General features: G+C 67.7%; 52 protein-coding genes (2 of these 52 running past the window's edge). 18 read left to right on the forward strand and 34 right to left on the reverse strand.

The annotated features are described in order from the left end of the window. The 12 genes from fliG to fliR all read left to right on the forward strand — a co-directional run. Window positions 1-1000: the 3' portion of a flagellar motor switch protein FliG gene (fliG, locus tag A6B37_RS06820; RefSeq protein WP_102770922.1), read on the forward strand. The gene continues 11 nt to the left of window position 1, outside the view; the window shows 1000 of its 1011 coding nt (coding positions 12-1011); the start codon falls outside the window, past its left edge; the stop codon is at window positions 998-1000. Further along, window positions 993-1736, forward strand: a complete 744-nt coding sequence (gene fliH / locus A6B37_RS06825) for a flagellar assembly protein FliH (protein ID WP_102770921.1) — start codon at window positions 993-995, stop codon at window positions 1734-1736. The genes fliG and fliH overlap by 8 nt, the downstream gene beginning before the upstream one ends. After that, complete coding sequence (gene fliI, locus A6B37_RS06830; protein WP_111825281.1) at window positions 1733-3196, forward strand: flagellar protein export ATPase FliI; 1464 nt, start codon at window positions 1733-1735, stop codon at window positions 3194-3196. Before fliH ends, fliI begins: the two co-directional genes overlap by 4 nt. Further along, complete coding sequence (gene fliJ / locus A6B37_RS06835; RefSeq protein WP_111825282.1) at window positions 3189-3638, forward strand: flagellar export protein FliJ; 450 nt, start codon at window positions 3189-3191, stop codon at window positions 3636-3638. Before fliI ends, fliJ begins: the two co-directional genes overlap by 8 nt. Before the next feature lie 24 nt (window positions 3639-3662). After that, on the forward strand, window positions 3663-5024 hold the full coding sequence (locus tag A6B37_RS06840) for a flagellar hook-length control protein FliK (RefSeq protein ID WP_111825283.1): 1362 nt from the start codon (window positions 3663-3665) through the stop codon (window positions 5022-5024). 170 nt (window positions 5025-5194) lie between these two features. Next, window positions 5195-5821 carry a flagellar basal body-associated protein FliL gene (fliL, locus tag A6B37_RS06845; RefSeq protein WP_168202123.1) on the forward strand — a complete coding sequence of 209 codons (627 nt, stop codon included), beginning with the start codon at window positions 5195-5197 and terminating at the stop codon, window positions 5819-5821. Window positions 5822-5823: 2 nt separating this feature from the next. Continuing rightward, window positions 5824-6831, forward strand: coding sequence for a flagellar motor switch protein FliM (gene fliM / locus A6B37_RS06850; protein WP_102770916.1), 1008 nt, complete (start codon window positions 5824-5826; stop codon window positions 6829-6831). Next, on the forward strand, window positions 6824-7369 hold the full coding sequence (gene fliN / locus A6B37_RS06855; protein ID WP_102770915.1) for a flagellar motor switch protein FliN: 546 nt from the start codon (window positions 6824-6826) through the stop codon (window positions 7367-7369). The genes fliM and fliN overlap by 8 nt, the downstream gene beginning before the upstream one ends. 10 nt (window positions 7370-7379) lie before the next feature. Further along, complete coding sequence (gene fliO / locus A6B37_RS06860; RefSeq protein ID WP_102770914.1) at window positions 7380-7703, forward strand: flagellar biosynthetic protein FliO; 324 nt, start codon at window positions 7380-7382, stop codon at window positions 7701-7703. 66 nt (window positions 7704-7769) lie between these two features. After that, entirely contained in the window at window positions 7770-8522 is a 753-nt protein-coding gene (gene fliP, locus A6B37_RS06865) for a flagellar type III secretion system pore protein FliP (RefSeq protein ID WP_111825284.1), read from the forward strand. A 17-nt stretch (window positions 8523-8539) separates the two neighbouring features. Beyond that, on the forward strand, window positions 8540-8809 hold the full coding sequence (gene fliQ / locus A6B37_RS06870; RefSeq protein WP_008163193.1) for a flagellar biosynthesis protein FliQ: 270 nt from the start codon (window positions 8540-8542) through the stop codon (window positions 8807-8809). A gap of 40 nt (window positions 8810-8849) precedes the next feature. Continuing rightward, complete coding sequence (gene fliR / locus A6B37_RS06875) at window positions 8850-9638, forward strand: flagellar biosynthetic protein FliR (protein ID WP_102770912.1); 789 nt, start codon at window positions 8850-8852, stop codon at window positions 9636-9638. Window positions 9639-9699: 61 nt separating this feature from the next. Here the strand turns inward: fliR and A6B37_RS06880 are convergent, their stop codons facing one another. The 16 genes from A6B37_RS06880 to flgB all read right to left on the reverse strand — a co-directional run bounded on the left by A6B37_RS06880 (window position 9700) and on the right by flgB (window position 28648). Further along, window positions 9700-11295 (reverse strand): PAS domain-containing methyl-accepting chemotaxis protein, encoded by a 1596-nt coding sequence (locus A6B37_RS06880; RefSeq protein WP_111825285.1) that lies wholly within the window; start codon window positions 11293-11295, stop codon window positions 9700-9702. Window positions 11296-11569: 274 nt separating this feature from the next. Further along, window positions 11570-13297 carry a methyl-accepting chemotaxis protein gene (locus tag A6B37_RS06885; RefSeq protein ID WP_146196857.1) on the reverse strand — a complete coding sequence of 576 codons (1728 nt, stop codon included), beginning with the start codon at window positions 13295-13297 and terminating at the stop codon, window positions 11570-11572. 136 nt (window positions 13298-13433) lie between these two features. After that, window positions 13434-13901, reverse strand: a complete 468-nt coding sequence (locus A6B37_RS06890; RefSeq protein ID WP_111825286.1) for a hypothetical protein — start codon at window positions 13899-13901, stop codon at window positions 13434-13436. 9 nt (window positions 13902-13910) lie between these two features. Next, a complete protein-coding gene (locus tag A6B37_RS06895; protein WP_111825287.1) occupies window positions 13911-15794 on the reverse strand; it encodes a methyl-accepting chemotaxis protein in 1884 nt (627 codons plus the stop codon). A gap of 87 nt (window positions 15795-15881) precedes the next feature. Continuing rightward, entirely contained in the window at window positions 15882-17768 is a 1887-nt protein-coding gene (locus A6B37_RS06900; RefSeq protein WP_111825288.1) for a methyl-accepting chemotaxis protein, read from the reverse strand. 138 nt (window positions 17769-17906) lie between these two features. Beyond that, the gene (gene flgL / locus A6B37_RS06905; RefSeq protein ID WP_111825289.1) at window positions 17907-19151 is read right to left on the reverse strand and encodes a flagellar hook-associated protein FlgL; all 1245 of its coding nucleotides are present in this window, start codon (window positions 19149-19151) and stop codon (window positions 17907-17909) included. 42 nt (window positions 19152-19193) lie between these two features. After that, entirely contained in the window at window positions 19194-20861 is a 1668-nt protein-coding gene (gene flgK / locus A6B37_RS06910) for a flagellar hook-associated protein FlgK (protein ID WP_102770908.1), read from the reverse strand. A 73-nt stretch (window positions 20862-20934) separates the two neighbouring features. After that, window positions 20935-21912, reverse strand: coding sequence for a flagellar assembly peptidoglycan hydrolase FlgJ (gene flgJ, locus A6B37_RS06915; RefSeq protein WP_111825290.1), 978 nt, complete (start codon window positions 21910-21912; stop codon window positions 20935-20937). Between the two features lie 5 nt (window positions 21913-21917). Continuing rightward, window positions 21918-23042 carry a flagellar basal body P-ring protein FlgI gene (locus A6B37_RS06920; RefSeq protein ID WP_102770906.1) on the reverse strand — a complete coding sequence of 375 codons (1125 nt, stop codon included), beginning with the start codon at window positions 23040-23042 and terminating at the stop codon, window positions 21918-21920. Between the two features lie 32 nt (window positions 23043-23074). Then, a complete protein-coding gene (locus A6B37_RS06925) occupies window positions 23075-23764 on the reverse strand; it encodes a flagellar basal body L-ring protein FlgH (RefSeq protein ID WP_102770905.1) in 690 nt (229 codons plus the stop codon). Continuing rightward, window positions 23764-24549: a flagellar basal-body rod protein FlgG gene (gene flgG, locus A6B37_RS06930; protein ID WP_102770904.1), complete on the reverse strand. Its 786-nt coding sequence runs from the start codon at window positions 24547-24549 to the stop codon at window positions 23764-23766. Before flgG ends, A6B37_RS06925 begins: the two co-directional genes overlap by 1 nt. Window positions 24550-24619: 70 nt before the next feature. Then, a complete protein-coding gene (locus A6B37_RS06935) occupies window positions 24620-25384 on the reverse strand; it encodes a flagellar basal body rod protein FlgF (RefSeq protein ID WP_111825291.1) in 765 nt (254 codons plus the stop codon). A 131-nt stretch (window positions 25385-25515) separates the two neighbouring features. Beyond that, entirely contained in the window at window positions 25516-27009 is a 1494-nt protein-coding gene (locus tag A6B37_RS06940; RefSeq protein ID WP_111825292.1) for a flagellar hook-basal body complex protein, read from the reverse strand. Between the two features lie 72 nt (window positions 27010-27081). Continuing rightward, entirely contained in the window at window positions 27082-27780 is a 699-nt protein-coding gene (locus A6B37_RS06945; protein WP_102770901.1) for a flagellar hook capping FlgD N-terminal domain-containing protein, read from the reverse strand. Window positions 27781-27798: 18 nt separating this feature from the next. Further along, the gene (gene flgC / locus A6B37_RS06950) at window positions 27799-28218 is read right to left on the reverse strand and encodes a flagellar basal body rod protein FlgC (RefSeq protein ID WP_102770900.1); all 420 of its coding nucleotides are present in this window, start codon (window positions 28216-28218) and stop codon (window positions 27799-27801) included. Window positions 28219-28240: 22 nt separating this feature from the next. Beyond that, window positions 28241-28648 (reverse strand): flagellar basal body rod protein FlgB, encoded by a 408-nt coding sequence (flgB, locus tag A6B37_RS06955; RefSeq protein ID WP_102771803.1) that lies wholly within the window; start codon window positions 28646-28648, stop codon window positions 28241-28243. A 176-nt stretch (window positions 28649-28824) separates the two neighbouring features. Between flgB and flgA the strand changes: the two genes are divergently transcribed. The 3 genes from flgA to A6B37_RS06970 all read left to right on the forward strand — a co-directional run bounded on the left by flgA (window position 28825) and on the right by A6B37_RS06970 (window position 30467). Further along, window positions 28825-29544 (forward strand): flagellar basal body P-ring formation chaperone FlgA, encoded by a 720-nt coding sequence (flgA, locus tag A6B37_RS06960; RefSeq protein ID WP_111825564.1) that lies wholly within the window; start codon window positions 28825-28827, stop codon window positions 29542-29544. 111 nt (window positions 29545-29655) lie between these two features. Then, window positions 29656-29949, forward strand: a complete 294-nt coding sequence (gene flgM, locus A6B37_RS06965) for a flagellar biosynthesis anti-sigma factor FlgM (protein ID WP_102770899.1) — start codon at window positions 29656-29658, stop codon at window positions 29947-29949. Window positions 29950-29984: 35 nt separating this feature from the next. Then, entirely contained in the window at window positions 29985-30467 is a 483-nt protein-coding gene (locus tag A6B37_RS06970) for a flagellar protein FlgN (protein ID WP_102770898.1), read from the forward strand. 270 nt (window positions 30468-30737) lie between these two features. Here A6B37_RS06970 and flhF read toward each other — a convergent pair whose 3' ends face one another. The 15 genes from flhF to flhD all read right to left on the reverse strand — a co-directional run bounded on the left by flhF (window position 30738) and on the right by flhD (window position 47509). Next, window positions 30738-33260, reverse strand: a complete 2523-nt coding sequence (gene flhF, locus A6B37_RS06975) for a flagellar biosynthesis protein FlhF (RefSeq protein ID WP_111825293.1) — start codon at window positions 33258-33260, stop codon at window positions 30738-30740. Next, entirely contained in the window at window positions 33257-35377 is a 2121-nt protein-coding gene (gene flhA, locus A6B37_RS06980; RefSeq protein ID WP_102770896.1) for a flagellar biosynthesis protein FlhA, read from the reverse strand. The genes flhF and flhA overlap by 4 nt, the downstream gene beginning before the upstream one ends. 3 nt (window positions 35378-35380) lie before the next feature. After that, window positions 35381-36535 (reverse strand): flagellar biosynthesis protein FlhB, encoded by a 1155-nt coding sequence (flhB, locus tag A6B37_RS06985; protein WP_102770895.1) that lies wholly within the window; start codon window positions 36533-36535, stop codon window positions 35381-35383. Between the two features lie 159 nt (window positions 36536-36694). Continuing rightward, entirely contained in the window at window positions 36695-37324 is a 630-nt protein-coding gene (cheZ, locus tag A6B37_RS06990) for a protein phosphatase CheZ (protein WP_102770894.1), read from the reverse strand. A gap of 8 nt (window positions 37325-37332) precedes the next feature. Beyond that, entirely contained in the window at window positions 37333-37722 is a 390-nt protein-coding gene (cheY, locus tag A6B37_RS06995; protein ID WP_054425971.1) for a chemotaxis response regulator CheY, read from the reverse strand. Window positions 37723-37767: 45 nt separating this feature from the next. Continuing rightward, a complete protein-coding gene (locus tag A6B37_RS07000; RefSeq protein ID WP_102770893.1) occupies window positions 37768-38826 on the reverse strand; it encodes a chemotaxis response regulator protein-glutamate methylesterase in 1059 nt (352 codons plus the stop codon). A 14-nt stretch (window positions 38827-38840) separates the two neighbouring features. Next, the gene (locus tag A6B37_RS07005) at window positions 38841-39701 is read right to left on the reverse strand and encodes a CheR family methyltransferase (RefSeq protein ID WP_111825294.1); all 861 of its coding nucleotides are present in this window, start codon (window positions 39699-39701) and stop codon (window positions 38841-38843) included. A gap of 2 nt (window positions 39702-39703) precedes the next feature. Beyond that, window positions 39704-41407 carry a methyl-accepting chemotaxis protein gene (locus tag A6B37_RS07010; RefSeq protein ID WP_111825295.1) on the reverse strand — a complete coding sequence of 568 codons (1704 nt, stop codon included), beginning with the start codon at window positions 41405-41407 and terminating at the stop codon, window positions 39704-39706. A 103-nt stretch (window positions 41408-41510) separates the two neighbouring features. Then, window positions 41511-42011 carry a chemotaxis protein CheW gene (gene cheW, locus A6B37_RS07015; RefSeq protein WP_102770890.1) on the reverse strand — a complete coding sequence of 167 codons (501 nt, stop codon included), beginning with the start codon at window positions 42009-42011 and terminating at the stop codon, window positions 41511-41513. 15 nt (window positions 42012-42026) lie between these two features. Then, window positions 42027-44120, reverse strand: a complete 2094-nt coding sequence (cheA, locus tag A6B37_RS07020; RefSeq protein WP_111825296.1) for a chemotaxis protein CheA — start codon at window positions 44118-44120, stop codon at window positions 42027-42029. 66 nt (window positions 44121-44186) lie between these two features. Continuing rightward, window positions 44187-44567: a response regulator gene (locus A6B37_RS07025; protein WP_102770888.1), complete on the reverse strand. Its 381-nt coding sequence runs from the start codon at window positions 44565-44567 to the stop codon at window positions 44187-44189. Between the two features lie 2 nt (window positions 44568-44569). Further along, on the reverse strand, window positions 44570-45559 hold the full coding sequence (motB, locus tag A6B37_RS07030; RefSeq protein WP_102770887.1) for a flagellar motor protein MotB: 990 nt from the start codon (window positions 45557-45559) through the stop codon (window positions 44570-44572). Between the two features lie 11 nt (window positions 45560-45570). After that, window positions 45571-46446 (reverse strand): flagellar motor stator protein MotA, encoded by an 876-nt coding sequence (gene motA, locus A6B37_RS07035; protein ID WP_102770886.1) that lies wholly within the window; start codon window positions 46444-46446, stop codon window positions 45571-45573. 129 nt (window positions 46447-46575) lie between these two features. Next, complete coding sequence (flhC, locus tag A6B37_RS07040; protein WP_111825297.1) at window positions 46576-47157, reverse strand: flagellar transcriptional regulator FlhC; 582 nt, start codon at window positions 47155-47157, stop codon at window positions 46576-46578. A gap of 28 nt (window positions 47158-47185) precedes the next feature. Beyond that, the gene (flhD, locus tag A6B37_RS07045) at window positions 47186-47509 is read right to left on the reverse strand and encodes a flagellar transcriptional regulator FlhD (protein WP_006219025.1); all 324 of its coding nucleotides are present in this window, start codon (window positions 47507-47509) and stop codon (window positions 47186-47188) included. 430 nt (window positions 47510-47939) lie between these two features. Here flhD and A6B37_RS07050 point away from each other — a divergent pair, with 430 nt between their 5' ends. The 3 genes from A6B37_RS07050 to A6B37_RS07060 all read left to right on the forward strand — a co-directional run bounded on the left by A6B37_RS07050 (window position 47940) and on the right by A6B37_RS07060 (window position 51249). Then, complete coding sequence (locus A6B37_RS07050) at window positions 47940-48695, forward strand: RNA polymerase sigma factor FliA (protein ID WP_111825298.1); 756 nt, start codon at window positions 47940-47942, stop codon at window positions 48693-48695. Between the two features lie 260 nt (window positions 48696-48955). Further along, complete coding sequence (locus tag A6B37_RS07055; protein ID WP_111825299.1) at window positions 48956-50059, forward strand: FliC/FljB family flagellin; 1104 nt, start codon at window positions 48956-48958, stop codon at window positions 50057-50059. A gap of 407 nt (window positions 50060-50466) precedes the next feature. Next, window positions 50467-51249 carry a hypothetical protein gene (locus A6B37_RS07060; protein WP_111825300.1) on the forward strand — a complete coding sequence of 261 codons (783 nt, stop codon included), beginning with the start codon at window positions 50467-50469 and terminating at the stop codon, window positions 51247-51249. A gap of 176 nt (window positions 51250-51425) precedes the next feature. On the opposite strand, the gene lpdA is transcribed toward A6B37_RS07060, so the two are convergent. The 3 genes in view from lpdA to aceE are tightly spaced (at most 12 nt apart) and all read right to left on the reverse strand, a layout consistent with a single transcriptional unit that may run on beyond the window. Beyond that, window positions 51426-53207 (reverse strand): dihydrolipoyl dehydrogenase, encoded by a 1782-nt coding sequence (gene lpdA / locus A6B37_RS07065; RefSeq protein WP_111825301.1) that lies wholly within the window; start codon window positions 53205-53207, stop codon window positions 51426-51428. 12 nt (window positions 53208-53219) lie between these two features. Then, window positions 53220-54884 (reverse strand): dihydrolipoyllysine-residue acetyltransferase, encoded by a 1665-nt coding sequence (gene aceF / locus A6B37_RS07070; protein WP_102770876.1) that lies wholly within the window; start codon window positions 54882-54884, stop codon window positions 53220-53222. Between the two features lie 12 nt (window positions 54885-54896). Further along, window positions 54897-56975: the 3' portion of a pyruvate dehydrogenase (acetyl-transferring), homodimeric type gene (gene aceE, locus A6B37_RS07075; RefSeq protein ID WP_102770875.1), read on the reverse strand. Its footprint extends 630 nt past the window's final position; the window shows 2079 of its 2709 coding nt (coding positions 631-2709); the start codon falls outside the window, past its right edge; it ends in the stop codon at window positions 54897-54899.

Raw genomic sequence — 56975 nt, forward strand, 5'->3', positions numbered from 1 at the left:
TTCCACGCCGCTCGACGGCATGACGCGCAGCGCCGTCCTGATGATGTCGCTGGGCGAGGACGCAGCCGCCGAAGTGTTCAAGTACCTCACCGCCCGTGAGGTCCAGCAGGTCGGCGCGGCCATGGCCACCCTCAAGCAGGTCACCCGCAACGACGTGGCCGTGGTGCTGGAAGAATTCCGCCAGGAGGCCGACCAATTCATGGCCGTCACGCTGGGCTCGGACGACTACATCCGCACCGTGCTGACCAAGGCGCTGGGCAGCGACCGCGCCGCCGGCCTGATCGAGGACATCCTGGAAGCCGGCGAAGGCGGCAGCGGCATCGACGCGCTGAACTGGCTGGACCCGACCACCGTGGCCGAACTCATCGGCGACGAGCATCCGCAGATCATCGCCACCATCCTGGTGCACCTGGAGCGCGACCGCGCCGCCGGCGTGCTGGCGCTGCTGACCGACCGCCTGCGCAACGACGTGATGCTGCGCATCGCCACCTTCGGCGGCGTGCAGCCCGCGGCCCTGTCGGAACTGACCGAGGTGCTGAATTCCGTGCTCGCCGGCCAGGGCGCCAAGCGCAGCAAGATGGGCGGCGTGCGCACCGCGGCCGAAATCCTGAACATGATGAACTCGGCCGAAGAGGAAACCGTGGTCGCCAGCCTGCGCGAGCGCGACAACGACCTGGCGCAGAAGATCATCGACGAGATGTTCGTGTTCGACAACCTGCTCGACGTCGAAGACCGCGCCATCCAGCTCATCCTCAAGGAAATCGACAACGACACCCTCATGGTCGCGCTCAAGGGCGCGCCCGAAGAGCTGCGCGCCAAGTTCCTGCGCAACATGTCCAGCCGCGCCGCCGAAATGCTGCGCGAGGACCTCGAGGCGCAGGGCCCGATCCGCATGTCCAAGGTCGAGGCCGAACAGAAGAAGATCCTGCAGATCGCGCGCCGCCTGGCCGAAAGCGGCCAGATCGTCCTGGGCAACCAGGGGGACGACACCTATGTCTGACGCGGACAGCCTCGCCGCTGCGCCGATCTCGCGCAGCGCCGCCTGGCGGCGCTGGCAGATGCTGTCGTTCGACGAGCCCGCGGCCGTCGAGGCCGAGCCCGAGCCGCAGCCCGATCCTGGCCCCGACCCCGAAGTCGTCATGGCGCAGCTGCGCGCCCAGGCGATGGCCGAGGGCCGCGAGGCCGGCCACGCCGAAGGCCATGCCGCCGGCCTGGAAGCCGGCCGCCAGGCGGGCTTCGAAGCCGGGCTGGCCGCCGGCCGCGAACAGGGCTACGCCGAAGGCCTGGCCCAGGCGCGCGAACAGGCCGCCGCCGAGGCGCAGCAGCTGCACGCGCTGATGCAGTCCTGCGCGGCCTCGCTCGGCGCGCTCGAGGAAAAAATGGGCCAGGGCCTGCTGACCCTGGCGCTGGACATCGCGCAGCAGGTCGTGCGCACCACGCTGGCCGAACAGCCCGAGGCCGTCGCCGCCGCCGTGCGCGAAGTGCTGCACATCAACCCCTCGGCCGGCGGCCAGATGCGGTTGTGGGCCAACCCGCAAGACATCGAACTCATCCGCCTGCACCTGGCCGACGAGCTGAAAGAAGGCCACTGGCGAGTGCTGGCCGACGAGTCCATCACGCGCGGCGGCTGCCGCGCCGAGACGCCGTTCGGCGACATCGACGCCACGCTGCAGACGCGCTGGCGCCGGGTCGCGGCCTCGCTCGGACGCAACGTGGCCTGGGAGGACCCGGCGTGAACGGCAAGCCGCAGCCTACGCCGGCCGCGCCGGTGATCGACCGCTGGCAGACCCAGCTGCAGATCGGCTCGATCCGCGCCGCCTCGACCGACCCCTGGCTGGTCAGCGGCAAGATCACGCGCGCCACCGGACTGGTGCTGCACGCCACCGGGCTGCGCCTGCCGGTGGGCGCGGCCGCGCGCATCGAAATCGCGCGCGGCCACGACCACTGGGCCGACGCCGAAGTCGTGGGCTTCGACGGCCACACGCTGTACCTGATGCCCCAGGCCGACATCTCCGGCCTGCCGCCCGGCGCCCGCGTGGTGCCCGGCGAGCCGCCGGTGCAGCGCCAGATTCCCCTGCCGCGCAAGGCCGAACTCAACGGCAACGCCAAGCCCCAGCTGGGCCGCCACCTGCCCGTGGGCAACGCGCTGCTGGGCCGGGTGCTCGACGGCGCCGGCCGGCCGCTGGACGGCCTGGGCCCGCTGACCGGCGCCGAACTCGCGCCGCTGTCGGCCCAGCCCATCAATCCCTTGTCGCGCGCGCCCATCGACACCGTGCTCGACACCGGCGTGCGCGCCATCAACGGCCTGCTCACGGTGGGCCGCGGCCAGCGCATGGGCCTGTTCGCCGGCTCCGGCGTGGGCAAGAGCGTGCTGCTGGGCATGATGGCCCGCTACACCAAGGCCGACGTGATCGTGGTGGGCCTGATCGGCGAGCGCGGCCGCGAAGTCAAGGAATTCATCGAACACAACCTGGGTCCGGAAGGCCTGGCCCGCTCGGTCGTGGTGGCCGCGCCGGCCGACGTGTCGGCGCTGCTGCGGCTGCAGGGCGCGGCCTACGCCACCCGGCTGGCCGAACACTTCCGCGACCAGGGCCTGGACGTGCTGCTCATCATGGACTCGCTGACCCGCTACGCCATGGCGCAGCGCGAGATCGCGCTGGCCATCGGCGAACCGCCGGCCACCAAGGGCTATCCGCCCTCGGTCTTCGCCAAGCTGCCCACGCTGGTCGAACGCGCCGGCATGGGCGCGCCCGGCCCGTCCGGCAAGGCCGGCTCCATCACGGCCTTCTATACCGTGCTGGCCGAAGGCGACGACCAGCAGGACCCCATCGCCGACTCGGCGCGCGCCATCCTGGACGGCCACGTGGTGCTGTCGCGCCACCTGGCCGAGGCCGGCCACTACCCCGCCATCGACATCGAGGCGTCGATCTCGCGCGCCATGACCGCGCTGATCCCGCCGGAACAGTTCGCCGTGGTGCGCCGCTTCAAGCAAACCCTGTCGCGCTACCAGCGCAACCGCGACCTGATCGCCGTGGGCGCCTACGCCGCCGGCAACGATCCGCAGCTCGACGACGCCATCGCCCGCTATCCGCGGCTGGAAGCCTTCCTGCAGCAGGACATCGGCGAAAACATCGGCTACGAAGACGCCATCGGCCAGTTGCGCGCAACCTTCGAGATGAGAGCGACCTATGCCTAGCCAACTGCCCCTGGACATGCTCATCGACCTGGCCAAGGAAAGCACGGACGAAGCCGCCCGCCTGCTGGGCCGGCTCAACGCCGAGCGCGGCAACGCCGAGCGCCAGCTCGGCATGCTGCACGACTACCGCCAGGACTACCTGACGCGCCTGCAGCAGGCGATGGTCAGCGGCATGTCGGCCAGCGACTGCCACAACTACCAGCGCTTCATCGGCACCCTGGACGACGCCATCGGCCAGCAGCAGGCGGTACTGCGCCAGGCCGACGAAAACCTGGCCAAGGGCCGCCAGCACTGGCAGCAGGAAAAGCGCAAGCTCAACTCCTACGACGCGCTGGCCCAGCGCGAAGTCCGCGCCCGGGCGGTGGCCGAATCGCGCCGCGAACAGCGCGCCAACGACGAATACTCGGCCCGCCTGGTCCAGCGCCAGGCCGGCATGCATTAAGCGATATCCCACAGGAAGCCCCAGATGAACGCTCCCCTGCCCCTGCCCTCCGTCGCGCCCGGCGCCAAGGCCTCGATCGCCGATGCGCTCGGCGCCCGGCCGACTCCCGCCAACCAGAAGGGCCCCAGCTTTTCCGAAGTGATGGCGCGCCAGCGCTCCGACCAGGAAGCTGGCTCGCGCCCCGCCGAGAGCCAGTCCAAGCCGCCGGCCAAGACGCCGGCCCGGAACCCGAACCCGGCCGAGCCCGCCGCGCATGCGGAAAACGCCGCCGCCGGCGCCATCGACGAAGCGGTGCAGACCGCCGCGCAGGGCGAGGCCGGCGCGCTGGCCGTTGCCGCGCAGACGAGCGTGGTGTTGCCGCAGCAGGCGCTGGAAATCGCCGCCCAGGCCGCGCAACAGGTGCAGCTGGCGCGCGGCGACGCCGCGGCCGCCGCCAGCGCCATGGGCGCCGGCGCGGCCGTGCTGACCTCGGCGCTGGGCGCCGCGGACGCCGCCCTGGTCATGGGCGCGCCGGTCGGGGCCAGCGCCCAGCAGGCCCAGGCCGCCGCCGCGCAGATCGCGCGCGACGCCGAGGCGGCGCTGCCGGTGCTGACCGCCGCGGCCAAGCCCGGCAGCGCGCAGCAGGCGGCTCCGGCCGTTCCGGCAGCCATCCAGGCGCCGGCAGGCCGCCCCGCCGCGCCGCGCATGGAAACGCCGCGCCTGGCGCCCGAGGCCGTGCTGCCCCAGGCCGCCCGCCAGCCGCAAGACGACGCCGCCCAGGCCCAGACGCCGCTGCGCGACGAAGCGCAGGCCGCCATCGCCGCGGCCGACCCGCAGTTCCAGGCGCCGCAAGCTGGCGCCGCGCCCCACGAAGGCGTGGCCCAGGCCCTGGCCGCCGCCCAGCGTCCTGCCGCGCCCATCGCCAACCCCGCCGCCTTCGCCGCGCCCGCCATACCGCTGGTGATGCAGGTCGCCACCCCCGTGGGCGGCACGCACTGGGGCACCGAGCTCGGCCAGCAGATGGTCGTGATGAGCCACAACGTCCGCCAGGGCGTGCAGACCGCCGAACTGCGGCTCGATCCCCCCGACCTGGGCCCGCTGCGCGTCAGCCTGAACCTGGCCGACGGCGTGGCCAGCGCCTCGTTCGTGTCGGCCCATGCCTCCGTGCGCCACGCGGTCGAAGCCGCCATGCCGCAACTGCAGCAGGCGCTGGCCCAGGCCGGCATCTCGCTGGGCCAGACCAGCGTGGGCGAACAGTCCGCCCAGCAGGAGTTCGCGCAGCAAGGCGGCAACGGCTCGCAGCGCGGCGCGGGCGGCGCCGCCGCGGGCGCCGTGGCGGTGGCCGATGCGCCCGCCGCGGCCCTGCCGGCGCGCAACGCCAATGCGCTGGTCGACACCTTCGCCTGAACTGCCGGCGGCCCGCCGCCGGCAAGGCTGGGGGGCAGTGCAGCAATAGCTTGAGATACGCGGCTTTCGCCCTGTTTTTCGCCCCCAAGCCGGGGCGGCATTTGGGGCAGAATGCTTTCATCCACTAAGAACCCGTTTTCATCAGCGGCAAAATAAGCTTCGACACCGAGATGGCGACTACCAAAACCACACCCATGCCTGCGCGCGGCGCATCTACCCCCCGCCCGGGCGGCCTGGGCCGCATCCTGCGTCCGCTGCTGGCGCTACTGGTCCTGCTGCTCGTGGCCGCGGCCAGCGCCGGCGCCACCTGGTACATCTCCCAACGCCTGCAGCAGCAAGGCGCCGCGCCGGTCCAGCTGGGCGTCGGCCAGGTTCCCGCGGGCCAGCCCGGCCAGCCCGGAGCCGCCGGCCATGCCGGGCAAGGCCCGCAGGCCACGCCGGCCAACTTCGTCGCGCCGCCGGCCGCGCCCATCGCCGTGCCCGCCCCGATCTTCGTGCCGCTCGAACCCTTTACCGTCACGCTGCAGAACCCGGACACCGAACGCATCATGCACGTCGGCCTGACCCTGCGCGTCAGCGACGAGCAAAGCCGCAGCCGGCTCGAAAAGTACATGCCCGAAGTGCGCAGCCGCATCCTGATGGTGCTGTCTTCGCAATCGCCCGTCGGCGTCCAGACGCAGCAGGGCAAGACCGACATGGCCGAAGCCATCAAGCAGAGCGTCAACCGCCCGTTCTCGCCCCTGCCTGACGGCCAGTACGTCACCGACGTGCTCTTCACGGCGTTCGTGGTGCAATAAGCATGGCCTACGAGGCATTTCTTTCGCAGGACGAAGTCGACGCGCTGCTCGCCGGGGTCACCGGCGAAAGCGACGACAAGACCCAGGCGGCCGGCCAGAACGCCGGCGCGCGCGCCTACGACCTGAGCTCGCCCGAGCGCGTCGTGCGCCGCCGCATGCAGACCCTGGAGCTCATCAACGAGCGCTTCGCCCGCCAGATGCGCAGCGTGCTGCTGAACTTCATGCGCCGCAGCGCCGACATCACCGTCGGCTCCATCAAGATCCAGAAGTACGCGGACTTCGAACGCAACCTGCCGGTGCCCAGCAACCTGAACATGGTCCAGATGAAGCCGCTGCGCGGCACGGCCCTGTTCACGTACGACCCGAACCTGGTGTTCCTGGTCATCGACAGCCTGTTCGGCGGCGACGGCCGCTACCACACCCGCGTCGAGGGCCGCGACTTCACCACCACCGAACAGCGCATCATCCGGCGCCTGCTCAACCTGACCCTGGAAAGCTACGGCAAGTCCTGGGACCCGGTCTACCCGATCGAATTCGAGTACGTGCGCTCGGAGATGCACACCAAGTTCGCCAGCATCACCGGCAACAACGAAGTGGTGGTCGTCACCTCCTTCCACATCGAATTCGGCGCCACCGGCGGCGACCTGAACATCTGCCTGCCCTATTCCATGATCGAGCCGGTGCGCGACCTGCTCACGCGCCCGCTGCAGGAAACCACGCTGGACGAAGTGGACCAGCGCTGGTCGCAGCAGCTCTCGCGCCAGGTGCGCAGCGCCGACATCGACGTGGTCGCGGAATTCGCCCGCATCCCGTCGTCGATCCGCGAGCTGATGCACCTGAAGGTCGGCGACGTGCTGCCGGTGGAAGTGCCCGAAACCGTCATCGCCAGCGTCGACGGCGTACCGCTGATGGAATGCGGCTACGGCGTCTTCAACGGCCGCTACGCCCTGCGCGTGCAAAACATGTTTACCCACGATACAGAACCCAACGAGGCCTCTGACCATGACTGACAAGAACGAGCCCGGCACCGGCTCGTCCCCGGCCGACGACTGGGCCGACGCGCTCGCCGAACAATCCCGCGCCACCCCGCCCACGCAGGCCGACGGCCTCAAGCCGCAGGACGACTGGGCCGCCGCGATGGCCGAACAGGCCGCCGCGGCGCCGGCTCCGGCCGCCGCTCCCGCGCCTGCGCCCGCCGCCGCCCCCGCGGCCGCGCCGGCCGCGCAATCCGCCGCGCACTCGGTGTTCAAGCCGCTGGCCGGCGCCAGCGGCGGCACGGGCACCGACATCGACCTGATCATGGACGTGCCCGTCCAGCTCACGGTAGAACTGGGCCGCACCCGCCTGACCATCAAGAACCTGCTCCAGCTGGGCCAGGGCTCGGTGGTCGAGCTCGACGGCCTGGCCGGCGAACCGATGGACATCTTCGTCAACGGCTACCTGATCGCCCAGGGCGAAGTGGTGGTGGTCGAGGACAAGTACGGCATCCGCCTGACCGACATCATCACCCCGTCCGAGCGGATCAACCGCTTGAACAACCGCCGCTGATTCTGGCGCCATGACCGAAGCCGCCCTCGCCCGCGTCATTCTCGGCCTGCTGCTGGTGGTGGCCGCCATCCTGGCCGCGGCCTGGCTGGCGCGCCGCGCCGGCCTGGCCCAGCGCGGCGGCGGCAACCTGCTGCGCCAGGTCGCCAGCCTGCCGGTGGGTCCGCGCCAGAGCATTGTGGTCGTCGAAATCGAAAACACCTGGCTGGTGGTGGGCGTAGGCCCGAACCAGCTCAATACCCTGCATACCCTGCCCGCCGGCCAGTTGCCGCAGGCATCGCCCCTGCCCGCGGCCGCGTTCGCGGCCAAGCTGGGCCAGGCGCTCAAGCGCCGCTAGCGCTCTCGCGCGCGACACGCCATACCCATGAGTTTGCCCTCCCGCACGCCTCTCGCCCGCGCCCGCATGCTTGCGCCGTCCCTGCTCGGGGCGGCCGCGCTGCTCGGCCTGGCCCTGTTCCCGGCGGGCGTCGTCGCCCAGGCCACGCTGCCCGCCCTGACGGCCACGCCCGGCCCTAACGGCTCCGAGACCTATTCGCTCAGCATGCAGACCCTGCTGCTGATGACCTCGCTGTCGTTCCTGCCGGCGGCCCTGCTCATGATGACGGGCTTCACCCGCATCATCATCGTGCTGGGCCTGCTGCGCAGCGCCATGGGCACCGCCATGTCGCCGCCCAACCACGTGCTGATCGGCCTGGCCCTGTTCCTGACCTTCTACACGATGTCGCCGGTGTTCGACAAAATCTACACCGACGCCTACAAACCGCTGTCCGAAGGCTCCATCCAGTTCGAGGCCGCGGTCGAACGCGCCGCCGCGCCGCTGCGCACTTTCATGCTGCACCAGACGCGCGAGAACGACCTGTCGCTGTTCGCCAACCTGGCCAATCAGCCCGCCATGGAAGACCCGGCCCAGGTGCCGATGCGCATCCTGGTGCCGGCCTTCATCACCAGCGAACTCAAGACCGCCTTCCAGATCGGCTTCACCATCTTCATCCCGTTCCTCATCATCGACCTGGTGATCGCCAGCGTGCTGATGGCGCTGGGCATGATGATGGTGCCCCCGGTCACGGTGGCGCTGCCCTTCAAGCTCATGCTCTTCGTGCTGGCCGACGGCTGGAACCTGCTCATGGGCTCGCTGGCCCAGAGCTTCTACCAATAACGCCGCAAGGAGCCGCCATGACCGCCGAAACCGTCATGACCATGACCTACCAGGCGATGAAAATCGTCCTGGCCATGGCCGGCCCGCTGCTGCTGGTCACGCTGGTCGTGGGTCTGGTCATCAGCATCTTCCAGGCCGCCACGCAGATCAACGAAATGACGCTGTCGTTCATTCCGAAGCTGCTGGCCATGTGCGGCGTGCTGGTGCTGCTGGGCCCCTGGCTGATCGGCGTGATGGTCGACTACATCCGGCAACTGATCGGCCAGATCCCCATGCTGGTGTCCTGAGCGGCCGGCAATCGCAGACCCGCCGCAACAGCGCCCCGCCATGATCGCCTTCACGCTCGAACAGCTCAACGGCTGGATCGGCCAGTTCCTCTGGCCGTTCGTGCGCATCCTGGCCCTGGTCGGCACCGCCCCGCTGTTCTCGGAATCGCTCATCCCCATCAAGGTCAAGGTGGGCCTGGCCTTCGTCCTCGCCGTCGCGGTCGGCCCGGCCCTGGACCCCATGCCCCCGGTCTCGCCGGGCTCCTACGCCGGCCTCTGGATGGTGATGCAGCAGGTCCTGATCGGCGTCGCGCTGGGCTTCACCATGCGCCTGGTGTTCGCCGCCGTCCAGACCGCCGGCGAATTCGTCGGCCTGCAGATGGGCCTGTCCTTCGCCTCGTTCTTCGACCCCGGCTCCGGCGCCAACACGGCCGTGCTCTCGCGCCTGTTCAACATCATCGCCATGCTGACCTTCCTGGCGCTGGACGGCCACCTCCTGGTCCTGGCCGCGCTGGTGCGCTCATTCGACACCCTGCCCATCGCCATGATCCAGCTGCACCAGAACGGCTGGGGCGTGATCGTCGAATGGGGCAAGACCGTGTTCATTTCCGGCCTGCTCCTGGCCCTGCCGCTCATCTGCGCCCTGCTCACCATCAACCTGGCCATGGGCATCCTCAACCGCGCCGCCCAACAGCTGTCGGTCTTCTCCATCGGCTTCCCGGTCACCCTGATCGTGGGCGTCACCGTCCTGACCGTGGTCCTGCCGCACGCCGGCCCGTTCCTGGAATCCCTGTTCGAATCCGGCCTGACCGCCATGAGCCGCGTCGCCGACGCCCTGGCGGGCAAGTAGGCAAAGACAACATCGCGGCCGGAACGCCAAGCGCTCCGGCCGCGAACGGCGTCATCGACAGCTACTGGTGCCCGGTAAGGCGAAAAACCCGGATCGTATCCCGCAGCGCCGCCGACTGCCCGCCCAGCTCTCGCACGGCTCCCCCCAGCTCCTGCACCAGCTCCGTGTTCTGCGCCGTCATCACGTCCATCTGCGACACCGCCGTATCCACCTGCTCGATCCCGCTGGACTGCTCCTGCGACGCCCGCGCGATCCCGGCGATGATATCGGTCACCCGATGCACGGCCGCCACGATTTCCTGCATCGTCGCGCCCGCCTGCTCGGCCTGCTGCGACCCCTCGGTCACGCGGTCCGCGGAATCCTCGATCAGCCCCTTGATCTCCTTGGCGGCCTGCGCGCTCTTCTGCGCCAGCGTGCGCACCTCGCCCGCCACCACCGCGAACCCCTTGCCAGACTCGCCGGCCCGCGCCGCCTCGACCGCCGCGTTCAGCGCCAGGATATTCGTCTGGAACGCAATCCCTTCGATGATGCTCACGATATCGGCGATCCGGCGCGAACTGTCCGAAATCCCGTGCATCGTCTCCACCACCTGGCCCACCGCGACTCCGCCGCGCCGCGCCACGTCCATGCTGCTCGCGGCCAGCTCATTGGCCTGCCGCGCATTGTCGGCGTTCTGCCGCACCGTGGCGGTCAGCTGCGCCATGCTCGTCGCGGTCTGCTGCAGGGACGCCGCCTGGCCCTCCGTGCGGCCGGCCAGCTCCTGATTGCCGCGCGCGATATGCGAGGCCGCCTGCGTCGTACCCTCGATGCCGCGGTACACATCCTGCGCAATCCCGATCAGGCTCTTGCGCATCACGTCGAGCGAAAACATCAGGCTGCCGATCTCGTCATCCGATTCCGGCACGATCTGCGTCGTGAGGTTCCCCGCCGCCACCTGCCGCGCCATGTTGGCCGCATCCACCATCGGATCCAGCACGAACCGCGACAGACGCCAGCTCATTGCGAACAGCGCCAGCACGCCGGCGCCCAAGGCGGCGCACGCCAGCCCCACCTGCTGCGCATCCATGCGTTCCCAACCGGCATACATCCCATAGGCCCCCGCCGCCGTCACGATGCCCGCCGACAGCAGCGCATGGCGCAGCATGCGGCTGCGCACGCATTGCCTGAACGGAAACGCCAGCGCGTCCAGGCCGCGCCGCCAGCCGGCCCGCACCGGACGCCCGCGCCGGATGCGCACGCCGCGGGCCGTGCCCTCGCGCATGCGCGCATACAGCTCCTCGGCCATCTGGATCTGCTCTTCCGAGGCCTGCACCCGCACCGACGAATAAGCCACCACCTCGCCGTGCTCGACGATGGGCGTGGCGTTGGCCAGCACCCAATAGAAACCGCCGTCCTTGCGCCGGTTCTTGACCAGGCCCAGCCACGAGCCGCCGGCCTGCAGCGTGGCCCACAGGTCCTCGTAGGCTTGCGGCGGCATGTCCGGGTGGCGCACGATGTTGTGGGCCTTGCCGATCAGTTCCTCGCGCGAAAAGCCGCTCACCTCGATAAAGGCCGGATTCGCATACACGATCCGGCCTTTGGTGTCGGTGCGCGAGATCAGGTACTGATCGGCGCGCAGCTTGGTTTCCACGTTATGGACGGGTAAATTGACACGCACAGCTTGCCTCCGGTTTCGTCAAAGAACAGCAAATGAACAACGGCGGACAAAGTGGACCTGACGCCCCGCGTATACGTTTCCGCCCGGTTCGTAAGGCCAGGCGCACGCTGGTGCGTGACGGCCGTCGAACACTTCATTGCCCGATTCGGGCGCTATTTTTTTCGTTAACGGTCATATTTTCGAAAACTTAACCGTCAATAACCCGTTGGCGGAAAAAACGAAAACCGCGGCCGCGCTTGTGCGCGGCCGCGGTTCTTTGTTCAAGCCCCGGGCGTCAGGCCTGAGTCAGCGTGGGCGCGGCATAGCCGCTCAACTGGTGCGCCGGCACCTCGATCACTTCGCCGGCGTTGATCTTGAACACCGCCACGGCTTCGGCCAGACGCTGCGCCTGTTCCTGCAGCGAACCGGCCGCGGCCGCCGCTTCTTCGACCAGCGCCGCGTTCTGCTGCGTCACCTCGTCCATCTGCGACACCGCGCGGTTGACCTGGTCGATGCCGCTGGATTGCTCTTCGGACGCCGCCGAGATCTCGCCCATGATGTCGGTCACGCGCTTGACCGAGGCCACGATCTCCTGCATGGTCGCGCCGGCGCGTTCCACCTGCTGCGAACCGGCGCCCACCTTGGCGACCGAATCCTCGATCAGGCCCTTGATCTCCTTGGCGGCCTGCGCGCTGCGCTGGGCCAGCGAACGGACTTCGCCCGCCACCACCGCGAAACCCTTGCCCTGTTCGCCGGCGCGCGCGGCTTCCACCGCGGCGTTGAGCGCCAGGATGTTGGTCTGGAACGCGATGCCGTCGATCACGGACACGATTTCCGAGATCTTGCGCGAGCTGGCGGAAATGCCCTGCATCGTGCCCACCACTTCGGACACCGCGGAGCCGCCGCGCTCGGCCACGTCGGACGCGCTGGCCGCCAGCTGGTTGGCCTGGCGCGCGTTGTCGGCGTTCTGCTTGACCGTCGAGGCCAGCTCTTCCATGGACGCCGCGGTTTCCTCCAGCGAGGCGGCCTGCTCTTCCGTACGGCTGGACAGGTCGGTGTTGCCCGCCGAGATCTCGCGCGACCCCACGGTGATCTCGTCCACGCCGCGGCGCACCGAGGCCACGGTGCGCGTCAGGCTTTCCTGCATGCGCTTGAGCGCCGCGAACAGCTGGCCAATTTCATTGTGCGAACGCACCTCGACGCGGCTGGTCAGGTCGCCCGAAGCGATCTTGTCGAAATGCTGGCCGGCTTCCACCAGCGGGCGGACCACCAGGCGGCCGAACAGCACGCGGGCCAGCACCATCAGCACCAGCGCCAGCGCGACCGCCACGCCCACCGCCATCATGGCGCGGTTGAAGTTGGCCTCGGCCTGTTCGATCAGGGCGTTCTGCTGGTCATTGATGTACTTGCCGAATTCGCTGAGCGCCGCGATGAAGGCGGCGCTGCGCGGCGTGCCGTATTCGTTGTTCACCATGTAGAACGTCGAATAGTCTTCGCTGCGCAGGGCCTCGACCATGGTGTCCACGCCGTCGTCGATGTACGAGCGATAGCGCCGCACCAGATTCATGGACAGCTGGCGGCCGGTGTCGTCCTGCAGCATGTTCTTCTGGAACTCCGCGAAGCTGCTGCGCACGCCGGTCAGCAGGTCGGTGGCGTCCTTGAGCGAGGCCGCGGCGTCGCGCGCCGAATTCTCGCCGCTGCCCCAGCCGGACTCCTGCAGGTGGCGCGCGGCCACCATCAGCCCCACGCGGGCGCGCAGCATGTCGCTATTGATCACCTCGACCTGACGCGCCCTTTCGGTCAGGCCGTTGATCTCGCGGATCGATTCGTAGTTGTGCTGCAGGAAGTACGCGGCCAGACCGCCCACCGCCGCGATCAGCACGGCGAAGAACGCCATGACCCACAGCAGCATCGTGCCCACGCGCGCATCGCGCAGGCGCAGCTTCTTCTTCACCTTGGGCGCGCGCGCCTTTCTTTTGCCTGCCTTGCCGGACTTGATACCGGATTCGAGACTCGCTTCCATATTATTTCCCCATGCCTCCAGGAACTGCATGATCAAACAAAAAGCACCCTGTTGACATGCCCTGTTACACAGGGCATGCATTCAGGGCGACGGACATCGCGGTCTGCGCCGCGACGCTCTGTGCCGCCCGGCGGAGTTACCCGCCTTGCGGCCGCGATCCGGCCGATTCTCCCGGACCGGGTATGTAGATGTAGGACTCTCCGGGCTCGACCTTGGGCAGCGCCCAGTCCGGCAGCGGCTCGGACGCGGGCGCCGGCCCCAGCAGATTGCGGCGCTCCCAGGGTTCGAGCAGGATATTGGTGCTGTCCACGAGGTTCGCCAGCCGGCCGTCAGGGCCGAAGCGCAGCAGCGCTTCCTTGCGGCCGTACAGGCCGTCGGTGACGACCGTGACCTTGTACGACCAGAGCGCCAGCAGGCTGCCGTCGGGCTGCGGATAGATCTTGTCGGGCGCGGCGCCCAGCGCGTGCGTGGCATCCGCAAGCGTGGAACGGCCCGGGTTCAGGCTGGACAGCCCGTCCGGGTCGAAATTGCGTCCGGTCGCCGTGCAACCGGCGAGCGTGGCGGCCAGGACAGCCGCCGCAAGTAGGTGTAGATAGGCTCGCATACCCGCCTGTCAGAAAGATTCCCAGTCGTCGTCCGCGGGCGGCGTCCGCCGGCTGGCCGGTGGCCTGCTCGCGGGCCTGCCTTCGGCCGCCGCGCTGGCCGCGGGCCGGCGCGGACCGCGCGTGGCCGTGGCGCCTTCCGCGGCAGCCGCGGCCGGCGCGGGCGCGGCCGGCTTGGCGGCGGCGGCGCGGACGCGAGGCGCATGCGTCAGGCGCGCGGCAGGCGCCGCCTGGGCGGGCGTCTCCGCTTGCGCCGCGGGCGCTTCGGGCGCCGGCGCGGCCACGCGCGGCGCGGGCCGTGCGTGCGCCAGTTGCTGGGCCGGCACTTCGATCACTTCGCCGGCGTTGATCTTGAACACCGCCACGGCTTCGGCCAGACGCTGCGCCTGGTCCTGCAGCGAGCCGGCGGCCGCCGCGGCCTCTTCGACCAGCGCCGCGTTCTGCTGCGTCACCTCGTCCATCTGCGACACCGCGCGGTTGACCTGATCGATGCCGCTGGATTGCTCCTCGGACGCCGCCGAGATCTCGCCCATGATGTCGGTCACGCGCTTGACCGAGGCCACGATCTCCTGCATGGTCGCGCCCGCGCGTTCCACCTGCTGCGAACCGGCGCCCACCTTGCTGACCGAATCCTCGATCAAGCCCTTGATTTCCTTGGCCGCCTGGGCGCTGCGCTGCGCCAGCGCGCGCACCTCGCCCGCCACCACGGCAAAGCCCTTGCCCTGTTCGCCGGCGCGCGCCGCTTCCACCGCGGCGTTCAGCGCCAGGATGTTGGTCTGGAACGCGATGCCGTCGATCACCGACACGATTTCCGAAATCTTGCGCGAGCTGGCCGAAATCTGCTCCATCGTGCCCACCACTTCGGACACCGCGGAGCCGCCGCGCTCGGCCACGTCGGACGCGCTGGCCGCCAGCTGGTTGGCCTGGCGCGCGTTGTCGGCGTTCTGCTTGACCGTCGAAGCCAGCTGCTCCATGGAGGCGGCGGTTTCTTCCAGCGAAGCCGCCTGCTGCTCGGTGCGGCTGGACAGGTCCGTGTTGCCCGCCGAAATCTCGCGCGAGCCCACGTTGATCTCGTCCACCCCGCGACGCACCGCCGCCACCGTGCGCGTCAGGCTTTCCTGCATGCGCTTGACCGCCGCCATCAGCGTGCCGATTTCGTTGGTGGAGGTAGCATCCACCCGCACGGTCAGGTCGCCCGCGGCGATCTTGTCGAAGCTCTCGCTGACCGAGCGCAAGGGGCGCAGCACCGCCCGGTTGATGAACAGGAACGCGGCCAGCCACACCGCGAGGATCAGCACCGCCAGCACGGGGTAGACGATGGCCATGGTCGCCGACTGGGACCGCGCCGCCTCCACCGCCGCCACGCTATAGGCGTTGATGTTCTCCATGAACGCGGCCAGGCGTTGGGAAAATGCCTGGCTGGCGGCCGCGCCGGTGGTGTTCTTCTCTTTGAGATAGGCCTCCATGTCGCCGCGCTCCAGGGCCACCACCATGGCCTGCAGCGCATCGGCGAAGCGCTGGAACGAGGACAGCAGTTCGGACTCGGCGGCCTTGCCCTGCTCGGTAACCTTGGGAATGGCCTTGAAGGCCTCCATCTTGGTCCTGGCCTCGGCCAGTTGCTGCTTCAGGGTGCGCGTGTTCTCGGCCACGCCGGCGGTATCGCCGGCATTGCGCAATCCCACCACGATATCGGCGCGTATCGTGCCGCGCAGCATCAGCGCATAGGCGTCCTTGAGCAGATCCGCCTGCTGGACGCCCAGCGTATTGAGGGCGTTGATCGACTCGCTGCTCGATCGCATGCTGTTCCAACCCAGCACGATCGCGGCAAGCGCGGCCAGGGCGACCACCAGTTGGGCCAGCATGAGGCCCGTGCGCACCTTCAGATTGCTAAACACTTCGATATATTCCGGTAAGCGCCCCGGCGGCGACGCCGCCGATGCGAAAAGTGAAATAACAGGTCAAAGCAGCAACGGATTACGCCGTCAGAAAGACTCCCAATCGTCGTCCGACGGCGGCGGCCGGCGGGCGGCGGGCTTGGCGTCGGTGGCGTTCGCCGTCCGGCTGGCCGCGCGCCGCGGCGCCCGGGCGGCCGACATGGCCGGTTTGGCCGGTTTGGCCGCCGCCGGCCGGGCCGGCCTGGATGCGGCGGGTTTGGGTTCTGCCTGCGCCGGCGCAGCCAGCTTGGGCGCGGGCGCCTCGGCCTGCTGCGCGGGCGCCTCGGCCGCCTCGGCATGGTCGCCGGCGGCCGGCCGCGGCGCCGGCATGCGCGGCGCGCTGCGTTCGCGCGCCAACTGCTGGGCCGGCACTTCGATCACTTCGCCGGCGTTGATCTTGAACACCGACACGGCTTCGGCCAGGCGCTGCGCCTGTTCCTGCAGCGAACCGGCCGCGGCCGCCGCTTCTTCGACCAGCGCCGCGTTCTGCTGCGTCACCTCGTCCATCTGCGACACCGCGCGGTTGACCTGATCGATGCCGCTGGACTGCTCCTCGGACGCCGCCGAGATCTCGCCCATGATGTCGGTCACGCGCTTGACCGAGGCCACGATCTCCTGCATGGTCGCGCCGGCGCGTTCCACCTGCTGCGAACCGGCGCCGACCTTGCTGACCGAATCCTCGATCAAGCCCTTGATTTCCTTGGCCGCCTGGGCGCTGCGCTGCGCCAGCGCGCGCACCTCGCCCGCCACCACGGCAAAGCCCTTGCCCTGCTCGCCGGCGCGCGCGGCTTCCACCGCCGCGTTCAGCGCCAGGATGTTGGTCTGGAACGCAATGCCGTCGATCACCGACACGATTTCGGAAATCTTGCGCGAGCTGGCCGAAATCTGCTCCATGGTGCCGACCACTTCCGACACCGCCGCGCCGCCGCGCTCGGCCACTTCGGACGCGCTGGCCGCCAGCTGGTTGGCCTGGCGCGCGTTGTCGGCGTTCTGCTTGACCGTCGAAGCCAGCTCTTCCATGGACGCCGCGGTTTCTTCCAGCGAGGCGGCCTGCTCTTCCGTGCGGCTGGACAGGTCGGTGTTGCCCGCCGAGATCTCGCGCGAGCCCACGTTGATCTCGTCCACGCCACGGCGCACCGAGGCCACCGTGCGCGTCAGGCTTTCCTGCATGCGCTTGATCGCGGCGAACAGCTGGCCGATTTCGTTGCTGCTGCGGACTTCGACGCGGCCGGTGAAGTCGCCGCCGGCGATCTTCTCGAAATGATTGCCGGCCTCGCGCAGCGGACGCAGCACCGTGCGGTTGATGAAAACCCAACAGCCCAGGGACAGCGCCAGCGCGATCGCCAGCAGGACGATGGTGACGACGCGCGCGGCCGCGTGTTCGGCCTCGGCCTCTTCCACCAGCTTGTCGGTGGACTTGTCCACGAAGTCCTGGACCGCACCCACCGCTTCGCGCAGCGCCGTGTTGGCGGCGCCGCCGGCGTCGTTGAGGTCCAGGAATGTCTGCACCTCCATCGCCGCCAAGGCCGCGGCCTGGCGCTTGGAGATGTCGTCGAACTGCCGGAAGGCGGCGTCCAGCTTGGCGTTGAGCGCCTCGGCGCCCGGCATGGCCGGCGCCTTGCGGTAGGCCTCCAGCGCCTTGGCGCCCTCCTGCATCTGGACCTGCGCGCGCTGCGCCTGGGAGCCCGCCTGCTCGGTCTTGCCCTGCTGCATGTCCAGCAGGGAGTTCGCCAGCAGCAGCCGGCCGCGCAGCAGCAAGGTGTAGGCGCGGTCGAGCTGCAGGGCTTGCGTGGAATAGGCGCTATTGACCTGCACCATCTTCTGGTTGCTCGAATCCAGCCCCAGCCACGCCACGCCGTTGGAGATGAACATGGCCGCCGTGAACAGCAGCAGCACTAGGATGATGCAGGTGCGGACTTTCAGATTGACAAGCATGGGACTTCCGAGTGTTGAGCTACATGAACCGACTGTTTCCTACCCTGCACATGAACGCGGACGCCCCGGCCCAGGCCGGCGGCGTCCGCGTGCACGCTATGGCGCGCCCAGAGGCGCGCGTTGCGCTACGCCGCGGCGTCAATTGCGGCTGAACAGGCTCGAACCCTGGATGGTCATGAAGGCCGCCGAGGCCGCCTGCAGCGCCACCTGGCGCAACGCGAGCTGGCTGGCGCCCTGGTAATAATCCAGGTCTTCCAGGTCCGACAGCGATTTGGCGTACGACAGTCCTTTCTGCGTGCCGCTCGCATCCAGGGCTTCCAGCTCGTTCATGCGCGCGCCCACGGAAGCGTTCACCGTCAGCACGTTGTCGTAGTTGGAAGCCAGTTTCTTGTTGGCCGTGGCCAGCGCGTTGTTCAGCCTGGCCGTCGCCACCGGGTCGCCGGCGCTGGGCGCGTCCAGCGCCGCGATCAGGTTGTCCAGGGTGGCGAACACGTCCATGTCGGCCGACTGGACGTTCTCGACCTCGATCACGTCGCCGACGGCCGGCGTGCCCTTGATCGAGGTGGACACGCCGCCGAAATCGATGGTCGCGCCGTCCACGTAAGGGGTCGGCGGCTGCGAGGGGTCGGGCACCACCTGCTCGGTGCCGTCGGCCGCCGTCGCGGTGACGCGGTAGCCCAGTTCGCCGGTAGCGTTATCGGTCACGAACTCGACCGAATACTTCCGGGCCAGGTTCGCGCTGCCCGGGGTCACCGAGACCGAGCCGAACTCCGCCGTGCCGGCGTTGTCCTGGCCAGCCGAGGCCACATAGGCCTGCGAGCCGGGGTTGGCGCGGCCGAAGATGTCCTTGCCCAGGTCACTGGTGGAAATCTGGCGGCTCTGGTCGACCTGCACGGTGCGCTCGCCGACCGAGCCGCTATAGGAAATCTTGCCCGAGGTGTCCTTGGCGTAGGGCGCCTTGGTGCCGTCGTTGCCCGAGAACAGGTACTGGCCGTTGCCGTCGGTGGCGTTGGCCAGCCCCAGCAGCGCCTCGCGCGTGCTCTTGAGCGCGGTGGAAAGCGCCTGCCGGTCGCTGTCGGACAGCACGCCGCCGGCCTGGATGATGCGGGTACGGGCCTCTTGCAGCGCATTGGTGACCGCGTCCAGGGTGTTGCTTTCCTGGCCCAGATTGGTGTTGGCGGTCTGGCGGTTCATGGCGTAGGCCGCGTTCATGCTTTGCGTCTGCGCCACGCCGATGGCCAGCGAGGCCGCCAGCGGGTCGTCGGCCGGGGTCAGGTTCTTGCGGCCGCTGCCGATCTGCTCGACCAGCCGATTCATGTCGGATTCCTGGCCCAGAATTCCGTTCAGGCCGTTGGTGTACATCATCGAGGTGCTCAGGCGCATGGCGCAACTCCGAAAATCTGTTTATTCATCACAACCAAGCGCTCAACCGCGCAGGCCCAGCAAGGTGTCGAATATGGTGCTGGCCACGTCGATGATGCGGGCGCTGGCCTGGTACTGTTCCTGGTACAGCGACAGGCTGACGTATTCCTCGTTCAGGTTCACGCCCGACACCGCCTGCTGGGCGGCCGTGGCCTGCTTGATCAGGTTGCCCTGCGCGGTGGCGGCGGCCTTGATCTGCGCGGTCTGCACGCCCACGGTGTTGACCACCTGGGCGAACATGTCGGTGGTGCTCATGGTGCCGTGGCCCAGCACCTTGGCGTTTTCCAGCTGGGCGAGCTTGAGCGCATTCTTGCCGTTGGCGTCGCCGCCCTCGGCGTCGGCCGCGGCGATCTTTTCCGGATCGCGGATCAGCACTTCGATGTCGCGGGCCGCGTCGCGGGTGGGCGACAGCGTCCATTTGTCGCCGGCGCGCGGCGGCTCGCTGATGGTCAGCGTCACGCCCATTTCCTTTTCCAGGTTGAGCGTGGGCGGCGTGCCGCTGGCCGGGCCGTTATAGACCTGCGTGCCTTCCGGCTGGCGCAGTACCCGGTAATTCGCGCCGTCGAACGAGATCTCGTAGTCCTTGGCGTTGATGTTGTCCAGGTTCGTGAATTTTCCCGAGATCTGGGCGTTGCTCTTGTTCTGGGCGTTGGGCACGCCCTGCGGATCGCTGATGCCGAAGAAGTCGCCGCCGGGGTTGCCGTTCTGGTCCAGGCCCTGACGGTGCTGCGCGTTGAACGACAGCGCCAGCCCGACCGCCATCTGGCCCAGCTGGTTCTGCATCACGTCCAGCGACTGGCTGCGGAACTGCAGCAGGCCGCCCAGCTTGCCGCCGGTGACTTCGCTGTCGTCGAGTTCGACGGCGACCGTCTTGCCCGCGCCGGCCGGCAGGGTATAGGCCAGCACCGTGCGGCCGGCGTCCTTGGACGAGGCCACGGCCTGCAGGGGATAGATGGTGTTGCCCGACAGCAGCGCCTGGCCGCCGTTGGCCAGCGAAATATTGATCTTGTCGCCCTGCTGGTACGTGGTGATGCCGACCAGCTGGTTCAGCTCCATCACGGCCAGGTCGCGCTGGTCCAGCAGGTCGTTCGGGGGGCTGCCGCCGGCCTTGCCCGAAGCCAGCGAAATCTGGGTGTTCAGGTCGTCGATGCGGGCCAGGTAGCTGTTGACCTGCTCCACCGTGGTGGTGATCTGCGTATTCAGCCCGACGCGCTGGTTCTGCATCTCGGTGTAGGCCGAACGGATCTGCGTGGCCAGGCTGTTGGCCTTGCCCAGCAGGTCGGCGCGCGCGGCCGGATCGCCCGGCTTGCTGGCGACCATGTTCATGCTGGTGAAGAAGTTGTTCAGCCCCGGCGCGATGCCGACGGTGCGGTCGGCGAACAGGTTGTTGATCTGCGAGACCTGGTCGAACTGGGCCTGCAGCTGTGCGCCGCTGCCCTGCGCGCCGACGAGCTGGCGGTACAGGAAGCTGTCGTAGCTGCGCACGACGGTGTCGACCTGCACGCCGCGGCCGATGAAGCCGTTGCTGGTGGCCTGGGCGCCGGCCGTGGAGGTCATGACGCGCTGGCGGTTGTAGCCGGCCGTGGTGGCATTGTTGATGTTGTGGCTGGTGGTGGCCAAACCTGCCTGGGCTGCGTTCAGCCCGCCCAACGCCGAGTTATACAAATTCATACTGACAATGCCCCGTGTTTAACCGCAACCGATATGTCTGGATACTCCATTAACGGCAGCAGATGATCCGAATTTAGAGTCCTTCCAACATCTGGCGGGAAATTTCCACCCTGGACGCCGCGCCCCGCAGCTGGCCCATCACGCCGATCAGCTTCTGGGCGTACTGCGGATCGGTGGCGTAGCCGGCGTCCTGGATCTTGCGGGCGGCCTCGATCTCGTTGCGCGCTTGCGTCACGGCCTCGTAGCGCGGGCTGTTGCCGATCAGGCGGGCGTAGTCGGCGAACGACTCCTCGTAGGAGGCGTAGGCGCGGAAGGGTTGCGTCACCTTTTTGGCCACGCCGTTCTCGTACTCCGTGGTGAGCACGTGCACCACCTTGCCCTTCCAGCTGGCGCCGGCCTTGATGCCGAACAGGTTGTAGCTGGTGCTGCCGTCGTCGAACTTGATTTCGCGCTTGCCCCAGCCGGATTCCAGCGCCGCCTGGCCCATGATGAGGCGCGCCGGCACCCCGCTTTGCTGCGCGGCCAGGTTGGCCGCGCGCGACATCCTGGAGACGAAATCCACCACGTGATCGGGCGCGCCCTCGGCAGCCGCCAGCGCCCGGTCGCTCGCGCGGTTGTTGCGCATCACGTTGAGCAGCGCCGACACCTCGCGCGAGTTGCCGCTGCGGAAATCCAGTCCGCCGCCCTGCCCCAGCCGTTCGACCGACTGGGCCGGCAGCTCGCCCGGCTTGCCTTCCTGCATCTGCGCCAGGATGGCCGCCGACAGGCCGATCCCGGGCGAAGCCAGGTGCAGCGCCAGCTGCTCGTCGGCCATGGACTGCAGCATCTGCGTCTGCTGCGAATCGAACAGGCCCTCCTTGGGCGTGGCCTCGCGCATGCGCTTGAGCATCATCTGCAGGAACAGGGCCTCGAACTGCCTGGCCACCTGCTTCTGCTGGTCGGTGCCGGCCGGATCGGTCTTGACCTCGCGCTTCAGGTCCGACAGCCGGCCCAGGTCGAAGACCGAATCCTGGCGTTGGGCGCCGCGCGCCGCGTCATGCGTGTATGCCATGGCCGTCAGATGATTTCCAGTTCGGCGCGCAGCGCGCCGGCCGACTTCATGGCCTGCAGGATGGACAGCAGGTCCTGCGGCGTGGCGCCCAGGGCGTTCAGGCCCTTGACCACGTCGGCCAGGTTGGCGCTGGTGCGCACGCGCTGCAGCGAGCCGTTTTCCTGGCGCACTTCGATCTGGGTGTTGGGCACCACCACCGTCTGCCCTTCGGTGAACGGGGTGTCGGGCTGCGACACCTGGTTCTGGCGGTTGATGATGACCGACAGGTTGCCGTGCGCCACCGCGGCCTCTTCGATCATGACCGTGCGGTTCATGACCACCGAGCCGGTGCGGGCGTTGATGATGACCTTGGCCACCGTGGGCGCGCGCGTAACCTGCAGGTCTTCCACCAGAGACAGGAAGCGCGCCTGCGAGGCCTGCTCCATCGGGGTGCGCACCTGCACGACGCGCCCGTCCAGCGCCGTGGCCGTGCCCTGGCCGAACTTCTTGTTCAGCGCCGCCGCCACGTTCTGGGCCGTGCCGAAATCGGTATTGTTCAGTTCGACGTGGATGTAGCCGTCGCGCGCGAACGTGGTGGGCACGCCGCGTTCGACGATGGCGCCGGCGCTGATGCGCCCGCCGTTCAACTGGTTGATCTGCACGCTGGAGCCGCCGGCCGACGCGCCCGCGCCGCCCACCAGGATGTTGCCCTGGGCGATGGCGTAGACCTGGCTGTCGGCCCCCTTGAGCGGCGTCATCAGCAGCGTGCCGCCGCGCAGGCTCTTGGCGTTGCCCATCGAGGACACCACCACGTCCAGCGTCTGACCGGGCCGCGCGAACGCCGGCAAGGTCGCCGTGACCATCACGGCCGCCACGTTCTTGAGCTGCATATTGCTGCCGGCCGGCACGGTGATGCCGAGCTGGGACAGCATATTGGTCAGGCTCTGCTGCGTGAACGGCGTCTGGCGCACCTGGTCGCCGCTACCGTCCAGGCCCACGACCAGGCCGTAGCCGATCAGCTGGTTGCCGCGCACGCCCTGGATCGAGGCCAGGTCCTTGAGCCGCTCGGCCTGCGCCGCGCCGGTCCCGGCCAACAGGCCGGCGGCGACGCAGACGTGCGCCAGCAGGCGGAAGAAGATGGAATGCTTCATTTCAGTTGTCCAAAGCGCCCGCGCATAAAACATTAGAACGGCGATGCCATCAGGAAAAAGCGTTGCAGCCAGCCCATGGTCTGGACTTCGTCCATGACGCCCTTGCTGCGGTATTCGATGCGGGCGTCGGCCACCTGGGTGGACGACACGGTGTTGGTGCCGGTGATCGAGCGCGGGTCCACCACGCCCGAGAAGCGCACGTACTCGCTGCCGCGGTTGATGGCGATCTGCTTCTCGCCGGCCACCTGCAGGTTGCCGTTGGACATCACGCCCACCACCGTGGTGGTGATGGTGCCGGTGAAGGCGTTGTTGGCCGTGCTGTCGCCCTTGCCCTGCAGCACGTTGCCGCCCTTGGCGTCGGTATTCAGGTTGGCGTTGGCCCAGCTGTCCATGAACGACGGCGCGGCGGCGATGCCCAGCGTGGCGCTGCCGCTGCGGTTGGTGTTGGTGGCGACGTTTTTGGAGGCGTTCGTCTTCTCGTTGAGCACGATGGTGACGATGTCTCCGACGTTGCGCGGACGGCGGTCCTCGAACAGCGGATAGTTGCCGTAGGCGGTGGGCTGGTAGATCGAGCCCGTGGGTTGCGCCGCGGGCATGGGCGGCGCCGGCGGCACGGCCGTGGTCGGCCCGGTCACGATGGGTTCGGGCGGAATCATGGCGCAGCCGGCCACCAGCGTGGCCAGGGCCGCGACGCTCGCCAGGCGCAGGACGGAGATGGACATCACAGTTGGGTCAGGCGGGCCAGCATTTCATCCGACGTCTTGACGGCCTTGCTGTTCATTTCGTAGGCGCGCTGCGTGGTGATCATGTTGACCAGCTCTTCGGCGACGTTGACGTTGGAGGTTTCGACGTAGTTCTGCATGATGGAGCCGGCGCCGTCCACGCCCGGCTGCAGCAGGTTGGCCGGACCCGAGGAATCGGTTTCCAGGTACAGGTTCTCGCCGATGCTCTGCAGGCCGGTGGGATTGATGAACGTGGCGATCTGCAGCTGCCCGATCTGCACGTTGACGCCGGCCGCGCCCGGCTGGGTCACCGAGACCATGCCATCGTTGCCGATGGTGATGGACAGGGCGTTGTCGGGCACGTTGATGGGCGGCTGGATCACGTAGCCGCTGACGGTGGTCAGCTGGCCGTTCTGGTCGCGCTGCAGCGCGCCGTCACGGGTGTAGGCCTGGGTGCCGTCGGGCAGCTCCACCTGCAGGAAGCCGCGGCCGTTGATGGCCACGTCCATTTCGCTGCCGGTGTTGTTCAGGTTGCCCGTGGTGTGGATGCGCTCGGTCGCGGCCACGCGCGCGCCGGTGCCCAGCTGCAGCCCGGAGGGCAGCTGGGTGGCGTCGCCGACCTGGGCGCCGGGCTGGCGCAGCGTCTGGTACATGAGGTCCTGGAACACCGCGCGGCCGCGCTTGAAGCCGTTGGTCGAGACGTTGGCCAGGTTGTTGGAAATCACGTCCATGGAGGTCTGCTGACCTTCCAGGCCCGTCTTGGCGATCCACAGCGAACGCATCATGATGTAGTACTCCTGGTGGCGCGGCCCGGCCGCGCGCGTATTGGGTATTGGTTTTGAATCGGGCGCCGGGTCAGGCGCTTATCGACAGAATGCCGTTGGCGCGCTCGGCGTTGCGGTCCGACTGCTGGATCACCTGCATCTGCTGCTCGAAACGGCGGGCGTTGGCGATCATGCCGACCATCGCCGCCATCGGATTGGTGTTGCTGCCCTCGAGCACCCCGGCCAGCAGCCGCAGGCTGGGATCGGCCGGCAGCGGCGGCGCGGGCTGGCCGTCGACCGGCGCCCGGCGGAACACGCCGTCGTCGCCATGCACCAGCTGCTCGCGCGGCGGGTTCACCAGCTTGAGCCGGCCCAGGTTGAGGATATTGTTGGGCGCGTCGCCCGCGCCGATCGCGGTGACCGTGCCGTCCGAGGTGATCGTCAGCGCGGCCTGGTCGGGCACGTCGATGGGCCCGCCCTGGTCCGACAGCACCGGCTGGCCCAGCGAGGTCTGCAACAGCCCGTTGACGCCTACCTGCAGGCTGCCGGCCCGGGTATAGGCCTCGCCCTGCGGCGTCTGCACCGCCAGCCAGCCGCGCTCGTCGGCCAGCGCCACGTCCAGGTCGCGGCCGGTGGTCTGCATGGTTCCCATCTGGAAACTGTTGCCCGGCGTCGAAGCCACCGTCGACACGCGCGTGGGCAGGCTGACCCCGTCGGCGACCGGCACCGACCGGTACAGCGCGATCTGCTCGCGAAAACCCGGGGTGTTCACGTTGGCCATATTGTTCGACAGCACGGCCTGATGCTCCGTGATGCGCGCCGCGCCATTCATCGCGGTGTAGATAATCCGATCCATTTCCTGTTCCGTCTGGCATGAACCCGCAAGACTCGGTCTCTCCCCGAGCGGGGCGCCGCGGATCCGGCTCCGCCGGTCCGCAGGCGCGCCCCCTTGAGGGGGAAGCGCCGCAGGCGCTCCGGGGGTGGGCTCTACTTGAGATTCATGAGCACCTGCATGATTTCGTCCTGGGTCTTGATCGTCTGCGAGTTCGCCTGGTAGGTGCGCTGCGCGATGATCATGTTGACCAGTTCCTTGCTCATGTCGACGTTGGACGATTCCGTCGCCTGGCCCACCACCGTGGACATGCCGTTGGTGCCCGGCTGGCCCAGGATGGGCTGGCCGGAAGCGGCGGTTTCGGTCCAGGCGTTGTTGCCCACCGGCTGCAGGCCCTGCAGGTTGGAGAAGTCCGCCAGCACGATGGTGCCGACCACCTGGGTCTGGCCGTTGGTGTAGCTGGCCACCAGGCTGCCGTCGCCACCGATGTTGATGCCGCTGAATTCGCCGGAGCTGTAGCCGTCGGGCTTGGCGACCAGCTTGTAGTCGCTGCCGTACTGGGTGGTGCCGGTGTAGTTCATGGCGATCGTCAGCGGATCGGCGGGCGTGGTGTTGCCGCCGGGCTGCTCGAAGCGCAGGTTCACCACCGGCGCGCTGGTCAGCGTGCCGGCGTTGTTGAAGGTGAGCTTGGTGAGCGAATTCTGGTTGGGGCCGCTGCTCCAGGTGCCGTCGGTGCCCTGCGCGGTCGGCTGCATGGCCTTGCCGTCCATCGTGTAATAGACCTCGTACACGCTGGCGCCGCCTTCGGACGGGCGCTTGACGAAGTACTGCATCACCTGGTGCGAATTGCCCAGGGAGTCGTACACGGTCATGGGCGAGGCGCTGGTGTAGCTGCTGGAGATCGTCGGGTCGAACGGGCGGCCGGGTTCGATGACCGCCGCGGTGTATTCCACGAAACCGGGGATGGCGGACAGGTCCTGGGCGACCACGCCGCCCGCGCCGATGGTGATCGTGGTCGAGCCTTCGGTCACGGTGCCGGCAGGCGCCGGGTCCCCGTTGGCGTCGACCAGCACGGCGTCGCCGTTGGCGTTGCGCGTGAATGTGTAATCCACGCCGCCCAGCGTGACTTCGCCCGGCACGGCGGCCGCCGTTTCCGTATCCGTCTGGTACACCACCTTGGCGTTGGCGTCCAGGTTGGCCACGGTCGTGCCGGAACCGGTCGCCTTGGGCGCCACGTTGGCGGTGGGCAGCTGCAGCTCGACCGGGTTGGCGCCGACCGCGCCGGCCGGGTAGCCGGTCAGGCGGTAGCCCTGGGCGTTGACGATGAAGTTGTTCTTGTCGACCAGGAATTCGCCGTTGCGGGTGTACATGACCGCGCCGCTCTGGTCGGTGACGCGGAACATGCCCTTGGCGCCGTCGATGGCGATGTCGTATTCACCGCCGCCGCCGTTGACCGTGCCCACCGTGAAGCGCTGGCTGATGCCGGCGACCTTCACGCCCAGGCCGACGCGCGAACTGGCGTAGACGTCCGCGAACGAGGCGGCCGACGACTTGAAGCCGACGGTGCCCGAGTTGGCGATGTTGTTGCCGATCACGTCCAGGTTCTGCGCCGCGGCGTTCAAGCCGCTCAATCCTTGTCCGAAGCCCATGTTTTCTCTCGCTAATCCTTAAACTGAGTGAAGCCGCCGCGCGTGCGCCGGCACCGATACGCCGCGCCCGCCTCAGGCGCCGATCACCTTGCGCACATCCAGCATGCTGGTCTGGCCGTCCAGGCCCAGGTCCAGGCGCAGGCCATTGGTGGAATACCCCACGCTCTTGACCTGGCCGTAGCTCAGCACTTCCGAATTCACCTTCTTGCCGTCGGCGTCCGTGGCCAGGATGGACACGTTGTAGGCGCCCGGCTCCAGCGCCACGCCGCTGTCGTTCTTGCCGTCCCAGTTGAGCGTGTAGACGCCGGTTTCCTGCTCGCCCAGCTCGATGGTGCGCACCACCACGCCGTTGGAGTCCGAAATCCGCACCTGGACCTTGGCGGCGTCGCCCTGCAGGTCCACGCCGTAGGGCGTGACCACGCGCTCGGCGCCGTTGTCGCCGTCCACGCCGACCTTGACCTTGGTGCCCGGGATCAGCACGCCCTTGCCGATCATCGCCACGGCGTTCATCGACTGCGACACGTCGATCTGGCCGCTGATGGCCAGCATGGTGTTCTTCAGGTTGGTGATGCCTTCCACCGTGGAGATCTGCGCAAGCTGGGAAGTCAGCTCGGCGTTCTGCATGGGGTTGAGCGGGTCCTGGTTCTGCAGCTGCGTCACCAGCAGCGTCAGGAACTGGTCCTGCAGGCCTTGCGCCGCGCTGTTGGAGTTGGCGCCGGTCTGGGCGAGCCCCAGGCCGGTCTGGCTGGTGGTTTGGTCGATAGTGGACATGAATTCACTTGCTCAAAATTAGGACTGGCCGATGGTCAGCGTTTTCTGCATCAGCGCCTTGGCGGTGTTCAGCACCTCGACGTTGGCCTGGTACGAACGCGAGGCCGCGATCATGTTGACCGTCTCGGCCACCGGATCGACGTTGGGCATGCTGACGTAGCCCTGCTCGTCGGCCATGGGGTGCTGCGGGTCGTAGACGCGCTTGAGCGGCGACGGGTCCTGGACCACGCCCGCCACGCGCACGCCGCCGATTTCCTGGCCCAGCGCCTGGCCGGCGGCCGGATTGACCTGGAACACGACCTGGCGCGCCCGGTAGGGCTGGCCGTCGGGGCCGACCACGCTGTCGGCGTTGGCCATATTGCTGGCGGCGACGTTCATGCGCTGCGACTGCGCGCTCAGCGCCGAACCGGCGATATCGAAAATGCTCAACAGGGACATGGCCTGGCGCTCCGTTCAGTAATCATTCCTGGATGGCGGCCATCATGGTCCGGATACGGCCTGACAGCAGCTGCATGGTGCTCTGGTAATGCAAGGTGTTATCGGCGAACTGCACGCGCTCGATGTCCATGTCCACCGTGTTGCCGTCCAGGCTGGGCTGGTACGGCAGGCGGTACAGGAGTTCGGTGGGGCCTTGCGACACGGCCTTGGCCGGGATGTGGCGCGCCGAGGTCAGCGTGAGCGAGGTGTCGGCCAGGCGCTTGCTGCCTTCCATGGCGTTGGCCATCGCCGTCTTGAAGTCGAAATCGCGCGCCTTGTAGTTGGGCGTGTCGGCGTTGGCGATGTTCGACGACAGCACTTCCTGGCGTTGCGCGCGCAGCCCCAGGGACTGCTGGAAGAAGCGGAAATCTTCGTTAAGCCTGTCTAGCATCGTGGCGCCTTGGTGCATTGCAATTCGGGTGGGCACGGGAGGCCGGACGCGCCGGTATCCCATTGGATGACGGCATGATAGGGGTCCGCGGCGCGCCACAATCAGCCAAATAAACCGTTATTTCTCATCCAATTCAGGTCTTGCCGGGCGCGGCGCACTTCTACAATTCATGCATCATGAAAAGCACCGCAAGACGCCTACACGCGGGCGCCGCCTGCCTGGCCGCCGCGCTGCTGCCCCTGGCGGGCGCGCAGGCCCAGCAGGTCCAGCCCCAGCTCCAGCCCGCCGAGGCCATCGCGCAGGCCGCGCAGGCCTATCTGCTGGATCAGCTGTCCGCGCTGCCCGGCCAGCCGGTAATCGCCATCGATCCGCCGCGGGCGCAGGGCCTGACGCCTTGCGATGCCATGTCCCCATTTCTGCCGTCCGGCATGAAGCTGCGCCCGCGCATGACCGTCGGGGTGCGCTGTAACGCGCCGGCGCCCTGGACCACCTACGTGCAGGCCACGGTCAGCGTGCCCGGCCAGTATTACGTCGCCGCCCGCCCGATCGCCGCCGGCCAGCCCCTGAGCCCGGACGACCTGGCCCCGCGCGACGGCGACCTGGTCGCCCTGCCCCGCGGCGCCATCACCGACCCGCAGGCCGTGGCCGGCATGAGCGCCGCCTACCGGATCAACGCCGGGCAGACGATCCGCAGCGCTTCGCTGCGCAGCGCCCAGTCGGTGCTGCGCGGCTCCAACGTGCGCATCAACGCCCGCGGCAACGGCTTCGTGGTCAGCAGCGAAGGCGAGGCGCTGGAAAACGCCGCGCCCGGCTCCATGGTGCAGGTGCGCACCGCCAACGGCCAGGTGGTCAGCGGCATCGTGCGCAATGCCGGCCTGGTTGAAATGCAGCTGTAGAAGTTGTTACATGTCGCGTTGCGCCAAAGCCCCGCCTGCCCTAAAGTTCGTCCCGGCCCTGTCGTTACCCAGGCATAAGTAGGCGGATCTGGACGCCCTGCGGAGATAATCTTGAAAATCACAACCACCACCAACCGGCCCCTCTCGGCGGAAGCCCTGGGCAACCGCCCCGAGTCCGCGGTCGCCCAGGCCTATGGCGCCGGCAGCGCCAGCGGCAGCAGCAGCTCGCAGGTGGCGCTGAGCTCGGCCTCGCGCAAGATGCTTGCGCTGCAGGACGGCTCCAACGACATCAACGTCGAGCGCGTGGCCGCCATCCGCGCCGCCATCGCCTCGGGCCAGCTCAAAATCGACACCGGCCGCATCGCCGACAGCCTGATCGCCAGCGCCCGCGACCTGCTCAAATAGGCCGCCCCGCAACCCTTCCCTACCCGAGTCCCAGCATGACCGCGCACACCGTCGACTCCCTGCAATCCTGCATGCGGCAGGAAGACGCCCTGATCACCGAGTTCTCCGCCATCCTGGAAGAAGAGACCGAGGTGCTGGTGGGCCCGGCCAATATCGGCGGGCTGCAGGAGATCACCGAACGCAAGAGCAGCGTGGCGCGCAAGCTCGTGGACCTCAGCCAGACGCGCGACGGCCTGCTGGCCGAAATCGGCCTGCCCGCCGGCCACGCCGGCACCGAACAGGCAGCCGTGCTGCACCCGCAACTGGCGGAAGTCTGGCAGGCTCTGCTGGCAAAATCGGCCAGCGCTAATGAAATCAATCTGCGCAACGGCGCCCTGATCGACGTGCACCTGCGCTACACCCAGCAATCGCTGGACGCCCTGCGCAACCTCGGCGCCGCCGGCGCTCCCGCCACCTACGACGCCCGCGGCCGCGGCGCCCGCAGCGCCCCGGGCCGCAAGCCTATTGTGGCGGGTTAAGGATTCGTGGATCGCGGGTCTGCGGGATTCTTTGAATCCGTAGGATGGGTGCAGCGCGAAAATGCTTTACACAAGAACTCAAGTGTCGAGCGCGCGTAACCCATCAGGCGGCGAAAGCCGCCGCTTTTCATAGCGCCAGGAATATTTTTGCCCAGAAAAAAGCCGGCTTTCGCCGGCCGATGGGTTACGCGCGCTGCATGCCTGCTTTCTTGCGTAGAGCATTCTCGCGCTGCACCCATCCTACGCCATTGCGCCATCATTCCCCCGCCATTACGCCGTCATCTCCAGCAGCGCGTACATCTTCAGCAGCGCCACCGGCAGCAGGCGGGCGGGTAGCTTGCGCTCGGTGCCCATGATGCCCGACAGGGGCTGCTGCACCATGGCGGCGGCCGGGGAATGCGCCAGCTGCCAGGACGCGGCGGCCAGCTGGCCGGCCATCAGGGCCTGGCGCGCCAGCGCGTGCGGACCATCGACGGCGGGCAGCGCCTGCCATGCGGCGGGCATGAAGCGGAACGCGGCGCGGGCTTCATTCTGCAGCACCAGCCAGCGCGCCACCGTGGCGGCGTCGGCCTGGGAGGCCGGCAGGTTGGTCATGCCGAACAGTTGCCCGGCCACCTCGCCGCTGACCGTGTCGATCAGGCGGGCGCAGACCAGCCGCAGCGGCGCGCGCTCGCCGCGGCCGGGCAGCGCGACTTCCGTGCCCGAGGCCCACAGCGCCAGCGGCACGCGCCCGTTTCCGGACGCGGCGTACAGGCCCGGCATGTCGCCGGGCTGGCCCACCGGCAGATAGCCCAGGCTTTTGCCCACGGCGTTCAGATTGGTGGGGCAGTCGTCCTGGATCACGCGCTGGCCGCCGGCGCAGCGCGCCACCCACGACACGCCCTGCCCGCTCAACGCCGGCCACAGGGCCGCCGTGCCGGACTCCAGCATATGCACCACCGGCAGGCGCTCCAGCTTGCCGCCCAGCCATTCCACCCGCGCCTGCAGCGCCACGGCCGCGTCGGCCTGGGCCGGCTGCGCCGGCGCGAACGAGGCCAGCGTGCCGTGCGCCAGCGCCAGCTGCTGCGCGGGCGCGGCCAGCGCCGCGCCGCGGTCGCTCATGAGCAGCGTGCCCAGCAGCGCGCCGCCGGGCAGGCCTTCGCCCTGCATGGCGGCCTTGCCGTGCACGGCCAGCAGGTGGCGGCCGCAGACGGCCGAAAATTCGCGGCGCACCATGGCCGCCGGCTCGTCGCCCAGCGCCGCCAGCGTGGCGCCGTCGCCCACGTACTCGCGCCAGGCGGCGCGCGCCTGCACGCAGGCCGCGTCGTTCTCCAGCCAGGCGATGGTGTCGTCCAGGTTCTGCGCGGCGTCGACCGAGGCCGCCGCGCCCTGCGGACGCAGGATGGCCGAGGCCAGCAGTTGGCGGCGGCGCGCCGGGTCGGCGCTTTCGGCCTCGCGCGCGGCCGGCACCAGCGAGGCCAGGTCGGCTTCGCTGGGCGTGTACAGCGCGCGCGCCCGCTCGACCATGGAGAACGTCCGGTCCACCAGCGCGTCGGCGCGGGCCAGCTCCATGTGCTCGGGCACTTTCTGCCCGACCGAGACGTAATGGATCGGCAGGCGGTGGCGGATGGCCGTGTCCAGCGCCGCGCCCAGGCGGGTGGCCTCGTCCAGCTTGGTGATGATGCAGCCGGCCACGTCCTCGCCCACGCCGTTGCGATAGGCGTGCGCGACCTCGTCCAGCGTATCGCCCTGGCTTGCGGCGTTGAGCACCAGCAGCCGGCGCACCGGCTTGCCGGCGTTGCACAGCATCGCCGCCTGCTCGGCCACCTGGCGGTCGCGCTGGCTGATGCCGGTGGTGTCGATCAGCACGATCTTGCGGCTGCCCAGCTCGCCCAGGACGCGACGCAGCTCGCCCGCGTCGCGCACCGAATGGGCCGGCACGCCCATCAGGCGGCCGTAGATCTGCAACTGCTCCAGCGCGCCGATCCGGAAATTGTCGGTGGTCAGCATCGCCACCTGGTCGCGGCCCTCGCGCGCCACGCAGCGCGCGGCCAGCTTGGCCAGCGTGGTGGTCTTGCCCACGCCGGTGGGGCCGACCAGGGCATAGACCCCGCCGCCCAGGAATTCGTCTTCCGAGCGCAGCACCGGCAGGTGCGTGACCAGTTCGTTGCGCGCCCAGTCCAGCGCGGACTGCGGCGTCATGCCCTCGGGCAGGCGCTCGACCAGCGTGCGCACCAGCTTGGTGCTGAAGCCGGCGTCCAGCAGGCTGCGGAACAGCGCCGCGGCGGCAGGCTCGCGGCCCGGCCCCTGGCGCGAACCCCAGATCAGGCCGTCCATGCGGCTTTCCAGCGCGCCGCGCAAGGCGCTGATGGCGTCCTGCAGGCCGGCCGCGGCGTCGCCGGACAAGGCCGGTTGCGGCATGGCCGGAGGCTGGCGCAGCGGGGCGTCGGGCATGCGCGCCATCGACGGCGCGGGAGCCGCCGCAGGCGTGGGCATGGGCGTGGGAATGGCGCTGGCTGCCGGGCTGGGCGCAGGGATGGGACTGGGAATGGGATCGGGCATGGCCTGCGGCTGGGCCGGCGCCTCGTACGCCGAGCGGTAGGCGGCGATGGAGCGCGCCGGCGCGGGCGCCGGAGCCGCCGCCGGGGCGGTGTGCGCCGGCGTCTCGTCATGGGCCTCGTCCACCGTCGCCAGCACCTCGACGCCGCCTTCCACGCTGCGGTTCGACACGATCAGCGCGTCCGGGCCCAGGGCCTGACGCACCTGGCGCATCACTTCGCGGCTGTTGATCCCAAAGAAACGGCTTATCTTCATGCCCCATTACCTCCGCCGATCAGCGCGGTCACGCGGACCATGCGCTCATCGGGTATTTCAGTGTTCGACAGCACGCCCAGCTGCGGCAGATGGTGGCGCAGGAAGCGCGACAGCGGCGCGCGCAGCACAGGCGACACCAGCAGCACCGGCGCGTTGCCCTGCGATTCCTGGCGCTCGACGGCGGCCTGCGTTTCGCGCAGCAGCGTGTCGGCCAGGCCCGGCTCCAGGCCGCCGCTGGTCGTCATGGCCTGCGACAGCACGCGTTCGAGCTTGACGTCCAGGCCGATGACCCGCAGTTCGCCCTCTCCCGGGAACCACTGCTGCGTGATGGCGCGGCCCAGCGACCGGCGCGTGAGCGCGATGAGTTCGTTGATGTCGGGCTGGCTGCCGGCGCCGGCGGCCTGCGCCGCCAGGCGCGGGCCGTGCTCGGACAGGGTGTCGATGATGGTGCGCATGTCGCGGATCGGCACTTCTTCGGCGAGCAGGCCCTGCAGGACCTTCTGCAGCACGGTGAGCGACAGGGTCTTGGGCACCAGGTCCTCGACCAGCTTGGGCGCGTCGCGGCCGATGCGGTCGAGCAGCTGCTGCACTTCCTGGCGGCCCAGCAGGTTCGAGCCGTGGCGGTGCATCAGGTGGTTCAGGTGGGTGGCGACCACGGTGCCGGCGTCGACCACGGTGTAGCCGGCCACCTGGGCCTGGTCGCGCAGGCTGCCGTCGATCCACAACGCCGGCAGGCCGAAGGCCGGATCGGTGGTCGGGGTGCCCTTGATCTGCATGGTCACGCCGCCCGGGTCGATGGCCAGCCACTGGCCCGGCATGGCCACGCCGTGGCCCACTTCCACGCCCGAGAGCAGGATGCGGTAGTCGTTGGGCTTGAGTTCGAGGTTGTCGCGGATGTGCACGACCGGCGGCAGAAAGCCCACGTCCTGCGCGAATTTCTTGCGCAGGCTGCGGATGCGGTGCAGCAGTTCGCCGTTCTGGGCGTGGTCCACCAGCGGGATCAGGCGGTAGCCGACTTCCAGCCCGAGCTGGTCCACCATGGAGACGTCGTCCCAGCTGGCCTCGGCCGCGGCGGCCTGGGCCTGGGTGATGGCCTGCGGGGGAACCTCGGCGGCGGCGGCCGCGGCGGCGGTCTTGCGCTTGTGCAGCATCCAGCCGCCCCAGGCCAGCGCGCCGGCCAGGGTCAGGAAGGCCACGTGCGGCATGTTGGGGATCAGCCCCATGATGCCGATGATGCCGGCGGTCAGGAACAGCACGCTGGGGTTGGAGAACAGCTGGCTGATCATCTGCTGGCCGATGTCCTGGTCGGTCGAGACCCGCGACACCACCACGCCGGCCGCGGTGGAAATCACCAACGCCGGGATCTGCGCCACCAGGCCGTCGCCGATGGTCAGCAACGTATAGACGCGCGCCGATTCGCCCATCGACATGTCGTGCTGCGCCACGCCCACGACCAGGCCGCCGATGACGTTGATCGCCATGATGAGCAGGCCGGCGATGGCGTCGCCGCGCACGAACTTGCTGGCGCCGTCCATCGAGCCGAAGAAGTCCGACTCCTGGGCCACCTCCGCGCGGCGCTTGCGCGCCTCGTCCTCGCCGATCAGGCCGGCGTTCAGGTCGGCGTCGATGGCCATCTGCTTGCCGGGCATGGCGTCCAGGGTGAAGCGCGCTCCCACTTCGGCGATACGCCCCGCGCCCTTGGTGATGACGATGAAGTTGATGATGGTCAGGATCACGAAAACGATGATGCCCACGGCGAAGTTGCCGCCCACCAGGAAGTGGCCGAAGGCCTCGATCACCTTGCCGGCCGCGTCCGGGCCGGTGTGGCCGTTGAGCAGCACCACGCGGGTGGAGGCCACGTTCAGCGACAGGCGCAGCAGCGTGGCGAACAGCAGCACGGCCGGGAACGCGGCGAAGTCCAGCGGCTTGCGCGTGAACATGGCCACCAGCAGGATCATCACGGACAAGGCGATGTTGAAGGTGAACAGCAGGTCCAGCAGGAAGGTGGGCAGCGGCAGCACCATCATGCCCAGCACCATCACGATCAGGATGGGGCCGGCCAGCAGCCGCGCGTGCACGGCTCCGTTACTTTTCAACATGGTGAGCAAAGCGCTCATTCCTCAAGCTCCTTGTGCTGCGGTGTCGGACAGCGGGTCCAGCTCGGCGGGCACGGCCAGCCGGGTCGGGGCGACCGGTTCGGCTCCCCATCCGGAGCGCCAGGAACGCAGCTGGAAAACCCACGCCAGCACTTCTGCCACCGCGGTATATAGCTCGGCCGGGATTTCCTGTCCCAGCTCGACGTGTTGATGCAGGGCGCGCGCCAGCGGCGGGGCCTCCAGAGTGGGGATGCGGTGCTCGGCCGCCAGTTCCCGGATCTTGGCGGCGATCAGGCCGGTGCCCTTGGCCAGCACGCGGGGCGCGCCGTTCTTGCCTTCTTCATAGCGCAGCGCGACGGCGTAATGGGTGGGGTTGGTAACCACCACGTCGGCCTTGGGCACCTCGGCCATCATGCGCCGGCGCGCCGCCTGGCGCTGCTGCTGGCGGATGCGGGCCTTGACGTGGGGGTCGCCCTCGCTTTCCTTGTGTTCCTGGCGCACGTCCTCCTTGGACATGCGCAGCTTTTTCAGGTGGCTCCAGATCTGCCAGGGCACGTCCAGCAGCACGATGACCAGCAGCGAGGCCACGATGAAGGCGCAGCACATGGCCACCAGCGTCAGCGCGCGGGTCAGCGCCGCCGACGGCGCCACGTGCATCAGGCTCAGCATGTCGTCGTGGTAGCGCCAGATCACCCATACCGCGACCCCGCCCACCAGGCCGGCCTTGGCCAGCGCCTTGATCAGCTCCACCACGGTCTGCGAGGAGAACATGCGCTTGAAGCCCGACAGCGGACTGAGCTTGGAAAAATTGAATTGCAGCGGCTTGCCCGAGATGACGATGCCGCCCAGCAGCACGCTCGACAGCACCGCGACCACCGCCAGCAGCCCGAAGATCGGCAAGAGCACCAGCAGGATCTGGCCGAAGCCGTCGACCGCCCCCTGCACCATGGCGCCCGGGTCCGAGACCACGCGCCGGTCGAATCCCAGACCGTTACGCAGCACGCCGGTCAGCGACCGGTACAGCGCCCCGCTTCCGGCCCAGATCGCGCCCACGCCCGCAGCCAGCATCATGAACGTGCCCAGCTCGCGGGAACGCGCAATCTGCCCCTCCTCGCGCGCCTTTTCCAGGCGCCTGGGAGAGGCGGCTTCGGTTTTTTCGAGGTCGCTTTCTTCGGCCATGCTCTGCGGTGTCGTCGCCGCTCGCGGATTCGGGGATTGCGAGCGGCCCGCGGAGATTCTAGGAGGCCCGGGGCTTTAGCGATCAGCCAAGAAACGGGGGGAAAGCGGCGCTATTCCCGGATGCGCCGCGCACCGGGCCGCCCCTCCCCCTTGCAGGCATCAGAATCCCAGGCTGGCCAGCAGGTCGTCGACCTGGTCCTGGCTGGTGACCACGTCGGCCTTGCCCTGCGGGCTGATCTGCGGGCCGTTGAGCAGGCTGTTGGCCTCCTCGCGGCGCTCCTGCGGCACGTTGTCCAGCAGCACCTGCAGCAGCTCGCGCTCGATCGCGCCGACCACGTCCATCATGCGCATGATCACCTGGCCCGTCAGGTCCTGGAAATCCTGCGCCATGATGATTTCCATCAGGTGCGACTGCGTCTGCTGCGCCTGCTTGGGCACGTCCTGGAGGTAGGCGCGGGTGTCCTGCACCAGCTCGCGCGCCTGCGGCAGCTCCAGCGGCTGGTCGAACCATTGCTGCCAGCGCGCGTCCAGGGCCTGCGCCGAGCGCGTCAGGCCGTCCTGGATGGGACCGGCCTGCTCGGTCGCGTTCAGCACCCGGTTGGCGGCCTGCTCGGTCATCTGCGCCACGTAGCGCAGGCGGTCGCGGGCGTCGGGAATGGCGTTGGCGGCGTCCTTGATGGCCTGGTCCAGGCCCAGCTCGCGCATGCTGTCGCGCAGCATGCGCGTCAGCGAGGCGATGCGGTGGATCAGGTCGGGGGAATCGCCCGGGTTAATCGTTTCCGTGCTCATCGCGCACCTCAGCCGGCAATTTTCTCGAAGATCTTGGTGAGCTTCTCTTCCAGCGTCGCCGCGGTGAAAGGCTTGACCACGTAACCGTTGGCGCCGGCCTGGGCCGCCGCCACGATGTTCTCCTTCTTGGCCTCGGCCGTGACCATCAGCACCGGCAGCGAGGCCAGCGCGGCGTCGGCGCGGATCTGCTTGAGCATTTCCAGGCCGTCGAGATTGGGCATGTTCCAGTCCGACACCACGAACTGGAAGCCGCCGTTGCGCAGCTTCTCCAGCCCGATCGCGCCGTCCTCGGCCTCGTCCACGTTCTCGAAACCCAGCTCTTTCAGCAGGTTGCGGATGATCCGCCGCATGGTGGGGAAATCATCCACCACCAGAATCTTTATGCCCTTGTCTACCATCTTCTACTCCAGAAAAGTTTGCTTGGGAACGACCGTGCGCGCGCGTCATACGCGGTGGCCGCGGTCTCCCAGGCGAGTCAGAATGCGTTCGCTCATCGCGGACAACGAAACCACTTCTTCCGCCGCGCCGATGGCGATGGCCTCGCGGGGCATGCCGAACACCACGCAGCTGGCCTCGTCCTGCGCGATCGTGTGGGCCCCGGCGCGGCGCATGGCCAGCATGCCCGCGGCGCCGTCCTTGCCCATGCCGGTCAGGATGACGCCGATGGCGTTCTTGCCGGCGGCCGCCGCCGCGGAATTGAACAGCACGTCCACCGACGGGCGGTGGCGGTTCACGGGTTCGCTGGCCTCCAGTTCGATCACGTAGTTGGCGCCGCTGCGCCCCAGCCGCATGTGGGTCTCGCCGCCGGGGGCCAGGTACACGTGGCCGGGCAGCACCCGGTCGCCGTGCACGGCCTCGCGCACCGTGACCGCACAGAGCGCGTCCAGCCGCTGCGCGAACGAGCGCGTGAAGCCGGCGGGCATGTGCTGGGTGATCAGGATGGCCGGGCTGTCCGGCGGCAGCGGCTGCAGGACTTCGCGGATGGCCTCGGTGCCGCCGGTGGACGCGCCGACGATGACCAGTTTCTCCGAGCTGGCCAGCGGCCGGCGCAGCATGGGCGCCGGCGACGCCGGGGCCGCGTGCGGCGCGGGCGCGCGCAGCCGCGCGCGCGAGGCCGCGCGGATCTTGTCGGCGATGATTTCGGTGTATTCGAGCAGCCCGTCGCGGATGCCCAGCTTGGGCTTGGTGACGAAGTCGATGGCGCCCAGCTCCAGCGCGCGCAGCGTGATTTCGCCGCCGCGCTCGGTCAGCGAGGACACCATCACCACGGGCATGGGCCGCAGCCGCATCAGCTTTTCGAGGAAATCCAGCCCGTCCATGCGCGGCATTTCCACGTCCAGGGTCAGCACGTCGGGGTTGTGGCGCTTGATCAGCTCGCGCGCCACCAGCGGGTCCGGCGCGGTCGCGACCACTTCCATGTCCGGCTGGCTGTTGATGATCTCGGTCATCAAGCCGCGCACCAGGGCCGAATCGTCCACGCACAAAACGCTAATTTTCTTCATGGTTACTGCCCCGTTCAGGCCTGGCCCGCACATTCGTAGACCGTCTGCCCTCGCAGGCGAAAGTCCCGGCTGATGTAGGTGAAATTCTCGGAATGGCCCGCAAACAGCAGTCCGCCGGGTTTGAGCAGCGGCACGAACCGTTCCAGTATCCTGGCCTGGGTGGGTTTATCGAAATAAATCATTACGTTGCGGCAGAAGATGGCGTCGAACCGCTCCTCCAGCCCCCAGTTCGGCGCCAGCAGGTTCAGGGTCTCGTAGCGCACCATGTCCACGATTTCCGGCCGCACCCTCACCTGCCCGGCGTTGGCGCCGCGGCCCTTCAGGAAGAAGCGCCGCAGCCGTTCCACGTCCATCTTGGCCACGCGTTCCTCGGGATAGACGGCGCTGCGCGCGCGCGCCAGCACATTGGTGTCGATGTCGGTGGCCAGCACCGTGCTGGAGCCGGCCCGCGGGCCCAGCGCCTCGACCAGCGTCATGGCGATGGAGTACGGTTCCTCGCCGGTGGACGCGGCACAGCACCAGACCGACACCGGCCCGCTGCGGCGCCTGGCGAAATCGGCCAGGATCGGAAAATGATGCGACTCGCGGAAGAAAGCGGTCAGGTTGGTGGTCAGCGCGTTGACGAAATCTTCCCATTCGGGCGCGCCGGGCGAATTCTCGAGCTGGTCCAGATAGCTGCCGAAATCCTGCAGGCCCAGGGCGCGCAGGCGCCGCGCCAGCCGGCTGTAGACCATTTCGCGCTTGTGCGTGCCCAGGGAGATCCCCGCATGGGCGTGGATCATCCTGCGCACGCGCGAAAAATCGGCGTCGCGGAAATCGAACTGGCGGTCCACCGACAGGGACGGGGCCGCGTAAGCCGGACTTGCCACGGCCATCCTCAGTGCCCGAGCGCAAGCGCGTCGGGCGCCTGCAGGCGTGAATCGTCATCGCCGCGCCGCGCCGACGACAGGCGCTGGGCCGGCACTTCGATGACTTCGCCCGCGTTGATCTTGAACACCGCCACCGCATCGGCCAGGCGCAGCGCCTGCTCCTGCAGCGAGCCGGCGGCCGCCGCGGCTTCTTCGACCAGCGCCGCGTTCTGCTGCGTCACCTCGTCCATCTGCGACACCGCGCGGTTGACCTGCTCGATGCCGCTGGACTGCTCTTCGGACGCCGCCGAAATCTCTCCCATGATGTCGGTCACGCGTTTGACCGAGGCCACGATCTCCTGCATGGTCGCGCCGGCGCGTTCCACCTGCTGCGAACCGGCGCCCACCTTGCTGACCGAATCCTCGATCAAGCCCTTGATTTCCTTGGCCGCCTGGGCGCTGCGCTGCGCCAGCGCGCGCACCTCGCCCGCCACCACGGCAAAGCCCTTGCCCTGTTCCCCGGCGCGCGCCGCTTCCACCGCGGCGTTCAGCGCCAGAATGTTGGTCTGGAACGCGATGCCGTCGATCACCGACACGATTTCGGAGATCTTGCGCGAGCTGGCCGAGATCTGCTCCATCGTGCCCACCACCTCGGACACCGCGGAGCCGCCGCGCTCGGCCACGTCGGACGCGCTGGCCGCCAGCTGGTTGGCCTGGCGCGCGTTGTCGGCGTTCTGCTTGACCGTCGAAGCCAGCTGCTCCATGGAGGCGGCGGTTTCTTCCAGCGAGGCCGCCTGCTGCTCGGTGCGGCTGGACAGGTCGGTATTGCCGGCCGCGATCTCCTGCGAACCCACGGTGATCTCGTCCACGCCGCGGCGCACCGACGCCACGGTGCGCGTCAGGCTTTCCTGCATGCGCTTGAGCGCCGCGAACAGCTGGCCGATTTCGTTGGTGTTGCGCACTTCGACGCGGGCCGTCAGGTCGCCGCCGGCGATGCGGTCGAAGTGGCTGCCCGCCTCCTTCAGCGGCTGCAGCACGCGGCGGCGCAGGAATATGTAAGTGGCGAACACCAGCAAGGCGGCGATCGCGCCGCCCACGCCGACGGCCACCAGCACGAACTGGTAGCGGACCTGGGCGACCTCGTGGGCGTCCATCATCTTGCTGGCGCGCCAGAAGTCGAAGCTCTCGATCGCGCGCGCGAAACGCCCTTCCAGGGCGTCCTGCACGGTCTGCACCTGCTTCTGGTAGGCCGGCATGTCGGCTTTTTCGAGCGCCGCGACCAGCGGGTTCAGGCCCTGCTGCACCAGCGCGCCGTAGGACTCGTCGATTTCCTTGAGCGATTCGGCGGCTTCATCGGGACGCGCCAGGCTCTTGTAGTACTCGAACTCGGCCTGGCCCTTGTTCATCGAGGCCTTGGCGCGCTCCAGCAGCCCGCTGGCCTCCGACGACAGGCCGCTGCTGAGCAAGGTGGCCTGGCCGACGTTGCGCACGATGTCCGCATAGTTGGAGGTGGCCGCCCGGCCCAGGCCGTGCAGCGTGTCCTTGTAGCTGGACACCACGCGCGAGACGGCGTCGTCGAGTTCCTGCGACTGCTTGATGTCCGCCAGCGTTCCGTTGCTGATGCGCAGGGACAGGACGCCGAGCGCCGCCCCTATCACCAACATGAATGAGAAAAACCCCAGCACCCACAACAGGCTGCTGCGTATCGTCATGTTCGCGAAAAACTTGCGCATCACAAGCACCACTCCTAGACTGCAATCGTTAAAGGAAAGCGCCACATCGATCGGATATGGCGCCTCTGCCCTGCTTGCGGCCGGGTCCCGACCACGCTTCCGATCAGGAAGCGGCCTTCTCCACCAGCGCCATTTCATCGCTGGTCATGAGCTTCTCGATATCCACCAGGATCAGCATGCGTTCGTCCACGGTGCCCAGGCCGGTCAGGTATTCCGTGGACAGCGTGGCGCCGAATTCCGGCGCCGGGCGGACCTGGCCGGCGTTCAGCATCAGCACGTCGGACACGCCGTCGACCACAATGCCGACCACGCGGCGATCCAGGTTGAGGATGATGACCACGGTCTGCTCGGTGTAGTCCACGCGGCCCAGGTTGAACTTGATGCGCAGGTCCACGATGGGCACGATGATGCCGCGCAGGTTCGTCACGCCCTTGATGAAAGGCGGCACGTTGGCGATGCGCGTGACCGTGTCGGCGTCGTAGCCGCGGATCTCCTGCACCTTCAGGATATCGATCCCGTATTCTTCGTCGCCCAGCGTGAACACCAGGAATTCGCTGCCGACATCTTCATTGCGCGCGGCGGGCGCTTGCGGTTTAGCTGCCATGAGCTTGGTTCTCCATCAATTCAGAATGGCTTCGGGCTGCGACCAACGCTCGCGGTTGGCGCGCGCAAGCGCAAAAACGTCGACGATCAGGGCCACGCTGCCGTCGCCCAGGATGGTGGCGGCGGAAATGCCCGGCACCTTGCGGTAGTTGGATTCCAGGTTCTTGACCACCACCTGGTGCTGGCCGATCAGGTGGTCCACCAGCAGCGCGAAGCGGCGGTCCTCGGCCTGCATGATGACGGCGATCGCCTGGGTGGGATCGGCCTGCGCGCCGTCCACCGAGAACACGCGGTGCATCTCGACCAGCGGCAGGTATTCGCCGCGCACGTGCATCACGCGCTCGTTGCCCGCCACCGAATAGATCTGGTCATTGGTGGGCTGCAGCGATTCGGTCACGTGGTTCAGCGGCAGGATGAAGGTTTCCTCGCCCACCCGCACCGACATGCCGTCCAGGATCGCCAGCGTCAGCGGCAGCACGATGCGCGTGGTGGTGCCGTTGCCCGGCTCGCACGACAGCTGCACGTGGCCGCCCATGTCCTGGATATTGCGGCGCACCACGTCCATGCCGACCCCGCGGCCGGAAATGTCCGTGACCTTCTCGGCGGTGGAGAAACCCGGCGCGAAGATCAGCTGCCAGATTTCGTCGTCGGGCGAGTTTTCGTTCACGGCCAGGCCCTGGGCGATGGCCTTCTTGAGGATCTTGTCGCGGTTCAGCCCGGCGCCGTCGTCGCTCACCTCGATCACGATGTTGCCGCCGTTGTGCTGGGCCGACAGCACCAGCTGCCCGACCGGGTCCTTGCCGGCGACGACCCGCTGCTCCGGGGTCTCGATGCCGTGGTCCAGGCTGTTGCGCACCAGGTGCGTGAGCGGGTCGATGATGCGCTCGATCAGGCTCTTGTCCAGTTCGGTGGCGCGGCCGTAGGTCTGCAGCTCGATCTGCTTGCCCATCTTGCTGGCGATGTCGCGCACCAGCCGCGGGAAGCGGCTGAACACGTAGTCCATCGGCATCATGCGGATCGACATGACCGCTTCCTGCAGGTCGCGCGCGTTGCGCTCGAGCTGCTCCATGCCGTTGAGCAGGCGGTCGTGCAGCACCGGGTCCAGCGTGGACGCCGTCTGCGCCAGCATCGCCTGCGTGATGACCAGTTCGCCCACCAGGTTGATCACCTGGTCGACCTTCTCGACGCCGACGCGGATCGAGGTGGATTCCTTGTCCGCGTGCGCGGGCGCGGCCGGCCGGGCCACGCGCGCGGCCTGGGTGATGGCCTCGGCTGCGGCGGCCGACTCCGCGACCACGGGCGGCGCGGCCGCAGGGGCCGATGCCGGAGCCGGCGCCGCGGCGGGCGCGGGCTGGGCGGCCGGCGCGCTGGCCGCCGGGGCGGCCTCGCGCGCGATGCTGAGCTGGTCGCCGTCGACGATGAAGCAGCACACCGCCTCGATATCGTCCGGCGTGCAGGTGCTGTCCATCCAGACCGTCAGGGCGCCGTCGGCGCGCTCGCTGGCGGTGACCGTGCCCAGGTTGCCCATCTCTTCGAGCAGCGCCGCCGCGTCCTTGTCGGACACCTTGGTGATCCGCACCCGCAGCGCCACGCTGGCGCCTTCGGCGGCAGGTTCGGCCGACGCGGCGGGTTCGGCCGGCGCGGGAGCCGGCGCAGGCGGGGCTACGGGCGCCGGGGCCGCGGCCGGGGCTGGCGCGGCGCCGGGGTCCTTATGCTCCAGCGCAAGCTGCCTCAGGACGGCGCAGATACGCTCAAACACGGCTTCATCGGGCTCTTCGGACGCTCGGTATGCATCCAGCTGGCTTTTGAGCACGTCTTTCGTTTCCAAGAAAATATCAATCATGTCCGTGCGCAGCGCCATTTCGCCGCGCCGGATCGCGTCCAGCAGGTTTTCGAGCAGATGGGTGGTGCCCGCCAGCTGCTGAAAGCAGCCGAAGGTCGCCGCGCCGCCCTTGATCGAATGGGCTGCGCGGAAGATGGCGTTCAGCTGCTCGATGTCGGGCGCGCCGACGTCCAGTTCGAGCAGCAGCTGCTCCATCTGCGCCAGCAGCTCGTCCGCCTCGTCGAAAAAGGTCTCGTAAAACTGACTGAGGTCCAATCCAGAACTCATAGTCCGCACGCCTTCATAAATGAACCCGCCCAGGGCCTGTTAACCATAAAAAGCCTCGCACAGGCTCTAAGCGCCGGCTTGCTCGTCGAGCAGTTCGGCCGCCAGTTCCACCAGCACGTCCGGGTCCACCGGCTTGGACAGCCAGCCGCAGACGCCCAGGTCGCGCGCCGCCATCTTGCTGTCCACGTCGTCCTCGGTGGTCAGCACCAGCACCGGCACGTCCTGGTAGCGATCGTCCTCGCGCAGGCCCTTGATGAGGCCCAGGCCGCCCAGCACGGGCATGTTCCAGTCGCTCACCACCAGGTCCACCGGCTGGCGCTTGGCCAGATCCAGCGCTTCCTGGCCGTTGCCGGCCGTCACCACCGTCCATCCCGCGCCCGTCAGCGTCGCCTGGACGATCATGCGCATCGTCGCCGAGTCATCCGCCACCAGTATCGTTGCCGCCATTGCTATCGAACCCCTTCGGCGGGCGGGTTGCTCTGCGCCGCGCCTGGTTTGGTTGCCGTCGTGGCGCGGACGGCGGCCTGGGCCGCCTCCACCGCCGTTCCCACCTCGCGGGCGTCGCGAGCGGTGATTTCCGCTGCCGCGGCGTTCTCGCTTTCGATGCGCCGCTGGGTGCTCTGATTGAGCACCACGAGGCTGATACGCCTATTAACGGCGGCATACGGATCATCTTTAACCAGGCTCATGCTGGACGACAGCCCCTGGATGCGCATGACCTTGCTTTCGTTCATGCCGCCGGCCACCAGCTCCTGGCGCGAAGCGTTGGCGCGGTCGGCCGACAGCTCCCAGTTGCTGTAGGCGCGCTCGCCGCGGGCGTACTGCGCCGCGTCGGTATGGCCCGAGATGCTGACTTTGTTGGGCAGCTCGTTCAGAACCGGCCCCAATTCGCGCAGGATGTCGCGCATATAGGGCTGCACCTCGGCGCGCCCGGTGGCGAACATGGGACGGTTCTGGTTGTCGATGATCTGGATGCGCAGGCCCTCGGTGGTCAGGTCGATCAGCACCTGCGGCCGGAAGGTCTGCAGCACCGGGCTGGTCTCGATCAGGTTCTCGAGGCGCTTCTTGAGGTTTTCCAGGCGGTGCTGCTCGCGGCGCTCGGCATCGCCCATGGGCTGGGACTCGACCCGGTTGCCCTGGCCGCGGCGCACGTCGCCGTCGCTGCGCAGCGGGTCCTGCCCGCCGCCCGGCACGGCGCTGGTCTCGGCCGAACTGCTGGGCCCGCCCGTGATCGCCACGCGCAGCGGCATGCGGAAGTACTCCGCGATGCCCTTCAGCTCTTCGCGCGGGACCACGCTGATCAGCCACATCACCAGGAAGAACGCCATCATCGCCGTGATGAAGTCGGCGTATGCGATCTTCCAGCTGCCGCCGTGGTGCCCGCCGCCCTTGCTTTTCTTGCGGCGGATCACCACACGGTGGTTGTTTACCGTGCTCATGGACGGCTCCGTCAGGCGCGGCCGGTCGTCGCCGACTTGGCCTGCCGCACGTGCTCTTCCAGCTCACCGAAGGTCGGGCGCACGGCCGAGAACAGCACCTTGCGGCCGAATTCCACGGCCAGCTGCGGCGGATAGCCGTTCATGCTGGCCAGCAGCGTGGTCTTGATGCACTCCAGCACCTTGGTGGCCTCGTCGCTGCGGCGCTCGATGCGCGAGGCCAGCGGCCCGACGAAGCCATAGGCCAGCAGAATGCCCAGGAACGTGCCCACCATGGCCTTGGAGATCAGGTCGCCCAGGATGGCCGGGGGCTGGTCCACGGCGGCCAGCGCCTTGATCACGCCCAGCACCGCGGCCACGATGCCGAAGGCCGGCAGGCCGTCGGCCATCTGGTGCAGCGCCCGCGCCGGCACTTCGCGCTCGTGGCGGTAAGTCTCGATTTCCTCGTCCATGAGGGTCTCGATCTCGAACGAGCTCATGTTGCCGCTGATCATGATGCGCAGGTAGTCCGTGATGAACTCCATGAGCTTCGCGTCCTTGGCGATGCGGGGATACTCGCTGAAAATCGGACTGGATTCGGGGTCCTCGATATGCGATTCGATCGCCATCAGGCCCTCGCGGCGCGCCTTGTTCAGCAGCACGTACAGCAGCGCCATCAGCTCCATGTACACGTCCTTGCCGTAGCGCGAACTCTTGAGCGCGTCGGGCAGCGCCGACTTCACCAGCGCCAGCGACTTCTTGCTGTTGCTGGCCAGGAACGCCCCGAACGCCGCGCCGAAGATGAGCGTCAGCTCGAAGGGCTGGTAGAGCGCGCCCAGATGGCCGCCCAGCGCGATGAAGCTGCCGACGACCGACACGGCCACCACAAGAAAACCGATAACAATCAACACATCAGGCCCCTGCCAACGTAGTCTAAAACCGGCGTCAATGATCCCCTGTTCCCCCCGCTCCAAAAACGTGGGTTACGGGGGGTTTTCCAGGGCTTTTGACGTATTTGGAAACAGCCCGCCGGGCCGCCTTCAGGACTGCGCGGCGTCCGCCGCGGGCGCGCAACGGGCGCCGGCGCGCGCTCGGGCCGCGGCGCGCGTCTTGCCGGCGCGGGGCGGCGGCCGGCAGATCGCGCATACGAAATCCGACTGCGGATCGTGGGCATGGGCAATGAAATGGCCGCCGCACTGGCGGCAGGCCGACAGCTGCAGCATGCCGCCATCGAAAAACCGCACCAGCATCCAGGCGCGGGTAAAGCTGAGCACGGGCTCGGCGGCCTCGGCGTTGTCCAGGCCGGCGTTCTCCAGATACAGCCGGTAGGCGTCGATGATGGCGCGTATGCCCTTGCTGCTGGTGCGCGTATTCAGGAAGGAATACACGTTGTAGAACAGCGACGAATGGATGTTCGGCAGCCAGGTCATGAACCAGTCCACCGAGAACGGCAGCATGCCCTTGGGCGGCGAGCAGCCGCGGATCTCGCGATACAACCGGGCCAGGCGGTCGTGGCTGAGGCTGGTTTCAGCCTCCAGCACCTGCAGCCGGGCTCCCAGGGTGATCATGGAACTGGCAAGCAGGATGTCGTCCGCTTCCTGGGATACGCTCTTCGAGGCCATTACAATATTTCCGGATCGCGGCAGGCCGTCAGGCCAGTTCTTCGACAGGCTGCTTGGCCAGCAGGATCGTGGCGTGCGCCTGTTGCAGCGCACCACCCAGCACGTCGTGGGTCAGCGCCGACAGCAGGCTGTAGTCATCGAACCGGAAACGGCACAGCAGCGAGCTGGAACTGGCCAGCTTGACCAACTGGGCCGGCGACAGCCGCATCAGGATATCGGCCACCTCGTTGCTGAAACCGAGGCGAAACATCGACGCCGCATAGTCGTCGCGCAGCATGCGCTGAGCTAGTAACAAATATGACAAATTGACTTCGCGAATGTCTGCCAGCAATGAATTTTCGACTTGTTGCACGCCCAAACTCCTAGTTCCGATCCCGCCCGCGCGGACTTAGATACGCAAATTTCCGGCAATCGCCGTTGCCGCAGGCCCAAATTAGGCCTGCTTTAATGCGAAATGTATCATTTGTTCGCAATTTAAGTAAAATTTACCACAGGTATTGTCATTTTCTATGACTTTTATGACAAATCTTTGTTGATATTGCGCAACTTGCCGATTTCGATACACCTTGACATAAAACTTTTTCACAAAATTTACCTCAATCACGCAAACAAGCGTTCAAAACGCGGCGTTCTTCGGGGAATGAAACCGTTTCCAGTGCCCACAATGGCACCTTGCCGACCACTCAATCGGCTCGCTTTCGCTTCCCGCGCGTTTGTCGACAATGTCGTATCTCGGCAACAGTCAGCGGCGCGCCACGATAGATTCCGTCCGACATTCCGCAATGCCCCACGCAGATGACAGCCTGGTCGACTATGCCCCGCTAGTGCGGAAGCTGGCCCTGCAATTGCTCGCCAGACTGCCGGCTAGCGTCGAGCTCGACGACTTGATACAAGCCGGCATGATCGGCCTGCTCGACGCCGTGCGGCGTTACCAGGAAACCGCCGACGCCCAGTTCGAGACCTACGCCACCACCCGCATCCGCGGCGCCATGCTCGACGAGCTCCGCGGCCAGGACTGGCTGCCCCGCAGCGTGCGCGCCAAGGCCCGCAAGATCGAACAGGCCATCCAGCAGCTGGAGCAGCGCCTGATGCGCGCGCCCAGCGAAGCCGAAATCGCGCAACAGCTCGACATCGGCCTGGGTGAATATCAGACGCTGTTGCATGACGCCCAGGGCGTGCAGATCGTCCACTACGAAGACTTCGCCGCCGACTCCGACACAGGCGGCGGCCTGGCCGACTGGTCCTCGGCGCTCGCCCACGGCTCGGCCGACGGCAACCCGCTGGACTCCCTCTTGGCCGGCGACTTCCGCCAGGCCCTGATCCACGCCATCGACGCCCTGCCCGAGCGCGAAAAACTGTTGCTGTCGCTCTGTTACGAGCAAGGCCTGAACCTCAAGGAAATCGGCGCCATCATGAACGTGACCGAAGCGCGCGTCTGCCAGCTGCGCTCCCAGGCCACGGCCCGCATCCGCGCCAAGCTCAAGGAACAGGCCTGGCAGGAACTGCCGCAGGAAGGGCAGATCGCGCAGGTGATTTGAGGCTGGCGGGGCCGCCCTCTCGCAGTCTTCTCTATATAGGTAGGGTAGCGGACGGCGCGATCGGCGCCCTCTTCTCCCCCCCCCCCGCAACAACAAGAATTTCGACTTTCGCAAAAATTCCCCTAAAGATCGATTTAGGCCTGCCGTAATCCTGGCAACGGAGAGATTCCTAGACACCCGTCGACGAACTTTCCCGTTAACACCGATGGGCGGCCTTGCTGCCCAGTTTGAAGAAGCCTTTCTCTCTTGGGAGCCTCAACATGGCAGTCATCAATACCAACTATCTGTCGCTGGTTGCGCAGAACAACCTGAACAAGTCGCAATCGTCGCTGGGCAACGCCATCGAGCGCCTGTCCTCGGGCCTGCGCATCAACAGCGCCAAGGACGACGCCGCCGGCCAGGCCATCGCCAACCGCTTCACCGCCAACGTCAACGGTCTGACGCAAGCCGCCCGCAACGCCAACGACGGTATCTCGATCGCCCAGACGACCGAAGGCGCGCTGAACGAAATCAACAACAACCTGCAGCGTATCCGTCAACTGACCGTGCAAGCTTCCAACGGCACGAATTCGGATAGCGACATGGCTTCGATCCAGGCGGAAATCACGCAGCGTCTGGATGAAATCGATCGTGTCTCCCAGCAGACCCAATTCAATGGCATCAGCGTCCTGAAAAACGGCGTTCAAGCGCTGGACATCCAAGTCGGCGCCAACGACAACGAAACCATTACAATCAATCTGGAGGCGATCGATCGCGCGAGCCTGGATCTGACTGGCTTCAGCGTGCGCACGACCATTGATGGTTCGGCCCTGACTGCTGCAACCATACAAGACACGGCAGGCGACACCGCAACCGGCGGCACGACTTTCTCGACAACCAAAGCTGACGGTAGCGCTTACGCGGCCGCTGACTTCGTCGGTGATGCCACGAACGGCTACTTCGTCAAAGACAGCGATGGCAGCTACCGCAAGGCTACCTTTACCGTGACTACCGGTACTGCGGGCGACGGTAGCGATTCGACCGTTTCCGTAACGGTCGGTGCAAAGGCCACCAACGTTGTCGCCTCCGCCGCTGAAGCGTCGACCGCCACGGCCAATCCCCTGGCCGCAATCGACAATGCACTCGCCAAAGTCGACACGCTGCGCAGTGATCTGGGTGCCATCCAGAACCGTTTCGAATCGACCGTGGCCAACCTGAACAACACGGTGAACAACCTGTCCGCCGCTCGTTCGCGTATCGAAGACGCCGACTACGCCACGGAAGTGTCGAACATGACCAAGGCTCAAATCCTGCAACAGGCTGGCACCTCGGTTCTGGCGCAAGCCAACCAAGTGCCGCAAACCGTTCTGTCGCTGCTGCGTTAATCACGCCGCAACGCCTGACGGTGACGCAAGCGCGGGCCTGATCGGTCCGCCCTGCGATCCGCAAAGCCGGGATATCCCCGGCACTCAACACAAGCCGGCATCCGCCGGCTTGTGTTTTTTCAAACTGAGATCGATCCCATTTCCATCCGCCCGTCGTCGCTGCAGGGGCTGGTATTCACAACAACAAGCTGACCTGTGTTCGTCATGCCGCCGGCGTGGTGACCTTGCCTCTCTTGGCCCTGCTAGGTCACCGAAAGCCAGCCAGAATCGGCGCCTGATGGCGCGCCCTGATCAAGCTCGGCGTACCGCAGCCGAGTGGCATTTTTGGGCATCTGTTCCCTGATTCGCCATCGGCCAAGGTGCTACATAATTGCAACCGCGCCGTTTGTATCTAGATTTTTCACACCATGACCACCTCGCCTTCCGATCCACACACACCGCAGCCCGGCAGTACCGCGGCCCCGGATCAGGCGCCAGAAGACGAGCAGACCCGCCGGCTGCTGGAAGAAAATCGTGCCCTACGCGAACTGCTGGCCGCGCAGGTACAGGCCACGCTGCCTCCACATCAACCCAACCTGCTGCGACGCCTCGGCTGGGGGCTGATCTCTGCGCCGGGCGCACTGCTGGTGCGCTGGCGCGAATTGCTGGGCCGCGACGAGGCGCGTCCCATCACCGGCAAGCGTGTGGGCTATGCGACGTTGACCGTGCTCTATACGCTGGCGATCTACGGTGCGCTCGTGCTATTGGTGGTGTCGTGGAGTTCGCCTAATGTAAGGTCCAGCGCCACGGCGGCCGAGCCCCAGCGGGTGCCGCTGACGCCGCTCGAACCCGTGCTGCCGGAACCTCTGCCGTTCACGGCTGCGCCAGAGGCGATAGTCGAGCCGGAGACGCATACCGCAACACCGGCGCAGCCGGAAGTCACGGCGCCCGAGCCTGCCACAGCGCCACGCACCCCACCCACGCCGGAACCGGCGGCTAACGCGCCGACCGGGCCGCGCTCGACCTTGCGCATCACCGAAATCCCGGCGCAGAGCCCTTGGGCTTGGCTGGATGCGCTCAGAGGCGAGCTTGCGCGTTGCGCGCAGTTGGGTTTTTTCGAACGTCCGGACTGTGCCTGGGGGGCCCGCAAGCAGTTCTGTGAACCGCATCGGGCCTGGGGTACGGTGAAGGAATGTCCAAGCCGGCCTTGAATGGGTTATAGGCAGCACCCCCAGCGGTCGTGCGCAGCCACAGCAATGCCGAAATTCGACCCCAGCAACGGGCGCCTGCAAGCTACCCCCTGACAGCGATACAAAAAAAAGCGCCGGCCCCCAAATCAGGAACCGGCGCTCGTTATCAGCAACATCGGCGGCGAACCGCTGCCTGCTTACTTCTTCTTCATCGGCGGCAAGTCCGTGCAGACGCCTTCGGCGACTTCGGCGGCCATGCCCACGGATTCGCCCAGGGTGGGGTGCGGGTGGATGGTCTTGGCGATGTCGACGACGTCGGCGCCCATTTCGACGGCCAGGGCCAGTTCGCTGATGAGGTCGCCGGCGTGGGTGCCGACGATGCCGCCGCCCAGGATGCGGTGGGTTTCAGCGTCGAAGATGAGCTTGGTGAAGCCTTCGTCGCGGCCGTTGGCGATGGCGCGGCCGGAGGCGGCCCAGGGGAAGACGCCCTTCTCGATCTTGACGCCCTGCTTCTTGGCTTCGTCTTCGGTCAGGCCGACCCAGGCCACTTCCGGATCGGTGTAGGCCACCGACGGAATGACGCGGGCGTCGAAGAAGGACTTCTGGCCGGCGGCGGTCTCGGCCGCGACGTGGCCTTCGTGCACGGCCTTGTGGGCCAGCATGGGCTGGCCGACGATGTCGCCGATGGCGTAGATGTGCGGCACGTTGGTGCGCATCTGGCGGTCGACTTCGATGAAGCCGCGGTCGGTCACTGCGATGCCGGCCTTGTCGGCGCCGATCTTCTTGCCGTTGGGGCTGCGGCCCACGGCCTGGAGCACCAGGTCGTAGCGCTGCGGCTCCTTGGGCGCGCCCTCGCCTTCGAAGCTGACGTAGATGCCGTCCTTTTTGGCTTCGGCGCCGACGGTCTTGGTCTTCAACATGATGTTGTCGAAGCGGCCGGCGTTCTTCTTCTGCCAGACCTTGACCAGGTCGCGGTCGGCGCCCTGCATCAGGCCGTCGAGCATTTCGACCACGTCCAGGCGCGCGCCCAGCGTGGAGTACACGGTGCCCATTTCCAGGCCGATGATGCCGCCGCCGATGATCAGCATCTTCTTGGGGATTTCACGCAGCAGCAAGGCGCCGGTGGAATCGACGATGCGGTCGTCCTGGGGCAGGAACGGCAGTTTCACCGACTGGCTGCCGGCGGCGATGATGGCCTGCTTGAAGCGCAGGGTCTGGGTCTTGCCGTCGGCGGCCTTGACCGTGAGGTGGTTGGGGTCGGCGAATTCGCCCACGCCGTGCACCACGGTGACCTTGCGCGCCTTGGCCATGCCGGCCAGGCCGCCGGTCAGCTTGGCGACCACGCTGTCCTTGTAGCCGCGCAGCTTGTCCAGGTCGATCTTGGGCTCGCCGAAGCTGATGCCGTGTGCGGCCAGCTCGCGCGCTTCGTCGATGATGGCGGCGTTGTGCAGCAGCGCCTTGGACGGGATGCAGCCCACGTTCAGGCAGACGCCGCCCAGGGTGTCGTAGCGTTCCACCAGGACCACGGACAGGCCCAGGTCGGCGGCGCGGAAGGCGGCGGAGTAGCCGCCGGGGCCGGCGCCCAGCACCAGCATGTCGTATTCGCCGTCGGCCGAGCCCTTGAAGCTGGCCGCGGCGGGTGCGGCGGCAGCCGCAGCAGGCGCCGCCTTGGGCGCCTCGGCGGCCTTGGGGCTTTCCTGCTTCGGAGCTTGCTTGGCGGCCGGCGCGGCGGCGGCGTCAGCGGCCTCCACTTCCAGCACCACCGTGCCTTCGGCGACCTTGTCGCCGACCTTGACGTTGACGGACTTGACCACGCCGCCCTGCGAGGCCGGGATTTCCATCGAGGCCTTGTCGGATTCGACGGTGATCAGGCTTTGCTCGGCCTTGATGGTATCGCCCACGGCGACCAGCACTTCGATGACTTCGACTTCCTTGAAGTCGCCGATGTCCGGCACTTTGATTTGAACGGTATTGCTCATGAGGCTCCCCGTTTACAGCGCGATGCGGCGGAAGTCGGCCAGCAAGGCGCCCAGATAGGCGTTGAAGCGGGCGGCCGCGGCGCCGTCGATGACGCGGTGGTCATAGGACAGCGACAGCGGCACGATCAGGCGCGGCACGAACTGCTTGCCGTCCCAGACCGGCTTGTGCGAGGAGCGCGACACGCCCAGGATGGCCACTTCGGGCGCGTTGATGATGGGCGTGAACGACGTGCCGCCGATGCCGCCCAAAGACGAGATCGAGAAGCAGCCGCCCTGCATTTCCGCGGGGGAAATCTTGCCTTCGCGGGCCTTCTTGGACAGCTCGGTCATCTCCTGGGCGATCTGCAGGATGCCCTTCTTGTCGGCGTCGCGGATCACCGGCACCACCAGCCCGTTGGGCGTGTCGGCGGCGAAGCCGATGTGGTAGTACTGCTTGAGCACCAGGTTGTCGCCGTCGAGCGAGGCGTTGAACTCGGGGAACTTCTTCAGGGCCGCGACCACGGCCTTGATCAGGAAGGCCAGCATCGTGACCTTGATGCCCGCTTTTTCGTTTTCCTTGTTCAGCGTGACGCGCAGCGCTTCCAGGTCGGTGATGTCCGCTTCGTCGTTGTTGGTGACGTGCGGGATCATGACCCAGTTGCGGTGCAGGTTGGCGCCCGAGATCTTCTTGATGCGCGACAGCGGCTTGGCTTCGATCGGGCCGAACTTGGTGAAGTCGACCTTGGGCCAGGGCAGCAGGCCCAGCGCGGCGCCGTCGGCCGAGCCGCCCGCGGCGGCCGCGGTGGCGCCGGAGGCCAGCGCCTGCTTGACGAAGGCGCGCACGTCGTCGGCGGTGATGCGGTCCTTGGGACCGGTGCCCTTGACCTTGCTGAGATTCACGCCCAGTTCGCGGGCGAACTTGCGCACCGACGGCGAGGCGTGCGGCAGCTGGCCCGGCTTGAGGTTGGCGTCTTCGAGCGCGGCGGTGGGGGCCGGACGCTGGGCGGGAGCCGGGGCGGCGGCCGCCGGCGCGGGCGCGGCTTCAGCCTTGGCGGCAGGCGCCGGCGCGGCTTCGGCCTTGGCGGCCGGGGCGGCGGCGGGCGCGGCGCCCTCCACCACGGCCACGACCGAGCCCTTGGCGACCTTGTCGCCGACCTTGACCTTCACTTCCTTGACCACCCCGCCCTGCGAGGCCGGGATTTCCATCGAGGCCTTGTCGGACTCGACCGTGATCAGGCTTTGCTCGGGCTTGATGGTGTCGCCGACCTGGACCATGACTTCGATGACTTCGACTTCCTTGAAGTCGCCGATGTCGGGCACCTGGATCTCGACCGGGCCGCTGGCGGCGGCCGGCGCGGCGGCTTCGGCCTTGGCCGCGGGCGCGGCGGCGGGCTGGGATTCGGCCTTGGGCGCTTCCTGCTTCGGGGCTTCCTTGGCGGCCGGCGCGGCGGCGCCGTCGGCGGCCTCCACTTCCAGCACCACCGTGCCTTCGGCGACCTTGTCGCCGACCTTGACGTTGATGGACTTCACCACTCCGCCCTGCGAGGCCGGGATCTCCATCGAGGCCTTGTCGGATTCGACGGTGATCAGGCTTTGTTCGGCCTTGATCGTATCGCCCACCGCAACCAGGACCTCGATAACTTCCACTTCCTTGAAGTCGCCGATGTCGGGAACCTTGATTTGCACGATATCGCTCATGTCTTTTTACCCTCAGGCGTATTGCGGGTTGGCTTTGTTCGGGTTGATGCCGTACTTCTTGATGGCTTCGGCCACCTTGGCGACGGGCACCTTGCCTTCATCGGCCAGCGCGCGCAGCGCGGCCAGGACGACGAAGTGGCGATCCACTTCGAAGTGCTCGCGCAGCTTGTAGCGGAAGTCCGAACGGCCGAAACCGTCGGTGCCCAGCACCTTGTACTCGCGGCCCTTGGGGATGAAGGGGCGGATCTGGTCGGCGTACAGCTTCATGTAGTCGGTCGACGCGATGATCGGGCCTTCCGTGCCGGCCAGCTGTTCGGTGACGTAGGCGACCTGCGGCTTCTTGTCCTCGGGGTGCAGCATGTTGTGGCGCTCGGCGTCCAGGCCGTGGCGGCGCAGCTCGGTGAAGCTGGTGACGCTCCAGACGTCGGAGGCCACGCCCCAGTCGGCTTCCAGCAGTTGCTGCGCTTCCAGCACTTCGCGCAGGATCGTGCCCGAGCCCATCAGCTGCACGCGGTTCTTGCCCTTGCCGTGCGACTTCAGCTTGTACATGCCGCGGATGATGCCTTCCTCGTCGCCCTTGGTCAGACCGGGCTGCGGGTAGTTTTCGTTCATCACCGTCAGGTAGTAGTACACGTTCTCCTGGTCTTCCACCATGCGCTTCAAGCCATGCTGGATGATCACGGCCAGTTCGTGGCCGAAGGTCGGGTCGTACGAGACGCAGTTGGGGATGGTCGAGGCCAGGATGTGGCTGTGGCCGTCTTCGTGCTGCAGGCCTTCGCCGTTGAGCGTGGTGCGCCCGGCGGTGCCGCCCAGCAGGAAGCCGCGCGCCTGCATGTCGCCGGCCGCCCAGGCCAGGTCGCCGATGCGCTGGAACCCGAACATCGAGTAGTAGATGAAGAACGGGATCATGATGCGGTTGTTCGAGGAGTACGACGTGGCCGCCGCGATCCACGAGCTCATGGCGCCCGCTTCGTTGATGCCTTCCTGCAGGAGCTGGCCGTCGGCCGCTTCCTTGTAGTACATGACCTGGTCCTTGTCGACCGGGGTGTACTTCTGGCCTTCCGGCGCGTAGATGCCGATCTGGCGGAACAGGCCTTCCATGCCGAAGGTGCGCGATTCGTCGGCCAGGATGGGCACGACGCGCGGACCGAGTTCCTTGTCGCGCAGGATCTGGTTCAGGATGCGCACGAAAGCCTGGGTGGTGGAGATTTCGCGGCCTTCCGCGGTGGGCTCCAGCACGGCCTTGAAGGCGTCCAGCGCCGGGGCCTTGAGCTGCTCGTCGGCCTTCTGGCGGCGGTGCGGCAGGTAGCCGCCCAGCGCGGCGCGGCGCTCGTGCAGGTACTTCATTTCGGGGGAATCGTCGGCCGGCTTGAAGTACGGCAGATCGGCCAGCTTGTCATCCGGGATGGGGATGGCGAAGCGGTCGCGGAATTCGCGGATGGAATCCAGCTCCAGCTTCTTCTGCTGGTGGGTCGGGTTCTTGGCCTGGCCGACGTGGCCCATGCCGTAGCCCTTGATGGTCTTGGCCAGGATCACGGTGGGCTGGCCTTCGTGCTTGGTGGCCGCGTCGAAGGCCGCGAACACCTTGTGCGGGTCATGGCCGCCGCGGTTCAGGCGCCAGATGTCCTCGTCGCTCATGCGCGACACGGCTTCCAGCAGCTTGGGGTGCTTGCCGAAGAAGTTCTCGCGCACGAACTTGCCGTCGTTGGCCTTGTACGCCTGGTACTCGCCGTCCACGGTGTCTTCCATGATCTGGCGCAGGATGCCTTCCTTGTCGTGGGCCAGCAGCGGGTCCCAGTAGCCGCCCCAGATCAGCTTGATCACGTTCCAGCCCGAACCGCGGAAGTCGCCTTCCAGTTCCTGGATGATCTTGCCGTTGCCGCGCACCGGGCCGTCCAGGCGCTGCAGGTTGCAGTTGATCACGAAGATCAGGTTGTCGAGCTTTTCGCGCGCGGCCAGGGCGATGGCGCCCAGCGACTCGGGTTCGTCCATTTCGCCGTCGCCGCAGAACACCCAGACCTTGCGCTTGCTGGTGTCGGCGATGCCGCGGGCGTGCAGGTACTTCAGGAAGCGCGCCTGGTAGATGGCCAT

Origin of the sequence: Achromobacter sp. HZ01 (assembly GCF_003267925.1) — a bacterium.
GTDB classification, from domain to species: domain Bacteria; phylum Pseudomonadota; class Gammaproteobacteria; order Burkholderiales; family Burkholderiaceae_B; genus Achromobacter; species Achromobacter pulmonis_A.

Bases quoted from the DNA above. Each gene is read 5' to 3' on its own strand.
- fliH (WP_102770921.1), top strand. From the start codon at position 993: ATGTCTGACGCGGACAGCCTCGCCGCTGCGCCGATCTCGCGCAGCGCC.
- fliJ (WP_111825282.1), top strand. From the start codon at position 3,189: ATGCCTAGCCAACTGCCCCTGGACATGCTCATCGACCTGGCCAAGGAA.
- A6B37_RS06840 (WP_111825283.1), top strand. From the start codon at position 3,663: ATGAACGCTCCCCTGCCCCTGCCCTCCGTCGCGCCCGGCGCCAAGGCC.
- fliL (WP_168202123.1), top strand. From the start codon at position 5,195: ATGGCGACTACCAAAACCACACCCATGCCTGCGCGCGGCGCATCTACC.
- fliM (WP_102770916.1), top strand. From the start codon at position 5,824: ATGGCCTACGAGGCATTTCTTTCGCAGGACGAAGTCGACGCGCTGCTC.
- fliN (WP_102770915.1), top strand. From the start codon at position 6,824: ATGACTGACAAGAACGAGCCCGGCACCGGCTCGTCCCCGGCCGACGAC.
- fliO (WP_102770914.1), top strand. From the start codon at position 7,380: ATGACCGAAGCCGCCCTCGCCCGCGTCATTCTCGGCCTGCTGCTGGTG.
- fliP (WP_111825284.1), top strand. From the start codon at position 7,770: ATGCTTGCGCCGTCCCTGCTCGGGGCGGCCGCGCTGCTCGGCCTGGCC.
- fliQ (WP_008163193.1), top strand. From the start codon at position 8,540: ATGACCGCCGAAACCGTCATGACCATGACCTACCAGGCGATGAAAATC.
- fliR (WP_102770912.1), top strand. From the start codon at position 8,850: ATGATCGCCTTCACGCTCGAACAGCTCAACGGCTGGATCGGCCAGTTC.
- A6B37_RS06885 (WP_146196857.1), bottom strand. From the start codon at position 13,297: ATGGAAGCGAGTCTCGAATCCGGTATCAAGTCCGGCAAGGCAGGCAAA.
- A6B37_RS06890 (WP_111825286.1), bottom strand. From the start codon at position 13,901: ATGCGAGCCTATCTACACCTACTTGCGGCGGCTGTCCTGGCCGCCACG.
- A6B37_RS06900 (WP_111825288.1), bottom strand. From the start codon at position 17,768: ATGCTTGTCAATCTGAAAGTCCGCACCTGCATCATCCTAGTGCTGCTG.
- flgL (WP_111825289.1), bottom strand. From the start codon at position 19,151: ATGCGCCTGAGCACCTCGATGATGTACACCAACGGCCTGAACGGAATT.
- flgK (WP_102770908.1), bottom strand. From the start codon at position 20,861: ATGAATTTGTATAACTCGGCGTTGGGCGGGCTGAACGCAGCCCAGGCA.
- flgJ (WP_111825290.1), bottom strand. From the start codon at position 21,912: ATGGCATACACGCATGACGCGGCGCGCGGCGCCCAACGCCAGGATTCG.
- A6B37_RS06920 (WP_102770906.1), bottom strand. From the start codon at position 23,042: ATGAAGCATTCCATCTTCTTCCGCCTGCTGGCGCACGTCTGCGTCGCC.
- A6B37_RS06925 (WP_102770905.1), bottom strand. From the start codon at position 23,764: ATGTCCATCTCCGTCCTGCGCCTGGCGAGCGTCGCGGCCCTGGCCACG.
- flgG (WP_102770904.1), bottom strand. From the start codon at position 24,549: ATGATGCGTTCGCTGTGGATCGCCAAGACGGGCCTGGAAGGTCAGCAG.
- A6B37_RS06935 (WP_111825291.1), bottom strand. From the start codon at position 25,384: ATGGATCGGATTATCTACACCGCGATGAATGGCGCGGCGCGCATCACG.
- A6B37_RS06940 (WP_111825292.1), bottom strand. From the start codon at position 27,009: ATGGGCTTCGGACAAGGATTGAGCGGCTTGAACGCCGCGGCGCAGAAC.
- A6B37_RS06945 (WP_102770901.1), bottom strand. From the start codon at position 27,780: ATGTCCACTATCGACCAAACCACCAGCCAGACCGGCCTGGGGCTCGCC.
- flgC (WP_102770900.1), bottom strand. From the start codon at position 28,218: ATGTCCCTGTTGAGCATTTTCGATATCGCCGGTTCGGCGCTGAGCGCG.
- flgB (WP_102771803.1), bottom strand. From the start codon at position 28,648: ATGCTAGACAGGCTTAACGAAGATTTCCGCTTCTTCCAGCAGTCCCTG.
- flgA (WP_111825564.1), top strand. From the start codon at position 28,825: ATGAAAAGCACCGCAAGACGCCTACACGCGGGCGCCGCCTGCCTGGCC.
- A6B37_RS06970 (WP_102770898.1), top strand. From the start codon at position 29,985: ATGACCGCGCACACCGTCGACTCCCTGCAATCCTGCATGCGGCAGGAA.
- flhF (WP_111825293.1), bottom strand. From the start codon at position 33,260: ATGAAGATAAGCCGTTTCTTTGGGATCAACAGCCGCGAAGTGATGCGC.
- flhA (WP_102770896.1), bottom strand. From the start codon at position 35,377: ATGAGCGCTTTGCTCACCATGTTGAAAAGTAACGGAGCCGTGCACGCG.
- flhB (WP_102770895.1), bottom strand. From the start codon at position 36,535: ATGGCCGAAGAAAGCGACCTCGAAAAAACCGAAGCCGCCTCTCCCAGG.
- cheZ (WP_102770894.1), bottom strand. From the start codon at position 37,324: ATGAGCACGGAAACGATTAACCCGGGCGATTCCCCCGACCTGATCCAC.
- cheY (WP_054425971.1), bottom strand. From the start codon at position 37,722: ATGGTAGACAAGGGCATAAAGATTCTGGTGGTGGATGATTTCCCCACC.
- A6B37_RS07000 (WP_102770893.1), bottom strand. From the start codon at position 38,826: ATGAAGAAAATTAGCGTTTTGTGCGTGGACGATTCGGCCCTGGTGCGC.
- A6B37_RS07005 (WP_111825294.1), bottom strand. From the start codon at position 39,701: ATGGCCGTGGCAAGTCCGGCTTACGCGGCCCCGTCCCTGTCGGTGGAC.
- A6B37_RS07010 (WP_111825295.1), bottom strand. From the start codon at position 41,407: ATGCGCAAGTTTTTCGCGAACATGACGATACGCAGCAGCCTGTTGTGG.
- cheW (WP_102770890.1), bottom strand. From the start codon at position 42,011: ATGGCAGCTAAACCGCAAGCGCCCGCCGCGCGCAATGAAGATGTCGGC.
- cheA (WP_111825296.1), bottom strand. From the start codon at position 44,120: ATGAGTTCTGGATTGGACCTCAGTCAGTTTTACGAGACCTTTTTCGAC.
- A6B37_RS07025 (WP_102770888.1), bottom strand. From the start codon at position 44,567: ATGGCGGCAACGATACTGGTGGCGGATGACTCGGCGACGATGCGCATG.
- motB (WP_102770887.1), bottom strand. From the start codon at position 45,559: ATGAGCACGGTAAACAACCACCGTGTGGTGATCCGCCGCAAGAAAAGC.
- flhC (WP_111825297.1), bottom strand. From the start codon at position 47,157: ATGGCCTCGAAGAGCGTATCCCAGGAAGCGGACGACATCCTGCTTGCC.
- A6B37_RS07050 (WP_111825298.1), top strand. From the start codon at position 47,940: ATGCCCCACGCAGATGACAGCCTGGTCGACTATGCCCCGCTAGTGCGG.
- A6B37_RS07055 (WP_111825299.1), top strand. From the start codon at position 48,956: ATGGCAGTCATCAATACCAACTATCTGTCGCTGGTTGCGCAGAACAAC.
- A6B37_RS07060 (WP_111825300.1), top strand. From the start codon at position 50,467: ATGACCACCTCGCCTTCCGATCCACACACACCGCAGCCCGGCAGTACC.
- lpdA (WP_111825301.1), bottom strand. From the start codon at position 53,207: ATGAGCAATACCGTTCAAATCAAAGTGCCGGACATCGGCGACTTCAAG.
- aceF (WP_102770876.1), bottom strand. From the start codon at position 54,884: ATGAGCGATATCGTGCAAATCAAGGTTCCCGACATCGGCGACTTCAAG.